Annotated in this window: 49 protein-coding genes, 10 tRNA genes and 1 pseudogene (2 of these 60 cut by a window edge); 30 read left to right on the top strand and 30 right to left on the bottom strand. The window is 40.5% G+C overall.

Features of this window, described 5'->3' with window-relative positions; all coding sequences use genetic code 11:
- Both J7338_RS12965 and J7338_RS12960 read right to left on the bottom strand, forming a co-directional pair.
- On the bottom strand, nt 1-46 hold the start of the coding sequence (locus tag J7338_RS12965) for a sulfotransferase (RefSeq protein ID WP_210797449.1). It extends 575 nt beyond the left edge of the window; only the first 46 of its 621 coding nucleotides appear in the window; the start codon lies at nt 44-46; its stop codon lies off the left edge, out of view.
- A gap of 94 nt (nt 47-140) precedes the next feature.
- Nucleotides 141-404: a hypothetical protein gene (locus J7338_RS12960; RefSeq protein ID WP_228732985.1), complete on the bottom strand. Its 264-nt coding sequence runs from the start codon at nt 402-404 to the stop codon at nt 141-143.
- A gap of 245 nt (nt 405-649) precedes the next feature.
- Here J7338_RS12960 and cysZ point away from each other — a divergent pair, with 245 nt between their 5' ends.
- The gene (gene cysZ / locus J7338_RS12955) at nt 650-1,360 is read left to right on the top strand and encodes a sulfate transporter CysZ (protein WP_215909083.1); all 711 of its coding nucleotides are present in this window, start codon (nt 650-652) and stop codon (nt 1,358-1,360) included.
- Nucleotides 1,361-1,416: 56 nt separating this feature from the next.
- On the opposite strand, the gene J7338_RS12950 is transcribed toward cysZ, so the two are convergent.
- From J7338_RS12950 to hemA, 13 genes are all read right to left on the bottom strand, one after another.
- Nucleotides 1,417-1,770 carry a YkgJ family cysteine cluster protein gene (locus J7338_RS12950; RefSeq protein ID WP_210797447.1) on the bottom strand — a complete coding sequence of 118 codons (354 nt, stop codon included), beginning with the start codon at nt 1,768-1,770 and terminating at the stop codon, nt 1,417-1,419.
- 47 nt (nt 1,771-1,817) lie between these two features.
- The gene (rlmM, locus tag J7338_RS12945) at nt 1,818-2,903 is read right to left on the bottom strand and encodes a 23S rRNA (cytidine(2498)-2'-O)-methyltransferase RlmM (protein ID WP_210797446.1); all 1,086 of its coding nucleotides are present in this window, start codon (nt 2,901-2,903) and stop codon (nt 1,818-1,820) included.
- Between the two features lie 38 nt (nt 2,904-2,941).
- Complete coding sequence (locus J7338_RS12940; protein ID WP_210797445.1) at nt 2,942-3,310, bottom strand: DUF423 domain-containing protein; 369 nt, start codon at nt 3,308-3,310, stop codon at nt 2,942-2,944.
- A gap of 24 nt (nt 3,311-3,334) precedes the next feature.
- Nucleotides 3,335-3,967 carry an alpha/beta family hydrolase gene (locus J7338_RS12935; protein ID WP_210797444.1) on the bottom strand — a complete coding sequence of 211 codons (633 nt, stop codon included), beginning with the start codon at nt 3,965-3,967 and terminating at the stop codon, nt 3,335-3,337.
- A 1-nt stretch (nt 3,968) separates the two neighbouring features.
- Entirely contained in the window at nt 3,969-4,865 is an 897-nt protein-coding gene (locus J7338_RS12930) for a transcriptional regulator GcvA (protein ID WP_145240653.1), read from the bottom strand.
- 116 nt (nt 4,866-4,981) lie between these two features.
- Nucleotides 4,982-5,836 carry a 3-deoxy-8-phosphooctulonate synthase gene (kdsA, locus tag J7338_RS12925; protein WP_210797443.1) on the bottom strand — a complete coding sequence of 285 codons (855 nt, stop codon included), beginning with the start codon at nt 5,834-5,836 and terminating at the stop codon, nt 4,982-4,984.
- A gap of 10 nt (nt 5,837-5,846) precedes the next feature.
- Nucleotides 5,847-7,100, bottom strand: coding sequence for a DUF819 family protein (locus tag J7338_RS12920; RefSeq protein WP_210797442.1), 1,254 nt, complete (start codon nt 7,098-7,100; stop codon nt 5,847-5,849).
- 16 nt (nt 7,101-7,116) lie between these two features.
- Nucleotides 7,117-7,944, bottom strand: a complete 828-nt coding sequence (locus tag J7338_RS12915; RefSeq protein ID WP_210797441.1) for a tetratricopeptide repeat protein — start codon at nt 7,942-7,944, stop codon at nt 7,117-7,119.
- A gap of 124 nt (nt 7,945-8,068) precedes the next feature.
- Nucleotides 8,069-8,443, bottom strand: coding sequence for a SirB2 family protein (locus J7338_RS12910; protein ID WP_210797440.1), 375 nt, complete (start codon nt 8,441-8,443; stop codon nt 8,069-8,071).
- A 112-nt stretch (nt 8,444-8,555) separates the two neighbouring features.
- Nucleotides 8,556-10,097 (bottom strand): response regulator, encoded by a 1,542-nt coding sequence (locus J7338_RS12905; RefSeq protein WP_210797439.1) that lies wholly within the window; start codon nt 10,095-10,097, stop codon nt 8,556-8,558.
- Nucleotides 10,098-10,148: 51 nt separating this feature from the next.
- Nucleotides 10,149-10,991 carry a peptide chain release factor N(5)-glutamine methyltransferase gene (prmC, locus tag J7338_RS12900; RefSeq protein WP_210797438.1) on the bottom strand — a complete coding sequence of 281 codons (843 nt, stop codon included), beginning with the start codon at nt 10,989-10,991 and terminating at the stop codon, nt 10,149-10,151.
- 2 nt (nt 10,992-10,993) lie between these two features.
- Entirely contained in the window at nt 10,994-12,079 is a 1,086-nt protein-coding gene (prfA, locus tag J7338_RS12895) for a peptide chain release factor 1 (protein WP_210797437.1), read from the bottom strand.
- A gap of 7 nt (nt 12,080-12,086) precedes the next feature.
- Nucleotides 12,087-13,343, bottom strand: a complete 1,257-nt coding sequence (gene hemA, locus J7338_RS12890) for a glutamyl-tRNA reductase (protein WP_210797436.1) — start codon at nt 13,341-13,343, stop codon at nt 12,087-12,089.
- 83 nt (nt 13,344-13,426) lie between these two features.
- On the opposite strand from hemA, the gene lolB reads away from it, so the two are divergent.
- The 16 genes from lolB (at nt 13,427) to J7338_RS12810 (ending at nt 20,127) form a co-directional block, all read left to right on the top strand.
- On the top strand, nt 13,427-14,014 hold the full coding sequence (gene lolB, locus J7338_RS12885; protein WP_210797435.1) for a lipoprotein insertase outer membrane protein LolB: 588 nt from the start codon (nt 13,427-13,429) through the stop codon (nt 14,012-14,014).
- Nucleotides 14,015-14,021: 7 nt separating this feature from the next.
- Complete coding sequence (gene ispE, locus J7338_RS12880) at nt 14,022-14,873, top strand: 4-(cytidine 5'-diphospho)-2-C-methyl-D-erythritol kinase (protein WP_210797469.1); 852 nt, start codon at nt 14,022-14,024, stop codon at nt 14,871-14,873.
- Nucleotides 14,874-14,973: 100 nt separating this feature from the next.
- The gene (locus tag J7338_RS12875) at nt 14,974-15,921 is read left to right on the top strand and encodes a ribose-phosphate pyrophosphokinase (protein WP_149980715.1); all 948 of its coding nucleotides are present in this window, start codon (nt 14,974-14,976) and stop codon (nt 15,919-15,921) included.
- A 160-nt stretch (nt 15,922-16,081) separates the two neighbouring features.
- A complete protein-coding gene (locus J7338_RS12870) occupies nt 16,082-16,687 on the top strand; it encodes a 50S ribosomal protein L25/general stress protein Ctc (RefSeq protein WP_210797434.1) in 606 nt (201 codons plus the stop codon).
- A 17-nt stretch (nt 16,688-16,704) separates the two neighbouring features.
- Nucleotides 16,705-17,289, top strand: coding sequence for an aminoacyl-tRNA hydrolase (pth, locus tag J7338_RS12865; RefSeq protein ID WP_338052497.1), 585 nt, complete (start codon nt 16,705-16,707; stop codon nt 17,287-17,289).
- A 34-nt stretch (nt 17,290-17,323) separates the two neighbouring features.
- Entirely contained in the window at nt 17,324-18,415 is a 1,092-nt protein-coding gene (gene ychF, locus J7338_RS12860) for a redox-regulated ATPase YchF (protein WP_210797433.1), read from the top strand.
- Between the two features lie 277 nt (nt 18,416-18,692).
- Nucleotides 18,693-18,769, top strand: a tRNA-Met gene (locus tag J7338_RS12855).
- Between the two features lie 143 nt (nt 18,770-18,912).
- Nucleotides 18,913-18,997, top strand: a tRNA-Leu gene (locus J7338_RS12850).
- Nucleotides 18,998-19,036: 39 nt separating this feature from the next.
- A tRNA-Gln gene (locus tag J7338_RS12845) sits at nt 19,037-19,111 on the top strand.
- 5 nt (nt 19,112-19,116) lie between these two features.
- A tRNA-Met gene (locus J7338_RS12840) sits at nt 19,117-19,193 on the top strand.
- Nucleotides 19,194-19,280: 87 nt separating this feature from the next.
- Nucleotides 19,281-19,365 (top strand) — tRNA-Leu (locus J7338_RS12835).
- 40 nt (nt 19,366-19,405) lie between these two features.
- A tRNA-Gln gene (locus J7338_RS12830) sits at nt 19,406-19,480 on the top strand.
- An 84-nt stretch (nt 19,481-19,564) separates the two neighbouring features.
- A tRNA-Leu gene (locus J7338_RS12825) sits at nt 19,565-19,649 on the top strand.
- Between the two features lie 40 nt (nt 19,650-19,689).
- Nucleotides 19,690-19,764: transfer RNA gene (locus J7338_RS12820), tRNA-Gln, on the top strand.
- 165 nt (nt 19,765-19,929) lie between these two features.
- Nucleotides 19,930-20,014: transfer RNA gene (locus J7338_RS12815), tRNA-Leu, on the top strand.
- Nucleotides 20,015-20,052: 38 nt separating this feature from the next.
- Nucleotides 20,053-20,127 (top strand) — tRNA-Gln (locus tag J7338_RS12810).
- 14 nt (nt 20,128-20,141) lie between these two features.
- On the opposite strand, the gene J7338_RS12805 is transcribed toward J7338_RS12810, so the two are convergent.
- Nucleotides 20,142-21,710: a putative bifunctional diguanylate cyclase/phosphodiesterase gene (locus tag J7338_RS12805; protein ID WP_210797432.1), complete on the bottom strand. Its 1,569-nt coding sequence runs from the start codon at nt 21,708-21,710 to the stop codon at nt 20,142-20,144.
- Between the two features lie 229 nt (nt 21,711-21,939).
- Nucleotides 21,940-23,100, bottom strand: a complete 1,161-nt coding sequence (locus J7338_RS12800) for an FAD-dependent oxidoreductase (RefSeq protein ID WP_210797431.1) — start codon at nt 23,098-23,100, stop codon at nt 21,940-21,942.
- 253 nt (nt 23,101-23,353) lie between these two features.
- Between J7338_RS12800 and miaB the strand changes: the two genes are divergently transcribed.
- From miaB to J7338_RS12770, 6 genes are all read left to right on the top strand, one after another.
- The gene (gene miaB, locus J7338_RS12795; RefSeq protein ID WP_210797430.1) at nt 23,354-24,799 is read left to right on the top strand and encodes a tRNA (N6-isopentenyl adenosine(37)-C2)-methylthiotransferase MiaB; all 1,446 of its coding nucleotides are present in this window, start codon (nt 23,354-23,356) and stop codon (nt 24,797-24,799) included.
- A 51-nt stretch (nt 24,800-24,850) separates the two neighbouring features.
- Nucleotides 24,851-25,912 carry a PhoH family protein gene (locus J7338_RS12790; protein ID WP_210797429.1) on the top strand — a complete coding sequence of 354 codons (1,062 nt, stop codon included), beginning with the start codon at nt 24,851-24,853 and terminating at the stop codon, nt 25,910-25,912.
- A gap of 4 nt (nt 25,913-25,916) precedes the next feature.
- The gene (ybeY, locus tag J7338_RS12785; RefSeq protein ID WP_210797428.1) at nt 25,917-26,375 is read left to right on the top strand and encodes an rRNA maturation RNase YbeY; all 459 of its coding nucleotides are present in this window, start codon (nt 25,917-25,919) and stop codon (nt 26,373-26,375) included.
- Between the two features lie 22 nt (nt 26,376-26,397).
- On the top strand, nt 26,398-27,279 hold the full coding sequence (gene corC, locus J7338_RS12780; protein WP_210797427.1) for a CNNM family magnesium/cobalt transport protein CorC: 882 nt from the start codon (nt 26,398-26,400) through the stop codon (nt 27,277-27,279).
- Nucleotides 27,260-28,834, top strand: coding sequence for an apolipoprotein N-acyltransferase (gene lnt, locus J7338_RS12775; RefSeq protein WP_210797426.1), 1,575 nt, complete (start codon nt 27,260-27,262; stop codon nt 28,832-28,834). Before corC ends, lnt begins: the two co-directional genes overlap by 20 nt.
- Nucleotides 28,835-28,914: 80 nt before the next feature.
- Complete coding sequence (locus J7338_RS12770) at nt 28,915-30,141, top strand: hypothetical protein (protein ID WP_210797425.1); 1,227 nt, start codon at nt 28,915-28,917, stop codon at nt 30,139-30,141.
- Between the two features lie 85 nt (nt 30,142-30,226).
- Here J7338_RS12770 and J7338_RS12765 read toward each other — a convergent pair.
- Together J7338_RS12765 and J7338_RS12760 are read right to left on the bottom strand one after the other, a co-directional pair.
- Nucleotides 30,227-31,201: pseudogene (locus J7338_RS12765) on the bottom strand (RDD family protein).
- A 67-nt stretch (nt 31,202-31,268) separates the two neighbouring features.
- A complete protein-coding gene (locus J7338_RS12760) occupies nt 31,269-31,985 on the bottom strand; it encodes an enoyl-CoA hydratase/isomerase family protein (RefSeq protein WP_228732984.1) in 717 nt (238 codons plus the stop codon).
- Nucleotides 31,986-32,395: 410 nt separating this feature from the next.
- Here J7338_RS12760 and J7338_RS12755 point away from each other — a divergent pair, with 410 nt between their 5' ends.
- A complete protein-coding gene (locus J7338_RS12755) occupies nt 32,396-33,046 on the top strand; it encodes an NAD(P)H-binding protein (RefSeq protein WP_210797424.1) in 651 nt (216 codons plus the stop codon).
- A gap of 133 nt (nt 33,047-33,179) precedes the next feature.
- Here the strand turns inward: J7338_RS12755 and J7338_RS12750 are convergent, their stop codons facing one another.
- From J7338_RS12750 to J7338_RS12735, 4 genes are all read right to left on the bottom strand, one after another.
- A complete protein-coding gene (locus tag J7338_RS12750) occupies nt 33,180-36,431 on the bottom strand; it encodes a S41 family peptidase (RefSeq protein ID WP_210797423.1) in 3,252 nt (1,083 codons plus the stop codon).
- Nucleotides 36,432-36,710: 279 nt separating this feature from the next.
- Complete coding sequence (locus J7338_RS12745) at nt 36,711-37,238, bottom strand: hypothetical protein (protein ID WP_210797422.1); 528 nt, start codon at nt 37,236-37,238, stop codon at nt 36,711-36,713.
- A 224-nt stretch (nt 37,239-37,462) separates the two neighbouring features.
- Nucleotides 37,463-38,959 (bottom strand): carotenoid oxygenase family protein, encoded by a 1,497-nt coding sequence (locus J7338_RS12740; protein ID WP_210797421.1) that lies wholly within the window; start codon nt 38,957-38,959, stop codon nt 37,463-37,465.
- Between the two features lie 10 nt (nt 38,960-38,969).
- Nucleotides 38,970-39,383, bottom strand: a complete 414-nt coding sequence (locus J7338_RS12735) for a DUF2141 domain-containing protein (protein ID WP_145240580.1) — start codon at nt 39,381-39,383, stop codon at nt 38,970-38,972.
- 267 nt (nt 39,384-39,650) lie between these two features.
- Here J7338_RS12735 and J7338_RS12730 point away from each other — a divergent pair, with 267 nt between their 5' ends.
- Both J7338_RS12730 and J7338_RS12725 read left to right on the top strand, forming a co-directional pair.
- On the top strand, nt 39,651-40,814 hold the full coding sequence (locus J7338_RS12730; protein WP_145240578.1) for a sensor histidine kinase: 1,164 nt from the start codon (nt 39,651-39,653) through the stop codon (nt 40,812-40,814).
- A complete protein-coding gene (locus tag J7338_RS12725; RefSeq protein ID WP_145240576.1) occupies nt 40,811-41,440 on the top strand; it encodes a response regulator in 630 nt (209 codons plus the stop codon). The genes J7338_RS12730 and J7338_RS12725 overlap by 4 nt, the downstream gene beginning before the upstream one ends.
- Nucleotides 41,441-41,605: 165 nt before the next feature.
- Here J7338_RS12725 and J7338_RS12720 read toward each other — a convergent pair whose 3' ends face one another.
- The 4 genes from J7338_RS12720 to J7338_RS12705 form a co-directional block, all read right to left on the bottom strand.
- Nucleotides 41,606-42,328 carry a DUF6445 family protein gene (locus J7338_RS12720; protein WP_228732983.1) on the bottom strand — a complete coding sequence of 241 codons (723 nt, stop codon included), beginning with the start codon at nt 42,326-42,328 and terminating at the stop codon, nt 41,606-41,608.
- Nucleotides 42,321-43,067, bottom strand: coding sequence for a SapC family protein (locus tag J7338_RS12715; protein ID WP_210797420.1), 747 nt, complete (start codon nt 43,065-43,067; stop codon nt 42,321-42,323). The genes J7338_RS12720 and J7338_RS12715 overlap by 8 nt, the downstream gene beginning before the upstream one ends.
- Nucleotides 43,068-43,102: 35 nt before the next feature.
- The gene (locus tag J7338_RS12710) at nt 43,103-44,659 is read right to left on the bottom strand and encodes a tryptophan halogenase family protein (protein WP_210797419.1); all 1,557 of its coding nucleotides are present in this window, start codon (nt 44,657-44,659) and stop codon (nt 43,103-43,105) included.
- A gap of 78 nt (nt 44,660-44,737) precedes the next feature.
- Nucleotides 44,738-48,028, bottom strand: coding sequence for a TonB-dependent receptor (locus J7338_RS12705; RefSeq protein ID WP_210797418.1), 3,291 nt, complete (start codon nt 48,026-48,028; stop codon nt 44,738-44,740).
- A gap of 509 nt (nt 48,029-48,537) precedes the next feature.
- On the opposite strand from J7338_RS12705, the gene J7338_RS12700 reads away from it, so the two are divergent.
- The 3 genes from J7338_RS12700 to J7338_RS12690 are packed head-to-tail and all read left to right on the top strand — an operon-like array spanning nt 48,538 to nt 51,682.
- Entirely contained in the window at nt 48,538-49,110 is a 573-nt protein-coding gene (locus J7338_RS12700; protein ID WP_210797417.1) for an RNA polymerase sigma factor, read from the top strand.
- Nucleotides 49,103-50,212 carry a FecR family protein gene (locus J7338_RS12695; protein ID WP_210797416.1) on the top strand — a complete coding sequence of 370 codons (1,110 nt, stop codon included), beginning with the start codon at nt 49,103-49,105 and terminating at the stop codon, nt 50,210-50,212. Before J7338_RS12700 ends, J7338_RS12695 begins: the two co-directional genes overlap by 8 nt.
- 30 nt (nt 50,213-50,242) lie before the next feature.
- Entirely contained in the window at nt 50,243-51,682 is a 1,440-nt protein-coding gene (locus tag J7338_RS12690) for a sugar porter family MFS transporter (protein WP_228732982.1), read from the top strand.
- A gap of 45 nt (nt 51,683-51,727) precedes the next feature.
- Here J7338_RS12690 and J7338_RS12685 read toward each other — a convergent pair whose 3' ends face one another.
- The 3 genes from J7338_RS12685 to J7338_RS12675 all read right to left on the bottom strand — a co-directional run bounded on the left by J7338_RS12685 (nt 51,728) and on the right by J7338_RS12675 (nt 55,155).
- The gene (locus J7338_RS12685; RefSeq protein WP_210797415.1) at nt 51,728-52,204 is read right to left on the bottom strand and encodes a BamJ family beta-barrel-assembly machinery protein; all 477 of its coding nucleotides are present in this window, start codon (nt 52,202-52,204) and stop codon (nt 51,728-51,730) included.
- 2 nt (nt 52,205-52,206) lie between these two features.
- Nucleotides 52,207-54,615: a Lon protease family protein gene (locus J7338_RS12680; RefSeq protein WP_210797414.1), complete on the bottom strand. Its 2,409-nt coding sequence runs from the start codon at nt 54,613-54,615 to the stop codon at nt 52,207-52,209.
- 81 nt (nt 54,616-54,696) lie between these two features.
- The gene (locus J7338_RS12675; RefSeq protein WP_210797413.1) at nt 54,697-55,155 is read right to left on the bottom strand and encodes a zinc ribbon-containing protein; all 459 of its coding nucleotides are present in this window, start codon (nt 55,153-55,155) and stop codon (nt 54,697-54,699) included.
- 175 nt (nt 55,156-55,330) lie between these two features.
- Between J7338_RS12675 and leuS the strand changes: the two genes are divergently transcribed.
- A protein-coding gene (gene leuS / locus J7338_RS12670) for a leucine--tRNA ligase (protein ID WP_210797412.1) crosses the window boundary here: on the top strand, nt 55,331-57,671 show its 5' portion. 248 nt of this gene lie beyond the right edge of the window; 2,341 of the gene's 2,589 nt are visible here — the first part of the coding sequence; it begins with the start codon at nt 55,331-55,333; the stop codon falls past the right edge of the window.

Here is a 57,671-nt window from a genome sequence, read left to right as displayed (position 1 = left end):
TAGTAGTGCCAGTTCGAGGTAGGCCGATAATAAAAATCTTAGACATCTAACGTCACTCATTTTTAAAAGGCCGTTAGTATATACCAAGCGTGCTAGGATTCAGACATTGATACAAACTCTTCATCCATTAAAGTACAATTTTATTTGTCATTACTAAGTAAATGTAATTGCAGGGTTGGAATGAGGTCTATTATTAATTTGGTAACTGCATCGTATGTTTGATTTAATAGTACCCAACCATCGGTTCCCATAATTTCAATTGATATTATAGTTAGTGCATTCATATTTAAAGTATCCCATAAACCTGAAATACGAAAAATCCCAAACTCGGTATCAATACGAGTAATGTTAAATGATTCCAAAATACTCTCTTTTATAAAAGCATTAAAATCAGAAAATGACATTTCCTGAATGTTTTACTTACAAAGCGAGCATAGCTGAGTCATTATTCTAATTCAATTAGTTCATACATCATTGCTAACTGGTGTTCTTAGTCCTCAATTAACCTCCTTAACTATTGCACTTCTCTTGAAAAGCTTCAAATATTAAACACTTTGTTACGCAAAAATACTGTTCAAAATATCTGAGCAATTTATACTGAGGGCATGTTGGTATGATCTGAGGTTTTCACGTGCAGTTTACGCAGGGTATGGAGTATTTTTTTTCGGGCTTTAAATTGATCACTCAAAAAGGCCTCAAACGTTTTGTATTTATTCCTTTATTAATCAATATAGTGCTTTTTGGTAGCTCATTATTCTTTTTATATGGCTGGCTTACCGATGGGTTTACTTATTTAAATGATCTATTACCAACGTGGTTAAGTTGGCTGGAGTGGCTGATGTGGCCTATTGCAGTATTAGTGATTTTATTTAGCTACAGTATGCTGTTTTCGGTGATCACTAATTTCATTGCCGCGCCCTTTAATGGCTTACTCAGTGAAAAAGTAGAGCTGTATTTAACCGGTCAAAAAATTAACGATGATGGCTTAGCGGAGATAGTGAAAGATGTGCCACGAATGCTTGGCCGTGAGTGGACAAAGTTGTGCTATTACCTACCACGCGCCATTGGCTTTTTTATCTTACTATGGATATTACCTGTTATCGGCCAAGTGTTATGGGTGATGTTTACCTGTTGGATGTATGCCGTGCAATACAAAGATTATCCGTTTGATAATCACAAAATTTGCTTTAAAGAAATGAAAGAAGACTTAAAACAAAAACAAACTCTCTCGTATGGATTCGGCTTAGCAGTGTTGTTGCTTACAGCCATTCCTATCGTGAATTTAATTGTTATGCCCGTCGCTGTGTGCGGCGCAACTCGCTTATGGGTTGATCAATACCGCCCTAAGTATCGCGAATAAAACGCTCAGAGGGGACGACAATAAGCCATTATTAAGTCCCCTATTTACGGCACTATTTACACTAAAACTTGCCGTGTATTAGCAATAAAATGGTGCACTTCGCGCTCTGTTTTAATGTCTACAGGCTGCTCTGGCTTGCGATCATTTGGACAAGGCATTCGAGGCGTAGTACCAAACAAGCGGCAAATCAACGGCCGCTCGTCATATACAGTGCAGCCTTTAGGGCCCAGATGTACACAATTAAATTCATTTAGTGCGGCTTCATGCTCGGCATCCGTTTTTACTGGTAATCGAGACATTTCTTCTGATGAAGTTGTTACGGGGCCACAGCAATCATGACAACCTTCAACACATTCAAACTGTGGTATATTAGCGCGCAAGCGCAAAATAACTTCTTGGTTCTTATACATCAATTTTTACCTTTATTTAGCCGGTATTCATGCCACACTAAAATTAATTAGCTATATAGGCTTTGCGGCACTTTCGTCACGTTCAAATGCACAGTGACTTCTTCCCTATCATGATATAAATGCTTAGCTTGTAGCTCATAGCTTATGCCGTATTTATTAAGCTCTTCTTTGATCATGGTTAAGCATTCATACACACTATCAAAACGCTTTTTCATAGGGAGTTTCAAGTTAAATATGAGCTCTTTGGCGTAGGCATTGACTGCCCAATCAATCATAAGACTGGTTACTTTGGTTGGTTTTTCTACCATATCGCATACTAACCAAGTAATATTTCTTTTCTCAGGGCGGTATTTAAAACCATCAACACGAAAGTGCTTAACTTGACCTGTTTGCATTAAATCATCATTCATTGGGCCGTTATCAATGGCGCTAACAAACATCCCGCGACGCACTAGTTGATACGTCCAACCACCTGGGCAAGCACCTAAGTCAACACTGCGCATACCGGCTTGAACTCGCGCTTCAACTTCGTTAGGTGGGATAAACACATTAAATGCTTCATCGAGCTTTAACGTAGAACGACTTGGCCCATCACTTGGCATTCTTAGTCGTAATATTCCCATAAAAAATGGGGAATTATTATAACTATATGAATGCCCAACATAAGCGGTGTTATTAGTTAAAAACATAATGTGCATAACGGGACGATTAGCTTTAGGTTCGCGTAACACGGTGTTTTGTTTCTCTAAAGCCTTTTTAAGTGGGGTAGAGATTTTTTTGCAGAAAGTTAACAGCTCTTTGCCTTCATTGGTATCGGGTGTTTCTACCCGTAGCTCTGAACAAAGTGGAAAATCGACCGCTGCTGTTACTATTTCGCCAACACGGTCTTCGACAGGCATGTTTTCAAGTAAAGTGCCGGCAAACCACTGACGGGCAAATACCATATTTTTGAAATCAACCTTTTTGATGATTTCATCACTATGCTGCGCTTCAAAACATTCGTAAATAACATAGCCGGTATTTGGCTTTGCTTTTACATACCCAGCAAAACCTTGCTCTGCGGCATGAAATGTTATTTCTGCAGCGGCATCATTTTCAAAACCACTGCGGCAGTAAATCACTACACTTGACATAAAAACCCTTTAATTGCTCTTTTGAGCGATATTCTCAATTAAAATTTAAACCGTGCTACTTGCACTAATAAAATAGTCCAACCAATAATAAAACATAAACCACCAACGGGTGTGATGGGGCCAAGCCACTTATAACCGGTGATTGCTAATAAATATAAACTGCCACTAAACAACAAAATACCAGCAATAATAAACCAACCAGCCGATGTAAGGTTTATTCCCCATTTTATTAAAATGGCAATCGCAATTAACGCAAGGCCATGCACCATCTGATACTCTGCCGCAGTTTTAAATACGCCAATAGCATATTCAGAAACACGGCTTTTTAAACCATGAGCCGCAAAGGCGCCCAACACCACTGATAGCATGCAAAATAAACTGCCAGCCATTAAAAATAGTTTAATCATAGTTTTTTTCCTGCGAAATTGCCTTTAGATGTGATGCTTGATAAACCCTGCGGCGTGCTCAGCTGCGCTTTGGATATTTTCAAGCTCCGTAAAGCCACTACGTTTACGCGGTTTTAAAGAATGATCGCCATCGACTAACCAAACAAACTCAGGGCGCTTATCAAGGTGCAATTGGGTTAATTCATCACGGGTGCCAAACGTATCCCGCTCTCCTTGAAGCACCATAAATGGGCATGCTATTTTACCAAAATGATCAATGCGTAATTTATCAGCCTTGCCTGGTGGATGAAATGGATAGCCAAATGCCAATACGCCTGAAATTGTTGGCATTGTTACTCGCTCTTCACTGACAAGCATTGATGCCATCCGCCCGCCCATTGACTTGCCACCAATAAATAACGGTAAGTTTGGCTGTACAAAAGTTAATACCTGTTCAAAATAATCCAGCAATTTTGGCGCCCGATCGGGAGGCCTGCGCTTATTGGTTTGCTTGGCAGTTTGCATATATTCAAAATCAAACAAACCTACATCAATCTCATGCGCAGCTATTAATTGCGCCATCTGCTGCATAAACTCAGAATCACTACCAGCACCTGCGCCATGGGCAAAAATAAACTGAGCTTTGGCTGGTGTGTTACTTTTTATCCATTCAATCATATTAATACTCTTGTTCTTGCTCAACGAGGCTTAGCATCCACTGCTTAAACGACACTATTTTACCTAATTCAGATTGCGTTTCACGGCTCACTAAATAATAAGCATTTTTACTTTCTAAACTGTGGTTAAACGGAATGACTAAACGTCCTGCATCAATATCTGGTTTAGCAAGCACACTGTTACCAATAGCAACTCCTTGACCATGCACAGCTGCTTGCAGCACCATTGATGAGTGGCTAAATATTGGCCCTTGGTTTACTTGCACATTACGTACACCGGCGGTTTTCATCCACGTTTTCCAGTTTTTCCGGGTGGTATCGTGTAATAAAGTATGGTTTGCCAAATCACTTGGCTGATCCAGCGGCTTTGGCCCTGTTAATAGCATAGGGCTACACAAAGGCACTAAGTATTCGGTATGCAGTTTATGCGTTTGCACGCCACTCCAATGACCACGGCCATAATAAATAGCCACATCAACATCATCGGTGAGTGAGTTTTCGTCTTGATCTTGGGCTTTTATTCGTACATCTATCTCAGGGTGCAGTTCGTTAAATAAGCTCAAGCGTGGCACTAACCATTGAATAGCAAAGCTGGGCGTTAAACTCACGGTTAATGAGCCTTTTGCACCACGGGCTAATAGCTTTTCGGTAGCGTCAATTAGCTGAGTAAATATTTCTTTAATATCTAAAAAGTAACCTTGACCTTCTTCGGTGAGCAATAAAGAACGGTTTTTACGCAAAAATAGTTTTAACCCAAGATGCTCTTCTAAGGTTTTTATTTGATGGCTAACCGCCGCCTGCGTGACGTATAACTCTTCAGCCGCTTTAGTAAAACTCAAATGGCGAGCAGCAGCTTCAAATGCTTTTAATGCGTTTAGTGGCGGAACACGTCGAGACATAGTGATCAAACTTAGAATTAGTTTTTCTTATGGGTTGATTATATACGCCAACTAGCAAGGTGTATATTCAAGACATAAAAAAAGCGACCTAAGTCGCTTTTAAGTATTCTTTAATATTATAAATCACTGGCACTGGTATCCAATGGGCCAAAGCTTTTAACTAAATCATCCACGGCTTTCATTTGACTTAAATAGCCTTCCAACTTACTTAATGCAAGCGCACATGGGCCGTCACATTTAGCTTCATTAGGATTAGGATGCGCTTCAATAAATAAACCCGCTAACCCTAATGCCATGCCGCTGCGAGCAAGCTCTGCGGCTTGTGCACGACGACCATCAGCAGAATCACTGCGCCCACCTGGACGTTGTAAAGCATGCGTTGCATCAAAAATGACCGGAGCCATTGGTTTCATGTCATCCATACCCAGCATATCAACCACTAAGTTGTTATAACCAAAGCTTGAACCACGTTCACACAAGGCAATGTTATTGTTGCCTGCTTCATTAAATTTAGTAATGATGTGGCGCATTTCATGGGGGGCTAAAAACTGTGGTTTTTTAGCGTTAATAATTGCGCCCGTTTTCGCCATTGCGACCACTAAATCTGTTTGGCGCGCCAAAAATGCTGGTAATTGGATCACATCAACCACTTCTGCCACAGGCGCTGCTTGATGCGGCTCATGGACGTCAGTGATCAAAGGAACATTAAAGGTATTTTTAATTTCTTCAAAAATCCTTAACCCTTCTTCCATACCAGGACCACGGTATGAATTAATTGAAGAACGGTTTGCTTTATCAAATGACGCTTTAAACACATAAGGAATATTAAGCTTAGTGGTCACTTCAACATAATGCTCAGCAATACGCATTGCTAAATCGCGCGATTCTAAAACATTCATGCCACCGAACAATACAAACGGTTTTTCGTTTGCTAATTCAATATCATTAATCTTAATCAGTTGGTTATTCATTTTTCATTCCTTAAGGTGCAACTGCTTGCATCATTAATCCACAAATATAGGCCATGTAAGTGCCCACGCCATAACCGAGTACGGCTAGTAACACACCAATCGGTGCAAGCGACGGGTGAAATGCTGACGCCACCACAGGTGCCGATGCAGCGCCGCCCACATTCGCTTGTGAGCCGACGGCCATATAAAATAGTGGCGCTTTAATTATTTTTGCCACAATTAACATTAAACTGGCGTGAGTAAGCATCCAAATTAAGCCAATGACGAAATACATAGGCGATTCAAATATAGCCTTAATATTCATATGAAGGCCAATTGACGCTACTAAAATATATAAAAAGCTGGAGGCTACTTTAGATGCGCCAAAGGCTTCAATATGACGTACTTTAGTAAACGACAATGCAATACCTATGGTCGTCGAAATAACAATTAACCAAAAGAACTTACTGTTTAAGCTATATTCTTGTGCCCACGGAAAGTTAGCGCCAAAGTAAGGTCCTAAAAAGTCTGCACAAAAATGCGCCAGACCGGTAATACCAAATGCAATTGCAATGATCAGCATATAATCATTGAGTGTTGGCAGACGTGCGTGCTCGGCTTGGTATTTTTCAACGCGATTTTTTAACTCTTCAATCGCGCTAGTATCCGCGCCTGTTTTCGCATCAATGGCTTTATGGTTGGCAGCCATTAACAGTAATACTGCCATCCATAAATTAGCGACAATCACGTCTACCGTAACCATTGCTGAGAATATATCTCCGCCAACTTCAAACATTTCTTTCATCGATGCTTGGTTTGCACCACCACCAATCCAGCTTCCAGCAATCGTGGTCATGCCACGCCATACTGCATCGGGGCCATGACCACCGACGGCTTCTGGATACACTGCGCTCATGATCAAAATGGCCAACGGGCCGCCGATCACAATACCTACAGTACCGGTTAAAAACATAATTAATGCTTTCGGGCCAAGATTAATAATGGCACGTAAATCAATACTAATGGTCAGTAAAATTAAGCACGCCGGAAGCAAGTAACGTGATGCTACAAAGTACACATTAGATGAATGACCATCAACAATGCCAAACGTATTCAATAGTGAAGGTAAAAAATAGCACAGTAATAATGCTGGGACATATTTGTAAAACTTTTTAAGCGCGCTATTTGAGCTGTTCGATGTTTTAAAAATAAAGCCTAATATTACTGCTAATAAACCAAAGACAACCGCATCATTAGTGATCAGGGCAGTATGGGCGTCAGCCATGTAAATTCCTTAAAAGTTAATGGTGAGTTTTGTGATTATCTTCAAGTTCTTCAAGTTGATGCTGAATAATGTCAATCGCAGGATCATCTGGGCACTCATCGATAAAAAATTGTAAATCGTCACGTGCCATTTTCGGACAATCTAGCTGGTTAAGTAAATAGCCTCTGTCGCGTCTTTCATACGGATCATCGCCTATTAGCTCCATCAACATCTCAACACAGCTTAAAGCATGGCCAAATTTATTACTGCTAATAAAGGCCCACTTTTGTTGTGCAAGATAAAGCTTATACACTTCTTCGTCAAAAATGAGCTCAAGCGGCTCTTGCTCATCACCATTTTCTTCACTGGCGTTTTCAGGAATAATATACCAGCTTTGTTGGCCAGAACTTGGCTCCAACAAATAACCTTCTTCGTCACTAATAGCAACATGGACATTTATTTCACTATTATTAATCGTTACATTTGCATCAAAGCCAGCATGGTTCAGCAAATGGCATAATAAAATACCCAGTGTTGTTTCAGAACCACTGCGCATACTCAGCATGTAGCTGAAACTATTGAGGGTATATTCGGGAACTTTTAAACTGGATACACTAAATAACCACTGCGTAAAAAACATATCAACTAACGCATCAAAGCGGTCGTGAATATCAGGGTACTGTTGGCATAGTTCAGTGACTTGATTTTCAAAGTCGCTCAGTGTGGCAAAGCTATCACTTAAATCGACTTGAGGATCCCACTTCGCTTCAGCGCTTATACAACGATACAACGCTTGGGGAACGAATGTGTCAAAAGCCTCATCTTGATAGGGTTCATTTTGATCTTCAAACCAAGGGGTGGTCATTAATACGGCAACATCTTTAATAGGAAATGAATGGCTAGTTTACCTATTTTTTTACACAGATACCAATGTAGCGCGTTAGATTAACGTTCAAAGACTGTTTAGTGCAGCCTTTGAACATATTTAGTTACAAAATAAACGCTGTTTTGGCAACCGCCAGCTTACCAATGAAGGCAATGACCACAGTCGTAACAACTAAAAACACAATTTTCATACTGGTTTTTTGCTGTCTACTGGCAATAATACCCAACGCAATATACGTCACTACAAGAATAATCTTTTCAAGCAGCCACATTTGTTCTAGCGGATTAATTTTTGCAATAGCCATCAGCGCGAAGGCTGAAATAAGTAAAAACGTATCGGTTGCGTGACTACCAATAAGTACAAATTTATTTTTAGCGATTGCACCACTGCCGAGGCGAGAAAATGAACGTACATAAAATAAAACAATGCTTAAAACGGCAATTGCCATGTGTGTGTGTTTGACTGCTAAATAATCCATATGCCCCTAACTACTCATTAATGTAAAAAGAAATTGTACCAATGTTATTATTAAACATGCCCACTCTAACGCATTAAATAACTCAACGATTCAATGCATTGGGTATTATTTTTTAATCTGGAAAACGCGTTAAAATTTCTTCGAGCTCTACTAGGTTATCGTTAAATGCATCGACCAGTTTAGGCTCAAAGTGTTTGCCTTTTTGCTGATTGATTTCATTAACAACATCATCAAGCGTCCAGGCTTCTTTGTAACAACGCTTATGGCGCAGCGCATCATACACATCTGCCAGCGCCACTATACGGCCAAAAATATGAATGTCATCTTCTTTTATCCCTTGTGGATAACCTGAACCATCCCACTTTTCATGGTGATCACGAGCAATCTGAGCACCCGCATTCACTATTTTTCGTCGTGAATCTTTTAAAATAAGGTAACCTTTTTGAGTATGTGTTTTCATAACATCCCACTCTTCAGAACTCAATTTACCTGGTTTATTTAAAATCGCGTCAGGGATACCGACTTTTCCAACATCATGCAGCGGCGATGCTAAACGAATTAAATCAGCCTCACGGCTCGATAAACCATACGCCAATGCCAAGGTATGACATATATGTGAGACCCGCTTAACATGATTACCTGTTTCAGTTGAACGCTGCTCCAGAGCTTCACTTAAACGAAGCACTAACTCTTGCTGAGTTGCTTCGACCTCTGATTGTAATTGCACATTTTCATACGCCAACTGTACATTTTGTGAAAATATCTCAATTAAATGACGCTGTGTTTCTGTTAGGTATTTAGGAATTCCAGAGATAAAAAGCATTGAATTATGATTATGTTCACTGCAACAGTATGCAAACAGGTAATTATCTTTATAAACAATGGTTTTATCTTTAAGTGCTTGCTTGCATGCTAGTAGCTGCTCGGTATTCAATACTTCTTCTATTGCTTTGCCTTCACTGCGCTCAAAATCGCCTCGCCCAGAAAACACCACCAATTTATGTTGATTATCTTGTGGGTTCCCTGCCACTAAGCTCGTGGCGTACATTGCCTGTTCAACGGTGCCAAGCAACGACGTTAACTGTTGCATCACCCCTTCAATAAAGTGATCAAGAGAGTGCGCTGAGAAAATGTCACGGGAGGCTTTAATTATTTTTTCAAGCCCTTGACGAGATTGCTCAATCGATAAAATATCGCGATAAGAACGAAGGCTCGACATTACTACTGTAAATAATTTTTGCGCTGTCAGTTCAGTTTTTGATTTGTAATCATTAATATCATAATTAACGATAACTTGGCGCTCTGGCGCTTGGCCTGGTTGACCTGTACGAAGGATAATACGGATATGATTATTTTTAGCGACTTCACGAATATATTGCGCGACTTTTAAACCTGCATCGTCGGTTTCCATCACCACATCAAGCAGTACAATTGCAGCATCGGGGTTGTTATCTATTTTTACTTTTGCCTCAGCCCCTGAGTACGCACTAATAAATTCTAAACGTTTGTCTTGAAACTCAAAATCACTTAATGCCAGTTTTGTGACTGCATGAACCTCAGGCTCATCATCAACAATGATGACTTTCCATGTCCCCTTAACTACTTCACTTTCAACTTCTTGTGGTTCATCCGAAAACAAAAAATCATCCATCATACTGAATCCTCAAAGGCGTTTATTTTGCTCTCGCACTGTAAATTATTATCGTTATCCAGGCCACTGTGCGAGCGTTACACGATCATTATTTGCTAAATCTTTAACTGTAAGTATATTTGTATACGCCATTTGTGCAAAAAAACTATGCACTTTAGTGCGTTGTTGATACCCATGCTCAATGAGAAGGTAACCATTTGACGTTAAAAAGTCACGCGCCTGAGTAATAATATACTTTATATCGGCCATACCGTCATCATCGGCTACTAATGCCGATAACGGCTCAAAGCGCACATCGCCTTGGCTTAAATGAATATCATCGTATTCAATATACGGCGGATTACTGACAATTAGATCAAACTGTTGCGCATCTACTTGGCTAAACCAATCACTTTGCACAAAGCCCACATTAATAAAACCTAAACGCTGCTTATTTGTATTCGCAAGCGTAATAGCATCAGCAACCCTATCAACCCCTGTAATTTGCCAAAGTGGCATTTCGCTGGCAAGTGCAAGCGCAATAGCACCAGTCCCAGTACCTAAATCAAGCACTTTGGCTGCCATAGGTAAAGATAAACTGAGGGCATATTCAACCAGTATTTCTGTATCAGGACGTGGTATTAAAGTGCTTGAATTAACTTGTAAAGGTAAGCTCCAAAACTCTCTTAAACCAGTAATATGAGCAACTGGTTCGCCATTTAAACGGCGCTGGCAGTGTTCATCAAATTGCTGCAGTTGCGCTGCGCTAAGCAGCTTTTCAGGCCAACTAAATAAATAACTATGCGGTTTTTGTAGCACATCAAGTAACAAAACTTGCGCGTCTAATTTGGCACTGTCGCTGCTACTTTGCAATAGCAAAGTAGCCCGTTTAATTGCCGATTCAACCGTGTCTGTCACAATTATTCATCACCCATTGCAGCGAGTAAGTCAGCCTGATGTTCTTGCATTAGCGGCTCAATCACACAAGCTAAGTCACCAGCAACCACCTCATTTAAACGGTATAAAGTGAGATTGATACGGTGATCTGTAATACGCCCTTGCGGGTAGTTATAAGTACGAATACGTTCCGAACGGTCACCGCTACCGACTAAATTACGACGCTCAGATGCTTCGGCAGCATGGCGTTTTTCATCTTCCGCTTGCTGTAAACGTGCAGCAAGCACTGACATAGCTTTCGCGCGATTTTTATGCTGTGAACGTTCATCTTGACACTCAACCACGACACCCGTTGGCAAGTGAGTAATACGAATTGCCGAGTCAGTTTTATTAACGTGCTGACCACCGGCACCTGAGGCACGGAACGTATCAACTTTAATATCAGCGGTATTAATTTGAATCGCTTCAGCTTCTGGCACTTCAGCCATTACCGCAACAGTACACGCAGAGGTATGTACTCGTCCTTGCGATTCAGTTTCTGGCACACGTTGTACCCGGTGAGCACCAGATTCAAACTTCAATTGCCCGTACACGCCTTCACCGCTAATGTTAGCAATGACTTCTTTGTAACCACCGTGTTCACCTTCATTGGTGCTCACAATCTCTACTTTCCATTTGTTAGTTTCAGCATAACGGGTATACATACGGAATAAATCACCAGCAAAAATGGCCGCTTCATCGCCCCCCGTGCCGGCGCGTACTTCTAAAAACACATTATTATTGTCGCGCGGATCTTTTGGTAGCATCAACACTTGTATTTGATCTTCGATAGCAAGGATTTGCGCTTTGGCTTCTTTGTATTCTTCTTGCGCCATCTCACGCATATCAGGATCCGAATCCTTTAGCATTTCTTCTGCTGTAGCAACATCATCTTGTGTTTGCTGATAGCCTAAAAATGCTTTAACAATTTCTTCCAACTCAGAATATTCTTTTGAAAGCGCACGAAAACGATTTTGGTCGCTAATAACTGACGGATCACTTAGCAGCGCTTGCACTTCTTCATAACGCTCTACTAAGGTTTCTAACTTACGATAAACAGACTCTTTCATGTAACTGCTATTCCTGATCAATACCTAACATTTTCTTTAATTGGCTTAACTGAGCAACTTCACCTTTTTTAGCCGCATCTTGAATTGCACGGGTAGGCGCGTGCATTAAACGGTTGGTTAACTTGTTGGCCAGCTCTAAAATAATCTTTTCTGCATCTTTACCGGTGTTTAATTGGCTGACTGCCTTATCAACCAGCTCAGACTTAATATCGTGTACATCTTGGCGATAAGAGCGGATCAGATCGACAGAATCGAGTGAACGCATCCACATCACAAATTCCGCACAGCGCTGGGTAATAATCACTTGCGCTTCATCGGCGGCTTGTTCTCTTGAAGCGATATTTTCGCTTACTATTGCCTGTAAGTCATCAACCGAATACAAATAGGCCGCATCTAATTCACCAACTTGGCTTTCAATATCGCGCGGTACTGCAATATCAATAAATAACATTGGCTTATTACGTCGTTGTTTTAGCGCTTGTTCAACTACCCCTTTACCAATAATTGGCAAAGTACTTGCTGTCGAACTGATCACAATATCCGCCTGATGTAAGCGTTCAGGTAACTGCGCTAACGCAATAACGTCGGCATTAACATCTTCGGCCAGTAGGCGCGCACGCTCTATGGTGCGGTTCGCCACGGTGATCTGTTGTGGTTCATTTTGATATAAATGTTTCGCTACCAGCTCAATTGTTTCCCCAGCACCAATTAATAGCACTTTGGTTTTATCTAACTTGCCATATATATGTTTAGCTAAATTAACCGCAGCATAAGCAACAGACACCGCACTGGCGCCTATATCGGTTTCCGTTCTTACTTGTTTTGCTACCGAAAAGGTTTTTTGAAATAACCGGTCAAATACTACACTCACCGAATTGTGATTTTTGGCGCTATTATAAGCTTGCTTTATTTGACCAAGAATTTGCGGTTCACCTAGCACCAAAGAATCTAGGCCACATGACACTCGCATTAAATGATTGATAGCATCATTATCTTGATGACAATATACATTACTGCTCAGTTCGTATTCATCCAAACCGTGGAAACTAGCTAACCATTGCAACAGTATTTGGGAATTTTGCTGAGCGAGGCTACAATAGATTTCTGTTCGATTACATGTTGACACAATAACCGCTTCATTAAACTGATCGTGATCGCTCAGTTGCTGTAATGCTGCCGACAATTGTTCAGGCGAAAAGGCAACCTTTTCACGTAATTCTACAGATGCGGTTTTATGATTAATACCAAGTGCTACTATGGTCATATGTGCCAAATATTGCTAAGCCGTGCTCGAAAGACGATAATTTTACCAAAAATCAGCGGAATATGGAAAGTAAGGAACGACATTTGATTAGACTATATTTGATTTTACTCACATTTTTTTTATTTTTAAGTGGTTGCGCGCAACAAATTCGGCCACAAACTGCCCTATATGATGACTGGAAGTCGCAATTATCCCAACAAAGTAATTGGCAAGTAGAAGGCAAACTTGCTTTTATTAGCTCAGATGAACGCCAATCAGTAAACTTAAATTGGCAACAACAAGAACAGTTAAATCAACTTATTTTAACGAGTTTTATCGGTACTCGGGTTTTGGCATTAACACAAAATAGCCACGGTGCTGAACTTGAATACGATGATCACATTTACCATGACATTAATGCATCGCGCCTGCTTGCTAGGCTGACTGGTTTTAATATACCAATGGACAGCGCCGATCATTGGTTAAAAGGCACAGTTAACGATCCAAGTTTGCAAGTTGATGAACTAGGCCGAGCTAAAAATGTAACGTGGCACTCAACCGATGGCGATCAATGGCAAATAAGCTACGCTGATTACCAACAATATGCCGGATTTTGGTTACCTACTAGGCTCACGTTAAAACACCACGATATTAAAATAAAAATTCAACTTTATGAATGGCACTTTGACTAACATGACTATGCACACTATGACTTCATTTTCGTTATTGGCTCCTGCCAAGCTCAATTTATTTTTACACATTAATGGCCGTCGTGAAGATGGCTATCATGAACTGGAAACCTTATTTACTTTTTTAAATTATGGCGATCAACTCACATTTACTTTATCTGAAACAACTGAAATTGAAGTCACTGGTGATACCTCTAATATTCCACTTAAAGATAATTTGATCTATAAAGCGGCCGTTTTATTACAAAAACACACAAATTCACTTTTTGGCGCAAAAATTAATTTAACTAAAATATTACCCATGGGAGGCGGCGTTGGTGGTGGTTCTTCAGATGCGGCAAGTACACTTTTAGCACTGAATAAATTATGGCACTGTCAATTATCCTTGCAAGAATTAGCAGCGCTTGGCGTGCAGTTAGGCGCAGATGTGCCGGTGTTCATTAACGGCAAAAGCGCCCTAGCTCAAGGGATTGGCGAGAAGTTAGTAAATGTAGAGCTGCCGTCAAAATGGTATTGTGTAGTGCATCCAAGTGAACATGTGAGCACCGCGAAAATTTTCACTCACCCAGATTTAAAACGTAATACACCGAAGCTAAAAGGCCCCTGGCAGCAACAAACATTAGCCAACGATTGCGAGCCTTTAGTTAAAAAGCTCTGCCCTGAGGTTGAAAAGACCCTCCAGTGGTTGCTAAAATACGCTCCGTCAAAGATGACTGGCACAGGTTCATGCTGTTTTGTTGAATTTGCCACGCAAAAAGAAGCGCAACATGTTCTTGAAAATCTCCCCCATAACTGGGACGGTTTTATTGCCAGCAGCGTTAATATCTCTCCTGCTCATACGCAGTTGAACGCTATACATTGAAGTAATGAAGTAACGTACAAGTAAATAAAGTTTAAGTTAATAAGCTATACTTTTCTTATCGCTTATTAGTCCAAAAATTCAGTGCCTGAGGAACCCTACCGTGCCTGACATGAAGCTCTTCGCTGGTAACGCAACACCTGAGTTAGCTCAAAAAGTTGCAAAACGTTTATATATTGAAGTTGGCGATGCTGTTGTTGGCCGTTTTAGCGACGGTGAGATCAGTGTTCAAATTAATGAAAATGTTCGTGGCTCGGATGTTTTTATTGTGCAATCAACCTGTGCCCCTACTAACGATAACTTGATGGAGCTTATTGTAATGGTTGATGCCTTACGTCGTGCATCTGCAGGTCGTATAACAGCCGTCATTCCTTATTTTGGTTATGCACGTCAAGATCGCCGCGTGCGCTCTGCTCGCGTACCAATCACAGCAAAAGTTGTTGCCGATTTCTTATCAAGTGTAGGTGTTGACCGAGTTCTAACGGTTGATTTACACGCTGAGCAAATCCAAGGCTTCTTTGATGTACCAGTTGATAATGTGTTCGGTAGCCCAGTGCTACTTGAAGATATGAAAGAGCGTCAATTTGATGATGTTGTTGTTGTATCACCTGATATCGGCGGTGTAGTTCGTGCCCGTGCTATTGCTAAGTTATTAAACGATACCGATCTTGCCATTATTGATAAGCGTCGCCCACAAGCGAATGTTTCTCAAGTAATGCACATTATTGGTGACGTTGAAGGCCGTGACTGTATCATTGTTGATGATATGATTGATACTGGCGGTACTTTATGTAAAGCAGCTGAAGCACTAAAAGAACACGGTGCTAAGCGAGTCTTTGCTTACGCTACTCACCCTGTACTTTCTGGCCAAGCAGTAGAAAATATTCGTAACTCAGTAATTGATGAAGTGATTGTAACAGACTCAATTCCACTGTCTGCTGAATTAAAAGCAATTGATAAAATTAAAGTGTTAACACTTGCAGATATGCTAGCTGAAACAATTCGCCGTATCAGCAATGAAGAATCTATTTCTGCGATGTTCGAACACTAAACGTTGTTTAGTTAAAACATTCAAATGTAATAAAGCGCCTCAATGGCGCTTTTTTTATGCGTCGTGTTTCTTTTAATCAGTGGTGGTGGTATGATAGCGCGCCTTTTGGCTAGGGACCTTGGTCGCAAAGGCCCTACACTATTTATTTATTGGAGACATCATGTCTAACGAAACTTATACATTTAATGCAGAATTACGCACAGCTACAGGTACAGGTGCGAGCCGCCGCCTACGTCGTGAAGATAAAATCCCTGCGATCCTTTACGGTGCTGACAAAGAAGCTGCATCTCTTACTTTTGAACACAAAGATATGATCAAAGCACAAGAAAGTGAAGGTTTCTACACTCACATTCTTACTCTTGATATCGCTGGTGAAAAAGTTGAAGCTATCCTTAAAGATATCCAACGTCACCCGTTCAAGCCTAAAATCACTCACCTTGATTTTCAACGTGTAGATGCTGCTCATAAACTTCACACTAAAGTGCCAGTTCACTTCATCGGTGAAGACGTAGTAACTAAAGCCGGTAACACTGTTGTTCACCAATTAACAGAAATCGAAATCACGTGTCTTCCTAAGTCACTTCCTGAGTTTGTTGAAGTTGACGTAGCTGGCTTAGTTGCTGGTGACTCAATCCACATCTCTGACGTTAAACTTCCAGCAGGTGTTTCATCTGTTGATTTAGCGAAAGGTGCTGATCACGACCAGTCTATCGTAACTATCAAAGCTAACAAAGCTGCGCCAGTTGAAGACGAAGCAGCAGAATAACTTTTAAGGTTTGCACCTTGAATTCTATTCAAATGCTTGTGGGCTTGGCTAATCCAGGCCCCGAATACGCAAACACACGCCATAATGCAGGTGCTTGGTTTATCGAGCAACTCGCTGCACGTTACAACTGTACACTAAAACACGAGCCTAAGTATCACGGCCTTACCGGCAAAGTGATCATCCAAGGTCAAGAATTCAAATTACTGATCCCCGCAACTTATATGAATTTAAGTGGTAAAGCGGTCGGTAGTTTAGCCAACTTTTTCAAAATCCCTGTTGAAAGCATTTTAGTTGCCCATGACGAAATGGATTTAGAACCCGGTGTTGCCAAGTTAAAGAAAGGTGGCGGACACGGTGGCCATAATGGTTTAAAAGACATTATCGCAAAAATGGCAAACCAAAAAGATTTCATGCGCTTACGCGTTGGAATAGGCCATCCAGGGCATCGTGAAATGGTCACCGGATGGGTGCTTGGTAAAGCAGCCAAAGAAGATCAAGAGAAAATGGATGCCGCAGTAGATGAAGCAGTTCGTTGTATGGAAATACTTGCAAAAGACGGTGTGTTAAAAGCACAAAACAGACTACATTCGTTTAAGCCATAATCGGTTCAACGGATCTAAACAAGGTATCTTAACTATGGGTTTCAAATGTGGCATCGTCGGTTTGCCTAATGTTGGTAAATCAACACTTTTCAATGCATTAACCAAAGCGGGTATCGAAGCCGCTAACTTTCCTTTTTGTACCATTGAACCAAATACGGGCGTGGTACCGGTGCCAGATCCTCGTCTAGACGAGCTTGCAAAAATTGTTAATCCACAACGCATCCTTACCACTAGTATGGAATTTGTGGATATTGCAGGTCTTGTAAAAGGCGCATCAAAAGGTGAAGGCTTGGGTAACCAATTTTTAGCTAACATCCGTGAAACAGATGCAATTGGTCACGTAGTTCGCTGTTTTGAAGATGAAAACGTAATTCACGTAGCGGGCACAATTGATCCAGCTGATGATATTGACGTGATCAACACTGAATTAGTACTTGCGGATATGGATAGCGCTGATAAAGCTATTTTCCGTAATGCAAAAAAAGCCAAAGGTGGTGATAAAGACGCTAAAGAACAAAATGCTGTTCTCGAAAAAGTAAAAGCACACCTTGATGAAGGCTTAACTTTACGCTCTTTAGCACTGACAAAAGAAGAAAAAGCAGCAATAGCTTCTATCAACTTCTTAACCATCAAACCAACAATGTATATTGCGAACGTTGCCGAAGATGGATTTGAGAATAACCCACATCTTGACCGTGTGCGCGCAATTGCCGCCGCTGAAGATGCGGTTGTTGTGCCAGTATGCGCAGCGATAGAGTCTGAACTCTCAGAACTGGATGACGAAGATAAACTTGAGTTTATGGCCGATCTTGGTCTTGAAGAGCCTGGTTTGAATCTTGTGATCCGCGGTGGCTATGAGTTACTACATTTACAAACCTACTTTACCGCAGGCGTAAAAGAAGTACGTGCATGGACCATTCCTGTTGGTGCGACGGCACCACAAGCCGCAGGTAAAATCCATACCGACTTTGAGCGTGGCTTTATTCGTGCACAAACTATCGCTTTTGATGACTTCATTGCATTTAAAGGTGAAAGTGGCGCAAAAGAAGCAGGTAAGATGCGCCAAGAAGGCAAAGAATACATAGTTAAAGATGGTGATGTAATGAACTTCTTGTTCAATGTTTAACATCCCCGTTCTTTAAATTACCACACTTAGTGGTTTTAAAGGCTCGTTTTTACGAGCCTTTTTTATTTTTGCACTATCGTTAAATATCAGCTGCTGTGAATAAGTCACAATAAAGCTGTTAAAAAAGCACCATATTTATTAAAATTTAGCCTGTTAGCCTATTTTTCCCGCAAACAAACTGAGATCCGTGTTTTTTTGCAAAAAAGGTGTTGACGGATTTGGGTCATATCAGCATAATACGCCCCGCACTCAGCGATGAAGTGCTAACAAAAAAGATGGCTAAGTAGCTCAGCTGGTTAGAGCACATCACTCATAATGATGGGGTCACAGGTTCAAATCCCGTCTTAGCCACCATTTATTTTTGTTGCTCAATGAAGAGTTTAAAATAACTACCTAGTGTTTAATTACACAAAGTATGTAGGAGTGATGAAATTGACAGTGGTCTTGAATTAGACGCTGGATCTAGGTTTCAAAGCATTAATACCTGTATGCTCGATGCGGGAGTGGCGGAATTGGTAGACGCGCTGGATTTAGGTTCCAGTAACTTAGGTTGTGAGAGTTCAAGTCTCTCCTTCCGCACCATGTTCTCGATGAGAACTGAAATTATCACTTGTTTATTGTTGGGATATCGCCAAGCGGTAAGGCACCAGGTTTTGATCCTGGCATTCCCAGGTTCAAATCCTGGTATCCCAGCCAACAATGGCTAAGTAGCTCAGCTGGTTAGAGCACATCACTCATAATGATGGGGTCACAGGTTCAAATCCCGTCTTAGCCACCATTTCTTTTGAAATGGCTCTGTAGGAGTTTAAACTACACTCAATGAAGAGTTTAAAATAACTACCTAGTGTTTAATTACACAAAGTATGCGGGAGTGGCGGAATTGGTAGACGCGCTGGATTTAGGTTCCAGTAACTTCGGTTGTGAGAGTTCAAGTCTCTCCTTCCGCACCATGTTCTTGATAAGAATTAAAACTATCAACTGTTTCTTTGTTGGGATATCGCCAAGCGGTAAGGCACCAGGTTTTGATCCTGGCATTCCCAGGTTCAAATCCTGGTATCCCAGCCAACTTCTTCTACCAAAGAATGTTGTTAAAGAATAACTCTAGCTACGAGTATAAACAGCAAAAACGTATATAATTATACGGACTATGCGGGAGTGGCGGAATTGGTAGACGCGCTGGATTTAGGTTCCAGTATCTTAGGATGTGAGAGTTCAAGTCTCTCCTTCCGCACCATGTTCTTGATAAGAATTAAAACTATCAACTGTTTCTTTGTTGGGATATCGCCAAGCGGTAAGGCACCAGGTTTTGATCCTGGCATTCCCAGGTTCAAATCCTGGTATCCCAGCCAACTTCTTATACTAAAGAATGTTGTTAAAGAATAACTCTAGCTACGAGTATAAACAGCAAAAACGTATATAATTATACAGACTATGCGGGAGTGGCGGAATTGACAGTTGTCTTGAATTAGACGCTGGATTTAGGTTCCAATACATTAATACTGTGTATGCTCGATGCGGGAGTGGCGGAATTGGTAGACGCGCTGGATTTAGGTTCCAGTATCTTAGGATGTGAGAGTTCAAGTCTCTCCTTCCGCACCATGTTCTTACCTAGAACTAAAACTAATAAAATTTAAAGTTGGGATATCGCCAAGCGGTAAGGCACCAGGTTTTGATCCTGGCATTCCCAGGTTCAAATCCTGGTATCCCAGCCAATTTTATCTAACACCTACATTAAATTTTCCTTTATAAATTCATCTAGTGGTACTGCCCGACTATATAAAAAGCCTTGTACATAATCACAGTTTAATTTAATTAATGCTTGTTCAATGTCTTTTTCTTCAATGCCTTCAGCAACTACATTACAATTAAGTCTGCTTGCTAAAAATATTGTTGACTCAACAATTGCATATGCCGTAGGCTCATTAAGCATGTTCTTTATAAATGATTGATCTATCTTTATTTGATCTATTGGTAGTTCCCTTAATAAAACCAATGAAGAAAAACCGGTTCCAAAATCGTCTACACTAAACTTAAAACCCATCTTACTCAATTTAGACATCATTTCACGAGCTGCATTCAAACTAGTCATCATTGCGTTTTCCGTGATCTCAAAAATGATTGATTCACTCATACTAGGCTCCAAATCAACAAGCATTTCAATAAAATAATAAAACTCTTTACTTTCTAGATCGTTAGGTGAGAGATTTATATGAAGCAAACCAGAAAACCCATGTGCTTTAAGTTTTTTTAAATGCTTTAGAGAATTTAATACAATCCATTGAGACAAAGGCAAAATCAGCCCAGTTTGTTCTGCCACACTAATCACCTTATTTGGCGGTATAAACTCTCCATCTTCTTTTGGCCAACGTATGAGTACTTCAGCACCATGTAACTGCTGGCCAAAGGCCGATAAAATAGGTTGTAAATACAATTCAAATTCATCACTTTGCAGCGCTTTTTCAATCTGTTTAGACATCTCGCTTAACTCTCGCGCTCTGTGGCCTAACTCAGGAAAATAAACAACAACTTGATGACCCGTCTTTTTTGCTTCGTACATAGCCAAATCAGCTTGTATTAGCAGTTCATGTTGCTGCTGGCTATCATCAGGGAACCGACTTACCCCAATACTCAACATCACCATTATTTTTTGCTTCTTAATAGTAAAAGGAAAGCTGATCGCAGTATTAATCGCAGCAATACAATTGGAATATGTTTTTTCTTCTCGTGAAAACAAAATAAGCGCGAATTCATCACCACCAATCCTATATAGATTAGCGATCCCAGATAAATGCTGTTGTAAGCTCTTAGAAAGCACACTTAAAAGCTCATCACCATATTGATGACCAAATCCATCATTTACTTGTTTAAAGCCGTTTAAATCTATAAACAATAACGTAAATGGGTTAGCCTGAGTAATTTGCTTTTCAAGAACACGAAAAAATTTGTTTCTACTTGGCAGGCGAGTAAGACTGTCATGCTCAGCTAAAAAGCGTTGCTGCGCACTTGTCTTTTCAATTTTAATAATACTACTTAAGCTTAATCGAGTGACGAGTATCACAAAACCACTGCCGCCAAATAAGATTAATGAAACACTCGAAGTTACAAAGGTATCAGCACCATGGGTAAAAAAATAATATACTACCCACCAATAACCAGTTATAAAAAAAATAATCAGTACAAATAATAAGGCCCATTGTGAGCTATTAGTTTTTTTATAGATTAGAAATGTAGGCTTTAAGCTTACGGCTAAAAGAAAAGTACCTGCTAAAATTATGAAAATAAAAAAATTATTCACATTAGCGCTTCTATAATCAGGTTGAGTGCAATTTAAAGAAAATTAACGCCTATATTTCCGATTACTTTAAATACAAACAAGTGGTAAAAGTTAGCAAAAAAGCTTTGTTTGCTCGGATACAAGAAGATCAACTTTTTATTTTTTAATAAAATTCACGAACACATCCGTACATAAATAAAATTGATATTCTGATTAAAGCTTTATTGTCGATAACTTTAATCTAGTCCAATTATCCACCAATTGCGTATTTTAGAAGCTGATTTTTAAAAAAAACTGAATTGTTTGCCACTTTCAAAAAGTGGCTGCGTGCCCACTGTAATGGGGTTAATTGATTAGAAAAACCAAAATAACAGGCATCCATCATACTCATCATTAACAAATTTGCTTTGCGTCTAGTTTGCTCATATTGTTTGAGGTATTGTGCGGCACCTACATCGTCTGCATTTTTTAATATGTCAGCAAGCGCAACGACATCTTGAAAGCCTAAGTTAACCCCCTGCCCTGCGAGCGGATTAATAGTGTGTGCTGCATCGCCAACCAGCACGATACGGCCATCTGAATAGCTGTTGGCATGTTGGCGAGTTAACGGAAACACTGCATGTTCTATGACATCAAAATCCCCAGCTAAAGGCGGAAAATGTGCAAGCAGTTGCTGTTTTAATTCGTTTGCTGAAAGTTGCTGCCATTGCTTTAATTGCTTTGCATCGTGGTAACAAATTAAATTGGCGTATGGTGCCTGCATAGGTAAAAAAGCTACCGGACCTGAGGGCTTAAACTGCTGCCATGTTTTTACTTGTTGTGGCGCGTCTAGTTTTATTAATACTCCCATACAGTGCTGGCCATATTGCCAACCCGTAACACCAATACCGGCCTGTTGACGTAATAACGATTGCCCACCATCTGCAGCAACAACTAAATCGGCAGTATATTGCTGCGCACCATAATGCAATGTCACTTGCTGTTCGCTTTGCTCAATTGCGGACAATGATTGTGGTGTTTCAATCACTTCGATATTGTGCTGTGCAAACTGTTGCCAGATACTCGCTTGAATTAAATTATTTTCAATTAAGTGGCCTAAATGAGTGGTATTAATATCGTGACAATCAAACAAAAGGTTATCGCCCGTTCGTTCAAACGCTTCGAGCTGTTGATATGGGGCATGTCGATGCACTCGTAAAATAGGCATAGCGCCTAAGTCATCTAATAAGTTTTCTGAAAAACGATTGATAGCAGATACACGAATATCAACTTTTTCACTTGCCAGTACTGCATCAGCATCAATTATCTGCTGCTCAATCACTGTTACTTGGCATCCTTGTTTAGCGAGTTTAACTGCTGTAGCGGCACCAACCATGCCGCCGCCGACAACAACAACCTTGTTTTTCATCATTTTTAGTCACTAATTTGGTTATTTTCAGTGCGCTTGATTGTATCGTACTTCTGTTTGCAAGTGCGAGTGAGTTTCATCTTAATCAACCATAAAACGCACTTTGTTTGACTTCAATTCACAAACATAAAAACTATACTTGGATCTAGACGGGTATCCAGCTAAAATACGCGTCCTTTAAGTAAGCGAACGTGCCGCTTATCCTGTTTAGCGCACAACCGTGCCACTACCGAATTGAAAACGAGGCTATATTTCAATGAGTAAAAAGCTGCATATTAAAACCTGGGGTTGTCAGATGAATGAATACGACTCTCAGAAAATGGCTGATCTTCTCGATACAACCAACGGCTACCAGTTAACTGATGAAGCTGGGGATGCAGATGTTATTCTACTCAATACCTGTTCAATTCGCGAAAAAGCGCAGGAAAAAGTATTCCATCAACTAGGCCGTTGGAAATTACTCAAAGATGACAAACCCGATCTGATCATCGGTGTTGGTGGCTGTGTTGCGTCACAAGAAGGCGATTCAATTCGCCAACGCGCACCATTTGTTGACGTTATTTTTGGCCCTCAAACATTGCACCGTTTACCTGAAATGATCAAACAAGTGCAAGGTAACAAAGGCAGCTCTGTGGTTGATATTTCATTCCCAGAGATTGAAAAGTTTGACCGTTTACCAGAGCCAAAAGCAGACGGTCCTTCTGCATTCGTATCTATTATGGAAGGCTGCTCTAAATACTGTACCTTTTGCGTAGTACCTTACACGCGTGGCGAAGAAGTCAGCCGCCCACTTGATGATGTATTACTTGAAGTTGCACAACTAGCTGAGCAAGGTGTACGCGAAGTAAACTTACTAGGTCAAAACGTAAATGCTTATCGCGGCGAAACACACGATGGTGAAATTTGTTACTTCTCAGATTTAATTCGTTATGTAGCGGCCATTGATGGGATTGACCGTATTCGTTATACCACTTCACACCCTGTAGAATTTACGCCAGACATCATTGACGCATACGCCGACGTGCCTGAGCTTGTGGATCACTTACATTTACCAGTACAAAGTGGTTCGGATCGTATTCTTAATTTAATGAAACGTGGTCACACTGCGATTGAGTACAAATCAACGATCCGTAAATTACGTAAAATTCGCCCTAATTTAAGTATGTCATCAGACTTTATCATTGGCTTCCCTGGCGAAAGCACCGCTGATTTTGAAGCCACTATGAACCTTATCAATGATATTGGTTTTGATATGAGCTTTAGCTTTATCTACAGCGCACGTCCAGGTACACCTGCAGCAGACTTACCTGACGATGTCAGCGAGCAAGAAAAGAAAGAGCGTTTATACCTGTTACAAAATCGTATTACCCAAATGGCGCAACAGATCAGTCGCCAAATGTTTGATACTGAACAACGTATTTTAGTTGAAGGCCCATCGAAGAAAAATCCGATGGAGCTACGTGGTCGTACTGAAAACAACCGCGTAGTAAACTTTATTGGCCCGCACACTGTGATCGGTCAGTTTGTTGATGTACGTATCACTGAAGCACTACCAAACTCTTTACGTGGTGACTTAATTCGTACAGAATCTCAAATGAACTTACGCCGAGCGGTTACGCCTGCTGAAATTTTAAGTAAAGCAGCAAAGCCAGAGCCGCAAGCAATCCCTGATGAATTAGGTGTGGCGACTTTCGTTCCGTAGGCGAAATTTACTGTGCCAGCCTTCGCTGGCACATCAAAACAGGAAGCAATTTTGAGTAATCAATTAAAAAAATTAGAGATTTATTTAGAACCCTCCGACAACAAACGTCTTTCCTCTTTATGTGGTCCGTTTGACGAAAATATCAAACACATTGAACGCCGTTTAGGTGTTGAAATTACTCATCGCGATAACTACTTTAAAATCACCGGTAAAACCACCAGCGCGTTTGCAGCGATGGAAATCCTCAAAGACTTATATGTCGAAACTCAGCCAGTACGCGGTGTTATTACTGAAATTGAAGCAAATACCGTACATTTAGCCATTAGTGAATCAAATGCATTAGATCAAGATGAGCTAAACGAATATGGTAAAGAGGTGATGATCAAAACTCGTCGTGGCGTAATAAAACCACGTAACGACAATCAAGGTCATTATGTATCGAATATATTTCGTCACGATATCAGCTTTGGTATAGGGCCTGCGGGAACAGGTAAAACCTATTTAGCTGTAGCCGCAGCAGTCGATGCTTTAGAACGCCAAGAGATTCGTCGTATTTTATTAACCCGCCCTGCGGTTGAAGCCGGTGAAAAACTGGGCTTTTTACCCGGTGATTTAAGCCAAAAAATCGACCCATACCTGCGCCCATTATACGATGCCTTATTTGAAATGCTTGGCTTTGAAAAAGTCGAAAAGTTGATGGAGCAAAATGTCATTGAAGTTGCACCACTTGCCTTTATGCGTGGTCGCACACTGAACGATGCCTTTATTATTTTAGATGAAAGCCAAAATACCACGGTTGAGCAAATGAAAATGTTCTTAACCCGCATTGGTTTTAATTCAAAAGCGGTGATCACCGGTGATATCACGCAAGTTGATTTACCCCGTGGTGCACGCTCAGGGCTTCGTCACGCCATTGATGTACTTAGTGACGTAGACGAAATAAGCTTTAACTTCTTCCAATCACAGGATGTGGTACGCCACCCCGTCGTGGCACGTATTGTTGAAGCCTACGAACGTAACGATGAAGCAGAACGACTCAAACGCGCCGAAAAACAACGTGCTAAAGACTTGCTCGCCAATCAAGAGCAAGCGCAACCTTCGACTAAAGAGTGATGCCGTGAACACTGAACTTGATTTACAAATAACCTGTAAGTTTGACAACTTGCCTAGTCTTGAGCAATTTGCGCTGTGGGCTAATAAAGTGCTTAGTCAATACCGTGACGAATCAGAGCTGAGTATTGTTATTGCTGATGAAGAACAAAGCCAACAACTTAATAATGACTACCGTGGTAAAAATAAACCAACTAATGTGTTGTCGTTTGAATTTGAAGCGCCAGCAGGAATAGAGCTACCTTTGGTTGGCGATTTAGTGATATGCCCAGCCATTGTATTAGCTGAGTCAATAGAGCAAGAAAAGTCATTTCATGACCACTTTGCCCATATGGTGATCCACGGATGCTTGCATTTACTTGGATTTGACCATATAAAGGATGATGATGCGAAAGAGATGGAAAGCATTGAAAAGCAACTGCTTGCCGAATTAGGCATAGCAGACCCATATCGGGACGATATTTAAATTTACGGAGCAAATAGACGCAATGAGCGACGATAACTCGCAGACTAGCCAGGGTTCTTCTGGCAAGACCTGGTTGGGTAGAATAACCCAAATGTTGCAAGGGGAACCCCAGAATAGAGAAGAGCTGGCTGAAGTAATTGCCGATGCGCAAGTTCGGGATGTCATTGATCCTGAAACCAAAGAGATGATCGAAGGTGTACTCGGTGTGTCAGAATTAAAAGTGCGAGATATTATGATCCCGCGCTCACAAATGATCACACTCGAAGTTGACGCACCACTAGAAGAGCTCATTCCAATGATGGTCGATTCAACACATTCACGATTTCCAGTAGTGTGTGAAGATAAAGACCACATAGAAGGCATTCTACTGGCAAAAGATCTACTCCCACTGATTCTAAACAAAGATGAGCTACTGCCATCATTACGTGATTATTTACGCCCTGCGGTTGTTGTGCCAGAAAGTAAGCGTGTTGATACACTACTGAATGAGTTTCGCCAACAACGCTATCATATGGCGTTAGTGATTGATGAATACGGCGGCGTATCTGGTTTAGTAACCATAGAAGATATTCTTGAGCTCATCGTCGGTGAAATTGAAGATGAACACGACGAAGAAGATCAACAAGATATTCGTCAAGTTGCAAAACATGCATATATTGTTCAAGCCCTCACCCCAGTTGATGATTTTAACGAATATTTTAAAACCGGCTACAGCACGCAAGACGCAGATACCATCGGCGGAACGGTACTACATGCCTTTGGACACATGCCAAGCCGTGGTGAAATAATAGATATTGATGGCTTACAATTTAAGGTAACCAATGCCGATAATCGTCGATTATTGCAATTACAAGTTACCGTGCCAAAGGCTGATGATAACGACAGTGAAGACAATACTGACTAACTGCCTGCATTTAGCTAAAGATAAAAAAGCCTGGCTCGCACTGGTTGCGGGCCTTCTTTTAACTTTAAGCTATGCTCCATTTGAGATTTGGCCCCTCACTTTTGCCTGCTTAGCGCTGGCAATCTACACAACTCACACTACTGAACCTGAATCTCAGTACGGTAAAAAAGCGAGTAAGCGCGCCGCCAAATACGGTTTCATTTTTGGCCTTGGCTGGTTTGGCGCTGGCATCAGCTGGGTGCATGTGTCCATTGCCACCTTCGGCGGCATGCCACTGGTAGCCTCAGTGTTACTGATGGTGCTGTTATGTGCTTATTTAGCTATCTACCCCGCTTTAGCCTTTATGTTTGCCTCGCGCTTCGCCTGCGGCGCTAATAGCTATGGTTTATTATTGCTTTGTAGCTTTGCCATCACCGAGTATCTGCGCGGCGTGGTAATGACGGGCTTCCCTTGGTTAAGCTTTGGCTATACTCAAACCGATAGCCCGCTTAACCTGCTCGCCCCCGTGATTGGTGAGTTTGGCTTAACTCTTGTTTGTATCGCTATTGGCTTTTCGCTCTACCGCCTGTTGTTTTCAAGGGACTTTAAAGCCACAGCAGCTACGGTGCTAAGCATCGCTTTACTATTTGCTATTACTCACTATACGCGTAATAACAGCTACAGTGATAAAACCATTAGCACCTTACTAGTACAAGGTAATATCAAACAGCATCTGCGCTTTGAACCCAGTGAGTTTTGGACCACTATGAGTAAGTACCAAGACATGACACGTCCTCACTGGAACGCTGACTTAGTCGTTTGGCCAGAAGCCGCCGTGCCTGAAATAGAAGCCCTCGCTGACAGCTTTTTAGCTGGTTTAGACAGTGCAGCCTCATTTAATGAAACCGCCCTTATTACCGGTATTGTCGACTACCAGCTTGATACCAAAACTATCTTCAATACCCTTATAGTGCTGGGTAATAAAGAACGTGGTGACGAGCACGGCCATTATCAATATTTAGGTAAAAACCGTTACCAAAAACACCAATTACTACCGATTGGTGAGTTTGTGCCGTTTGAAGATATATTGCGCCCTATCGCCCCTTTGTTTGATTTACCCATGTCCTCGTTTACACGCGGCGATGAAGTACAAAACAATCTACGCGCCAACGGCCTAAATATTCTGCCTGCTATTTGCTACGAAATTGCCTTTGCTGATTTAGTACGTGGTAATTACCATAGCGAGTCTGATATTTTGTTTACGGTAAGTAATGATGCTTGGTTTGGTGCCTCCCACGGCCCTCACCAACATATGCAAATAGCCCGCATGCGCGCACTGGAGCTACAACGCCCACTTATTCGAATCACCAACAACGGCATCAGCGGCGTATACGACCCAATCAGTCAAATTCAAGTCAACATGCCACAGTTTAAAGCTGAAACTTTGAAAGTGAACGTTAAGCTTATTGAAGGGGATAGTATCTATAGCCAGTATGGTAATTGGCCGGTGTGGTTATTTATTTTTAGCATTACAATCGCAGCATTAATTGTAAAATTTAAAGATTATCGTCGTTAAATATATTCACTAAAAAGTAATCACACATTGATTTATTTTACCTACATCAATTATTTTAAACATAATAACAAGGAAGTTGTATGTTACTAATTAATACCCAATACACACAACTAATTACCCAGCGCATGCTCAGAATCAAGCATTTTATTCTTCTCGTATTGATGCTTACTATCCCCTTCTTGGGTTTAGCCGCTCAATATGAAGTCAGTTCAAAGGATGAGTTACAAGCACAATATCAGTTATTACTAGAGTTAAAAGCTGAAAATGCTATTTCAGAGAATGTGTATACTGAAAAATCTACTTTTTTACATCAACAAGCGCAAACGAACTTTCATTTTGACTTAGACAGTGGAACATACAACTCCGACATACCGATTGGTAATGCCCATCAAATTAGCAAACAACCTTCACCAATATCTGACACCGAGCAGCGTATTGATAGTTTCACCACCGCGCTATATGCTATTTCAGCTTTGTTATTATTGGCCTTAATTGGCAAAGTCATGTCGTATTTCCCACCATTACTCAACGAACTTGTGATTTACGTCGCGTCCATCATTTCGCTCATTTTTTTCCACTACGAATATTGGCTACTAGTTGCAGGACTCTCTTTAGGCAGCATTGTTTGCTATTCGGTGCTAAGTCGCATTAGTGACGACAAAGAAGAAGCTAAATGGGTAGGTTGGCCATTAGCTATTACATTCGCTGCGCTGACCTTAATATTTGATAACAGCATCTTTGGGTTTTGCAGTGTATTAGCCTTGTTATCAACTTTTGGTTTTATGATATTAGTTGCTCCTGGTAGAGTAACTGTCGGCAGCCAAGATGAACGCATTGCACAATCAGTTTATTTAACTGCGCTTAGTTTTACGTTAACTCTATTAGCTTGGTTAGTATTTTATACCGATTGGTTCGCGCCTTTACTCGAACTAAGGCAGCCTCTACAATCGTTTGAACTTGGTATGCTCACATTACTGCCACTTGCTTATTTTTCAGGGATCTCCCAACTTAGCTTTTTCTTATTGAAAGAAAAACCTTGGCTACGTTTTAGCGCTGAGCTTATCGGTTTAATTAGTGAAATAGCGGTGGTCACAATTGCGCTGTTATATAAACTTGATACCATGTTTTGGATAGGCGTATTATTTTTGATGTGGAACTTTCTGGACAAGTTTTATCGTCTGATTTATAAACATGTTAGCTATGTTTCAGCGTGTACACTATTCGCGCTGTTTTTTGCCGGTATTAGCGCACTCATAAAATCAAATATCGATGTTATTATGCCTTATTTAGAGTTTTTAGGACTGTGAACCTCCCTAAATGCCCTATTTTTCATAAATAGGGCATGTTCTGTATATTAATCCTTTCTATAAAACTTGCTTAGAGTCTAACTATCTATTTAACAATCGCTTTAACCGTCTCTTCATTTATTAGCTGATTTATACTGCCTTTAATAACCACAGTTGCTGATATTTTGTCTTGAATGGCTTGGCGGTTCGGATCCTAATAAACTTGTAAAAAACCTAGTAACCCAGTTGCAAACCCTGCGCCGTAGCCGCCGTATCGGCCGAACGTATCCCATAAACTTAAATCTTCGCCACTAAGTGCGACAACTCGGATATTGCATACTTTCTTACCCGGTGTTTGGCCACGCCACAGCAGCGAAAATAATGTAAAATATACAGCAGCCCAACCAAAGCCAAGACCTAAATCTTGAATGATCCCTTTGCCCCACTGTAAAATACTATTAACAGGTGCAGCTTTAACAGGTCCGTCTTCAAGTGCAGTCGTCTGCTCATCATCTTCAACCATTACTTTCAATACCTGAGCGTTATCAAACTCATCTATTTCAGCCAGTTGTGGCACTTGAACAACTAAATTGGCAAGTGCATTGCTTTGACAAGCCTGATCGCAATTTTGACTTGGCGCTGTTTGCATTAAATAAGTATTTATCTGTTGTTTTTCCTCTGCATTTAATGGTGTTTCGCGTTTAATTCTTATCCCTTGAATCGCAGTATCATCCTCAAAAAAATCGATTGCGATTGCAAGCACGGAGAGTGAACTTATAAATAATATACTGGCAGCAGTTATTTTTAATACTCTTCGCCAAACAGTCGACATTGTTGGTAAGTATTTTTGCGCTGTGCCTTTATAAAAAGCCATTGCGGCGACAAATGCGATTACAGCAGCACTGATCTTAGCCGCGAGAAAAATTAGCGCTACATCGATTACCATCGCGAGCGCGCGGCGAGTCGGTGAAGCAAGTGGTAGCCCCAATAGCGCTTGATCTATTTTAAATGCATAGGGCGTAATAACTTCCTTGGTTTCAGCAGCTGTTAATGCTAATTGTTCTATTTGTTTCGCTTTCATTTACGCCTTTGTCCTTAAAATTAAATAGGTATCTTTATTTAGATTGTTATTGAGAGCAGCTTATAGCTCAAACCATCAAAGCTAGATTATCTATAAATGGTTTATTTTCTTCATTTATCACACTAATTATTGCTTTGTGTAAACGTTTTTTGTGCTCAGCAAAAATGGCGCGCTTTTTATCAAATGTAGCGGCAAACGCCATTGCGTCCGCTAATAGACTATCTTGATCTGTTGAGGCTTTTTCTATAACGTGATCAATTGCAAGTTCTGCTCCAGAGACGCGACGCCCTGTCAGTTTCATTTCGTTAAAGCGATAGTAAGGGATCGCTTTTTTCACAAAGGCGATCATGCCAGGTAAGAATGGGATTGATAAATCCACTTCAGGGAAGCAAAAAAAGCCACGATCACCGCGCATAAATCTAAAGTCACACGCGCACGCTAAAATTGCACCGTTACCAAAAGCATGACCATTAATGGCAGCGATCACTGGCATAGGAAAAAGCAGTAAGGTTTTAAATACATCGTCCATATCGTACATAAAACCACGTATTTCATCGGCCTTTTTTGCTTGCATAGCAGGTAACAACCAATCAGTATCAATGCCTAAACTCCAACACTTATCGTCATTTGAGGTGATCACTAGCGCTTTGTGGTTTTGGTTTTCAACAACCGCTGCTAACGCTTGTTTTAGTTGATGTGCAAAATGTGGATTTTGGCGGTTTTCGCCGTTTGTTAAGGTTAACACCGCAACTGTATTGTGGGTGGCTAACGTCATCATTGTCATCAGGAGGCCTTTCATTGTAGAGAGTCACGGTGCGCACTTTGTATTATTTTTTTACAACGTGATAAATAAGTTAAATATATAATGCCATGCTTAGCGCTTAAATAACTAGAATAACTGTTTAAAAAATAAGTATTACTATTAATCTTGTGTTCTTTGTTATGAATAATCTAAAATTATACCAATCGTGTTAAGTTACTGACCATTTATAGCGACAGATAAATGGAGTGATAGCAAGGCATAAATTTTGACATGTAGTTGTTCTACATGAAAAATTTATAACGCAGTTAGCGCTTTATTTAGCTCGCTAGAATGGTTAAATATTTAAGTCGATTGGTATTATACAAGTAACGATCCATAACAATGGTTACAACATACTTTGGCTATTTGCTAGGGCTATCAAAGGAGAATGTATGAGTAATGTAGCTATTGTTATCGGTGCAACTGGCTTAGTGGGCAGTCACTTAGTTGAAGAGTTAATTATGGCAACTCATATCAGTAAAGTTATCACCCTAACGCGTCGCCCTATTAGTTATAACAGTGACAAAGTCGTTAATCATGTGGTTGATTTTGATCACTTAGCCCAGCATGCATCACTGTTTAAAGCAGATATTTTATTTTCATGTTTGGGCACCACCAAAAAAGCAGCTGGCTCTATTGCCGCTCAGCGTAAGGTTGATTTTTATTATCAGTTAAAAGTCGCTGAACTTGCTGCAAAACACGAAGTACACCATTACTTGCTCGTATCCTCCAGTGGTGCAAATGCCCATAGCAGCAACAGCTATTTAAAAATGAAAGGTGAGCTGGAGCAGACTGTTAAAACTTTAGCATTTAATCGCATCAGCATTATTCAGCCATCGTTATTACTTGGCGAGCGTAATAACGAATTTCGCCTCGCTGAAAAACTAGGCAGTGTATTGTTACCTATTTTATGTTGGTTACCTAGGTTGAGAAAGTATCGCCCTATCACGGGCAAACAAGTTGCCATAAAAATGTGTAATATCAGTAAACAATCAGGTGATGGTGTTGAATATTTTAGATTAGATGAACTATTTAACAGTTAAACTTCAGTACATATCTTATACGTTCCTTTTCACCATAAATGGCGACCGACAAATTTAAATACGAACTTCAGCGCAAAAAGCTATAAAAAAAGCCAGCAAATGCTGGCTCAGTTTTTAATACCTATTAACCTTACTACTTACCAAACTCTGTTGGAGCTGGCGGCACAACCAAGGGTTTTTTCGGGTTTGCCTTAAGCTCTTTTAACAGCTCTTGTACGGCACGCTCAACCGACGGATCTTGCCCAGCTTGAATAAGCTCTGGACGATCAATCACTTCGATATCTGGGCTTACGCCTTCATTTTCGATGATCCAGTTACCGTCATTATCGAGTATTCTAAAGGTAGCAGCGATCACAGAGCCACCATCCACAAGCCCTGGATTACCAGAGATACCTATTAATCCACCCCAAGTGCGAGTGCCTATTAGTTTACCTAAACCTGCTTGGCGGAAGTAATACGGTAGTGCGTCACCGCCTGAGGCTGAGTAACCGTTGATCAGCATAGCTTTTGGTCCATCATGGGCAAACTGTGGCGTTTTAGTTGGCTCAACGCCACGACGCTTCCAGTAGTTAAGCGGTTTACGTGCCAGCCAAGTGATCATATGCTCTGGGATAAAACCACCGCCATTGTAGCGATCATCTATGATCATTGCTTCTTTGCTAGTTTGCGGTAAAAAGTTTTTAAATAACGAACGATTACCTTCGTAATGTGTGTTTGGCAAATGTACATAACCAATACGACCGTCGGATAGTTTATCGACGTATTCAGCACGGCTTTGCGTCCATTGTAAATAACGTAAGCCGGTTTCACTTGCGATTGGTTTAACTGTTACCTTCCAACTTTTTTTCAGGCTCGGGGATTTACTAAGCAATAACTCAACCGATTTACCTTGGGTGTTTTCAAGTAATTCATAAAAGTTAACCACATCTTTTACTGAGCGACCATTTACCTCAACAATATAGTCACCAACGCTTGCGTTAACGCCCGGCTCGTTGAGTGGTGAGCGGAAGTTCTCGTGCCAGTTTTCGCCTTTAAAGATATTTTCGATTTTTACAAAACCGGATTTATGCGCGCTAATTTCTACGCCTAATAAACCATGCTGTAAACGTGTTGCAGTTGGCATATCGCCAGAGTTGACATAAATATGCCCGGAGTTAATCTCGCCGGCAATTTCGCTTAGCACATAGTCAAGGTCGGCGCGATGTGCGATTGCATCAGCCATTGGTTGGTAGCGTTTTAAAATAGCATCCCAATCTTGGCCGTGGTGATTCTCATCGTAGAACCAATCACGTAATGTCCGCCAGCCTTCACGATACATTTGCGCCCACTCTGTTTGCGGGTCAATTTTTAGTATCATATTTTGCAAGTCTAACTGGGTGGCTTTTAAATCTTGCTCAGCGGCTGGCTTAATTACACTGTAATTATCACCTGAGCGAGCAATGATATGCTGCGCATTCGCTGATATTTTATAGCTATTAACCCCCTTCGCTACGGTGGCAATTTCGCCATCGACGGCAATAGGTATTAATTTTAGCTCACCCGCAGAGAGTGTTAATACGCCATCTTTTACAGCAGTTAAAGCACTGTAATTTCCGGCCGGAGCATTTAGAGCGACAACGCGATCCATAAAACCATCACTTTCAATATAAGTGCTTTGCGGTTTAGCTGACTGGTCATCGTCTTTATTCGCTTTCGAGTCAACAATACTTATTTCATCAGTCAGTGGCGTATTCAGCGGTTTGATTTTGCTATTGACAGCAACAGCATAAATTCGCGTGGCATTATTAAACATGTAGTCAAATTCATAACTACTAAAAGTTAAGTTAAAGTCGCGCTCTGAAGTAAAATACAATTGCTGACCATCAGGAGAAAACGCCGGATTTCGTTCACTGCTCATATCGTCGGTCAGACGTGTAACTTGTTTATCTTTTAAATTATAATGCCATAATGAGGCATAACGATTTTCGTTATTTTTAACAAATACAACATCTTCACTATTAGGTGACCAAATATACGTAGTTAAGCCGTCTTCTTCATACTTGGCGGTATCAATTTTATGCTGCTTGCCGGTTTTTATATCAAGCCACCATAAGGTGTGATTTAGATCTGCAAACAATAGCTTTTTATTGTCCGGTGACCAAACAGGGTCAAAACGCCAAATAGTGCCATTAGTTGTCAGTTGTTTAACCTTGTTGTTATTAGCTCGGTCTTGGATATAAATTTCGTACTCACCACTTTCATCACTCATATAGGCAATATAACGGCCATTTGGTGACCACGAAGCGGCTATTTCACGCCCTTTAGGCGTATGGCTTAAATTGCGTGTTGGGCCATTTTTAACGGGTACTGAGAACAGCTCTCCGCGGGCACTAAAAACCACGCGCTTACCATCATGGGATACATCCATCGAATCAATAAAGCCAGCCACATTTTTGCTATAAGGCATGGTATATTCACGATTTCCCTGTACGTTAATAGTCAGCTTTTCTTCACGCTGCGTTGCATCGTCAAAACGGTATAAATAACCACCATTCTCATACACTATGGCATCTGGGCCTGCCGATGGCCAAAGCACATCAAAATCCGTGTGATTGGTCACTTTTACTGGTGCTTTGCCGTCTTGATGCTTATATAAGTTTAAGGTGTATGCTCTGTCTGAGACATAATAAATATTGTCATGCACCCAAGTAGGCTGCTGATCTGTGGCTCTATCGGTAGTTAACTGCGTAGACTTGTTGTGCTCTAAATCATAGATCCATACATCTTGTGCGCGGCCCCCTCGAGTGCGCTTCCAGGTACGAAACTCGCGATCAATTGGTGTATATACGTATTGCTTACCATCAGGCGATAACATGCCGCCACCCGTTTCAGGTATGGCCAATGGCTGCTCTAAGCCACCATCGGCAGGGACCATGTAAGGACGTCCCACACGCTTACCATAAGGTGTACGGTTTGCTCGAAACACTATATGTTTACCATCAGGCGTCCAATCAAGGACACGATAATCATAGCCACCACGAGGCGGCATCACACCAACATCGTTATAGTAAGTCAGTTGCTTTAGATCACTGCCATCGCGATTCATTACATATATTTGGCGGCTACCATTGTACTGTGCTGAAAAAGCGATTCTTTTCCCATCTGGAGAAAACTTAGGGAATGTTTCAAAACCAATGTGATCTGTTAAGCGCGTGCTTTTACCCGTTTTGATATTTGCTATATAAATATCACCGGCATAAACAAAAGTAACCGACTCTTTATGAATATCAGGGAAACGCAATAATCGCGTATCTTGAGTATCATTAGCCGCGGCCATGGGTGAGAATGTAGGCGCAACCGCAATCGCTATTGCGGTTAAAAAAGTAGGTAATTTCAACTTAACCATCCTTATGTTGTTATTTTATATCATCATAACAACATAAAAATGGATTGCAGCTTTGTTCGGCGAATAACTGTAACAGAGTGTAAATAACCTGAACAATATTTATAATCAGTGTTTTAGTAATTCTCTTAATCAGGGAGCAGGTTAAATAATACTCATGAGTAATAGTTACAGTCTCCCGACTCACCAAAAAGCAGCAAGGTAATTTTAAACTTGAATTAGCGCATATTAACTTTGAACATAAATAGCGTAAATTAAGCTGCTACATTGGAAATATTAAAATTATTTTTTAAAATCATATTCTTCGTTATCTCGCTTTTTAAGCTCTGTGATAACCATTTCTATCATCTGTTTCTTTATTTCTGCGTGGTTAGACTTTAGCTCATTAAGTTGCTGAACTAATATATCAATTTGCTCTTGCTGTTGAGAATCTCGGTATTTTTTCGCACCAGTATGCTCAGGATCTATTTTTAAATTTTGCGCTTCGGTATTTTTTTCCAGCTGTATAAAGTTGCTATTGTGGCTTTCAAGCTTGAGATTTCGCTGAATTGGATCTTGTTTTAATGTATTAATTTGTTCTTGTAGCACGATGATCTTTCGAGCGAAATCTTCATACACTTTTTGTAAATTGTTATACTGTTCAGCAAAATTCACATCATCTTCGCTATACTCTTGCGCTTTAGCATCTAAAAACTCAGACAAAATATATTCAGGCTGTTCTGTTTGCGCTGCTTGTTCTTCAAGTCGTTTTTCGTATTTACTTTGAAACCCATGAGCTTCAGGAATAGTAATAACAGGTAAGATCTTCATATTTCATCCTTAAAATTATCCTAGCAATAATATCGGCACAAAATAATAAGACTTTAGCTTTCTTTTGCAAAAACATTACCCTTTGTTATTACCCAAAGGCTAGGAAGCTACTAATGGTTAAGCACCTAAGCGCCGGTATTAAACTCACTGGCAAAGGAGTTTTACCGTTAGATTCCAAGCAACAATTAAACACACTTGCTTTGCAAACTGTAAATTAGCTTTTGCTATACTATTGCTCCATGAAAACCCAGCGGTAAATGATAGGGTAATTGCATTGAAGCCAACGGCCCTTGACCTATTTTCTCCGCATCAAAAACAGCAACACCACTTTTAGCCGATCCATAATCCAACCACGTATTAATGATATAACCTTGCCCTTCTCTATTACTATTTGTTTTGGCTATAAATAAAGGCTCTTCAACATGGGCTGTATCACCAAAACTATAACTTTGACTTTGGCCTGATTGCGTGTTCAATCTTGTGATTGCATTAAACTCTTTATGTGGATTATTTTTGCTTATTCCTACGCCATACTGCAAAGCCGATGACTTAGCAGCGAAACGCTTATCAAATTGCAAAAATTCCATATATGGTTCAGCCCAGTTAATCGATACCTTGTTAGTAACAAGATTAAGCCTAAGCTGCGCTGCTTTAGCTGGTTCATGCGCAATACGATTTTGGTGATTGTCTATATTAGCCATTACATCAGTCATTACAGTTGCATCTGGATACAGACATAAGTTAACAACTAGTTCATTATTTTGTTGCCAACTATTTCCAAAATGAAAAACAAATCCAGCTTCAAGCTCCATCTGGTTAACGACTTGCAAACTATGCTTATCAACCACTAATACCCGACTGCCTAATTGTTTTTGCCATTTAAATCGTTCTATATAAGTTTCTCCCAGTTGCTGTAACATGGGCGGCAAATAAAATATTAAATACTGCTCTGTCACTGCAAAATCATGAATATAACTATGATGTGGCAGTGGTAAAAGTTTATAGCGTTTTATGCCTCCTTGCGCCGTCAGTTGATACACTACAATGCAAGGTTTACCTGTAAAAGAAATATCGCCAAAGTTCCAAATCGTACCATCGCTATCAGCATGAGGATGAGCTGAAAAAGGAACCCCATTTAATTCAGACCCAAAATCAACCTGTCCTTTGGTTGCGAGTGTTTCTTGATCAAGGCGATACGGCGTACCCGCTTCCCACATAGCCCAAAGCTCACCGGCCATTGGTAACAATGCCGTATTTGCAGTATTGAATACTTGGGTATTTTTTGCCGGTTTTGCATTAGTAATTATTGAGCCTGCACCATTATATAAAAACCTTCCTGCTTTACTCTCTTCGACAAACTTCTGTGTTTGTGTAAATTTTCCTTGATGAGTGACACCGTGCTGTGAAAATTTAAATTGATTAACAAACCCATCGCCATCAAACCAATGGCTGTAACGCTGCCCTGCCCGCTCTTGCATACCCGGGCCATTGCGGAAAAATGTCATACCTTGTAACTGAACGGGTAGCTCACCTTGCCAAGGTTCAAAATGTGGATCAATATTATCCGTTACCCCTTGCCAACCTAAAAAAGAAGACTGTATAGCAGAAGAATGACTTGGCTGTGGCTTTGCATTTGCTCCAAATACCGCAGGGCATTGGCTAGCGATAATTGCGCATGTGCCTAAGTATGTTGATTTTTTTAAAAATTCACGACGTAACATAGCAATATCCTTAATCAATCGAAATTTGAATAGTGTGATCAACATCACCGACAGCAAAGCGTAATTTGTCAAAACTTGGCGGCCCCATTAAACGAGGATTATTACTAAAACCATATGGCTCATTAGGTATACCAATCATATTACGATTGAGCTTTTGATTATTATCTAAATCTTGGTAAGCCAAAATGGCGTAATCACCGGCGCTTAAATCGCTAAATGTTACTGTAGTCTGTAACTTAGTCACGGCCCCTTTATATGCTAGCGTGGCTTTATTTGACTCCATAGCAGAGACTGAGTCATAAAGCACCACATATATATCACCTTCAAGCTGTGTGATCCCCGCAATATCGACCGTTAATTCGGCAGCTTGTGCAGCTAAGCTACTGATTGCAAATGCACTGGTAAAAACTAATTTTTTAAACATAACAAGCTCTTTCTAATGTGGCTTAACACCTATTGCTAAGCTGATGTAGCTACTGTAGAAAAGTCCCACATATAATACAGGTGCCAAAAGTCATGTTTTTTGAAATTAGTTTGTTTATGTCTTAGTATTAAGCAAATTTATTAACATCGCGTTTAAAAACCCGCATACTGTTTTATTGATTTAAATTAATGAGTCATTGCTGTTTTATTGCTATTTAAAGACAAGCTAACGTAAACTAAAGCACTTTGTTTTTTTGCTGGAAGCGAAATGCAGTCGCCCTCTTTATTGACACTAAAAAAACCTATTAACTGGCAACTAACATTAGCGGGCTTACTAGGCTGCGCCACAGTTATGACGCTTACTTTAGTAACTAGTCAAGCCACATCGCTATTAAGCAGTTTTCTCGCTTATATGCTGTATATACTAAGCTTTTTAGTGATTACACTGACAAATGGTGTAAACCAAAATCCTCGCAGTTTAAGCTGTTTTATATTTTTACAAATACTGGCAACTTTAATATTAGGCTGGATATTACACACCCCATTAATTTATATTTTATTGGTGATTATAGCAGGGCAACTGCCTTTCATTTTTAGCTCGAGATACGCTTTAGTCCCGATGGTTGCTGCTCATAGCTCACTTGTGCTGGTGCTCTTTTTTAGTAAAGAAAATGCTATTTCTCTGTGGCATGAATTAACACTAAGTAGTGTCTACTTGGCTTTTGAGATTTTTTCGTTTGCCGCCAGTAAAGTTGCCGTCAAAGAAGCTGCAACAAATAAAGCATTAACACTGATGAATGCACACCTTGCTTCTACACGAAGTTTACTAACCGATAGTATTCGTCATGGTGAGCGCCTTGAGATCAGTCGTGACCTGCATGATATTTGTGGCCATCAACTTACCGCATTAATTTTAAATTTAGAGTTTGCCGCACAGCAAACAGCCAACTCAAATGATGACTCTTCTCATGCTACATTGATCCAATCACGCGACTTAGCAAAAGCATTACTGAGTGAGATCCGCAACATGGTTCGCAGTATTCGTACCGACGGTGATATTGATATAAAAACAGCACTCAATGAAATTGCAGATCGGTTACCTGGTTACAATTTTGCTGTTAACATCGACAATGCGCTGCAGATCCATTCCCATAAGCAAGCCGAATGTATATTAAGAGTGTGTCAAGAAGCAATTACCAATGCGATTAAGCATAGCCAATTTAAACACATTGAAGTGCGACTATCACAGACCAACAAAATGTTAGCCTTAGATATTATTAATCAGCAATCCCAACAAAGTGATTTGAATTTCGGCTGTGGTTTAAACTCAATCAAAGAGCGGGTAAGTGAATATCAAGGCTGTATGGAAATCAAGCAAACGCCAGAGCGTTTTTGCTTACATGTCACCCTCCCCCTTAAGGACACATTATGATCAGACTAGCCATTGTCGACGACCAAGCACTGATCCGCGAGGGGATCGCCAATTTACTCTCTTTAGCGGACGAATTTACCGTCTGTTGGCAACTCGACTCAGGCATCAAAGTATGCGAGCAGCTATCCTCTGATCCCATTGATGTACTATTAATGGATATTAGGATGCCTGGCGTCAATGGTATCGAAGCACTAACCCAACTTCGCAAACAGCATTTTGATTGTAAGGTAATTATCTTAACAACTTTTGATGATCCGCAGTTATTTGTCGATGCAATGCAAGCAGGAGCTAATGGATTCTTACTCAAAGATGTCGACACCGAAAAGCTTCATCATGCAGTCCATCGTGTATACAACGGACAAACCTTAGCAGAGCCAGTGTTATTAAATCAGCTAAATGCAGCACAGCTGTCGACCTTTGGGGATAATGAAATTGAACCGCTGAGTGAACGCGAAACTGATATTTTAAAACTGATCGCAGCTGGACTATCTAATAAAGAAATAGCTCAAGCCATTTTTTTAGCTGAAGGAACCGTTAAGAATCATGTATCAAGCTTACTGGCAAAGCTCAATACCCGCGATAGAACCCGCGCAGTACTTAAAGCATTGAGCGCGAAAATTATATGAATTATCTTACACAAGCTTTTTAAGTACATGTTTATTTTACAGTATTACCAATAAACAAACGATATAACTTATATTTCTACTTTAGATATAACATCTACAAACTCAGCCATTCAATCAAAATACTAAATCTGCGCTCAGGTTACTTTAGCTTCCTAGCCTTTGTTATTACCCAAAGGCTAGGAAGCTACTAATGGTTAAACGGCCTGTTGATGGATTACTAGATAGTCCTAAATCAGGATTAATATTACCAGAATGCAAGGCATTACTTGGATATACAATAAGCCTATTCGGTTTCGCCTCTAGTGAGGCTATTTGCTCAAACAATGTTGTATCACTGGAAATATAACTAGGACGTTCGTGGAGCCTTTGAGCAATGGCTTGCTGTTTGATCATTGCACGATACGGTGCGAGTCGCTGCTGTGTTATACGTTCAAAGCCAGATGCTTTATGCCGATACAAGGACGTTCCACCATATGCTTTTGCACATAAAAAATGCACAGCAGCAAGCTGGTTAACACTAGGAGTATCAAAGTGAGGCAACATTTGAATGGGCCTTAATTTTGTTTCCGGTGTTGTGGCAATTGAAAACGCAGAAAAAACCACTTTCATGTCATTGCTATCGATAAAATTGAACGACGACTTTAAGATAGGGAGTAACTCTTTAAGTTGCTCACTATAGTTAGCCGGTGATGGTTTGCGAACCCCTGGGTATAAATCTCCATTAGATGCAGTAAATGCCGAGCTATGATTAACGTTTTCACAAGCACAGGCGATGAGTTCATTATAGTTTAAACTTAAATCATCAATCACTAAAACAGGTATGCGCTCATTACCAACAACTAAGCGTGTAACTTTCATTGCCGGGTTTAAAAAAGTAGCACTAGTCATTTACACTAACTAACTGCTGATTTTTACGTTCAATAAGTGGGTACAGTTGACCCAATGAATTGATCATCGTGTAGATTGGTTTAAGCTGTTGTGCTTTATGTAAACGCCCTATTTGTTCAGGATCTAGTGCCGCTACTTTCTCTTCACTTACCGTATATAGACCGTTTAAACGTGAACTTTGCTTATTGCAAAAGGTAACGTCAAGGGAAAGAGGCTGCACTAAATTAAGCGCTAACAATGTGTCGATCAGGGCTTTATTTTCTATTTCGCCTTGCAATAAATACCCTAAGCATTGTTTCATTTTAACAAAATAATCACTATCTTCACCGCTTTCAGTAAATAATATCTGGATGTCATTGACGTTATTTTGCGCTAAGTCGCGAACTATCGATGGGCTGTCTAAGTTTATACAAACCGCATAATCTCCTGCTACTTCAGTTTGTATATCACCGACAAAAAATGGCTGCCTTTGTAACTGTAATGGTATGTAAACTCCTTGCCATTGACCGTCTTTCGAAAATAAATTTTCATGTTGCTCAAAACCTAATAATGCCGTTAAGGTAAATTCGCCTGTTTCACCACTCTTAGCAAGTACGATCGGATGTTGCACAGATACTTGGCTAAATTCAGCAACTACAACGGGAAGCATATTTTGCGTGGCACTGTGTTCTTGAGTTTTCGCGGTATCAATTTTTAAATGTTTGTGAGCGCCGTAATTAATTGCAACTAAATTAGTCATATTGTTCTCTTTATTCTTTATATTTCACAGCACAATTAAATTGTACTAAGCCCATGCAGCTTAATTTTATTAAGTAACTCTCTGTTACTCGGTAACGTTGTAATAGCCTGCTGGATCATCTGTTTATTTTTAGTAAATTGACTCTGTGCAAATGTTTTATCATTTAATAAATGAGGTGAGTTGCTGTAATCACTTTTAAAGCCCATTCCATACAAGACATACTGATAGCTTGCAGCAGGAAACACTTCATTATTACTGGCAAAATCATAATCAGCAGGCGCGCGATATTGCCAAAGTTGCATTAAATCTTGCAAGCTTTGTGGGATCGTTTGAGGATCGCGATTATCTATCCAAAACGCATTATCGGTGCGCTTACTCAAAATATAGTGCAGCTTTAAAAAGTCGATTATTTTCCCCCAGCGGTAGAGAAATGTATCGTTAAAGCGTTTCGCTGTAATGTCCATTACCTCGCGAGTCGGTGGCAATTGCTCGCTAATCATTTGCGCTGACATCTCAACTAACACAAGAGCAGACGCTTCAAGTGGCTCTAAAAAGCCAGCAGACAATCCAACAGCAACACAATTATTTTGCCAAAAGTGACTGCGATGGCCACTTTCTATCGGAATTTTTCTGATTGTCAGTGAATCAATCTTATCGCCTATATAGTCGGCAAGTCTTGCCCTTGCTTGCGCTTCAGTACTGTGTTTGCTCGAATACACATAACCAACACCACGGCGATGTTGTAAACCTATGTCCCAGATCCAACCTGCTTCTTGCGCCGTCGAGATGGTATGTGAAGCGATTGGGCTACAGTCATTTTCATAGGGTACCTGTACTGCTAAAGCCGTATCTATGAATAAAACATCACGATAGGATTTGAACGGCACTTGATAATGACCTCCGAGCAATAACGATGAAAAACCACTGCAATCAACAAATAAATCGCCACTTATATTTCCGGCCTGCTTTGTTGTTAAACTACCTATATCACCATTTTCGATGCTGTTAACTTTAGTAACATCAGCTAAAATATGGGTTACACCTAAATTTTCAATGCAGTGTTTTTGTAAAAACACTGCAAATTTAGCTGAATCTAGATGATAAGCGTAATTGGCGACAGCGCCATATTCAGGCGTTCTGATCGTCTTTGGCGCAAGACCTTGCTCGCAAAGTGCTTCTTGAAAACATACCGCATTAGAAAACGATGATGATTGCTCGCTATCGTTTAACCAATATCCTGCCATATCTGTTTTAGTGAATCCTTGCGGTAAAACCAATGGGTGATAATAATAATCATCTTCGCCACCATCCACCCATTGTGCAAACTTAGCACCTTGTTTAAAACTAGCGTCACACTCACAGATAAAGTCGGTTTCACTGATACCCAAAGCGATTAAAGTGCTGCGCATTGTTGGCCAAGTACCTTCACCAACGCCAATAATTGGTACGTTTGGCGATTCGACTAACGTGACCTTGACGCCAACGTCCGTATTACTCTTATGCTCTGCAGCCAATCGCCCCGCAGTTAACCAACCCGCAATACCACCACCCACGACAATCACTGTGTTTATGCTTTTTTCCTGTTGTTTCATTTTAATACTCGCGTGGATTACAATTAAAAGTGACTTTTAATCAATACATAAAAGTCACTTTATTTACCCGATTAATGCCTAGAAATTACCGCGAATACCGAACATGAAACGTCGACCGCTGTCTTCAATTTGTAGCATTTGATTAGCAAAACGACCTCGTTTGTGAACATACTCTTGAGTTAGATTAATGCCTTCAATAAAGACTGTGACGTATTCTGTTAAATCATAACTAATGTTCGCATCAAGCTGTGCATAGTCTTCTACAATAGTTACACCATCACCATTAAGTTGACTTAACGATTGCACAAAGCTGTCTCGCCAGTTGTAAGCTAAGCGAGCTTGAAAAGAATCATTTTCATAAAAACCTACCACATTATATGAATCACTTAAGCCTGTAAGAGCAAACACTTGAGTAATATCTGCAGCATCTAACTCTTTGTTACTATCTACAATAGTGGCATTAACCATAAAACCAAAGCCACTGTCGAAAGTATGCTGTAGAGCAACCTCCCACCCATCAACAATTGCTGATTCACTGTTATTTGGTATGGTATTGGTAAACACCGCCGTGGTGTCTGCTGGATCTGGACTATCAACATCATTACCTGTGGAAGGATCAGTAAGTAGACCGCCACCGGGCAGTTCAAAGGTTAAGTCTTCAGTGGTATTGATAATGAAGTTAGCAACATTTTTTCTAAAATAACCTGCCGATACATAACTCGCATTGCCGTAGTACCATTCCAGAGATAGATCTAAGTTATCAGAAGTAAAAGGAGCTAACGCTGGATTACCAGAGCTGGATGTTAAATTGCCACCTTGGCGCGTTGTTTCTATCACTGTTACCGGTGACATACTATCGAGCGTCGGCCGAGTGATTGTTTGTGATACCCCAGCACGGGCAATTAAGTCATCATTGATTTCGAGCTTAAGACTAAAATTAGGTAAAATGGCTTCATAGTCAGAATTAGCTGAAATAGATTGAACACTGCCATAATTAGCCAACATTTCTGTTTTATCTAAAATTGACAATGAGTTAACTGGTTCATCGCTTCCGTTCACTTCAACATCTGTCGTTTCATACCTAAACCCAGCTGAGGCAAACAAGGGCATACCCGCAAGCTCTGATTCAAAATCAAATTCGCTATACAAAGCAATTGTGTCTTCTGTTATTTCAAATGACTTATTACGCTTTACTGCATCAAAGCTAATTGGCTGCCCATTTGCAGCGGCATATTGCTCAAGATAAGCAAAGTTTGCTTCACCATCATGTGCAAGCCAAGATGTTGGCATACGACCACTGCCACTGACGTTATCTAAAAAGTCATCGCCGGCATCAAATACAAACTGTGCGAGTCCGTCCATACTAGGCATATCTGGATAACCACAGAAAGTACAATGTATACCTACACCTTCATTATCCCAACGTTCAAGACTTTTAGTTTCGGATGAATACATTGCACCAAATTTAACGGCTACAAGACCCGTATAACCATCGTTGTACCATGTACTATCCCAACGAAATTGATCAACGGTATCTTCGACCGCCCAGCCACGACGCAACATAACATGAGCTCGGCTATTTACCGGATCTAAATGATTTGAGACCCCATCAGGGCTAACTGCTGGGTTATATGCACTGCCATCTAACTCCTGTTGACCACTGTAAATACTGTCATCAGCCGATGCAAACTCACTCGCATAAGGTAAGATCCCTTGATCAACTTGAAAGCGCACACGGTTTGCATAACCAATCAAGGATAACTGATCACCTCGGCCATTATTTGCTTCACGCTCAGCCTTTGAATGACTTAAATCAAAATTCATTTTTAAATTATCGTTTACGTGCCATTGTAAATTAAGCCCAAGCGCACTGGAGTTTGTTAAACGATCGAATTTTTTAGCGTGCATATCCGTTGCAAGCCCGACCTCTTGATAAAGATCAATCACCGTGCCATTTTCGTCAACAATTGGTCCACCAGCATCACCAAACCCTTCTAAATTGGGTGCAGTAAACCAGTGTCCATAGGACGTTGTATCGGCTTCAACATCAAAATCAGAATACAGAGCATCGCCCGTAATCACTACATCATCAGACGGGGCATATTGAATAACTAAATTAGCATTGGTGCGAGTGCGCGTCTCTGTGGTTACTTTATGATCGTAATTACGAGGAGAAAAAATATTGCCAGTATAGGCTTGTCCGCTTTGTGTTTGCGGCTTAGGCACGCCAACATTTTCTAACCAGCCATCTACTTGTGCTTGATTTAACCGGGTTCTACGCTCTTGACGTGACACAGCGAATAACAGACCTAGCGTATCGTCATTAAATGTATTACTAATTAATCCTGATACTTCTGGCGTTGTTTCTTCACTATTGTCGTCATAAATACCTTTTATGCTGCCGGCTACTTTAAAGCCATTAATAGCAAATGGACGAGCTGTATTTACATTGATTGTTGAGCCTATACCGCCTGACTGCTTTGTTGCGGTTGATGTTTTAAATACATCTAAACTCTTTACCAGCTCCGCCGCGATAGTATCAAAACTAAATGCTCGGCTTTGGTTTTCAGATGCCATTTGGCGGCCATTGACTAACACGGTATTAAATTGCGGGCCGAATCCCCGTACCGTGATTAATTGCCCTTCCCCGCCGGAACGGTCAATCGAAACACCGGTGATACGTTGCAATGACTCAGCTAAGTTAGTATCTGGGAATTTACCAATATCTTCTGCTGAAATAGAATCAACGACCCCACCCGCTTCACGTTTAGCATCCATTGCGCGTCCAAGTGATCCTCTTATTCCTCTTACTTCAATTATTTCAGGTCCTTGCTCTGCGGTATCGGCTACTGCAGGTAGTGTAACGCTACTAAGCACTGCGAGTACGGCACTCGCCACCCCGTTTTTTTTATAATTAGTCATGTTGTCATTTCTCTCGAAGCTTGAGTCTATCGAAATAGATATTTGCCCATCTTCGCTGACATGTGATTGCAAACCTGTCCCTGCAAGTAAACTATTTAATGCAGTTATTATTGAATACTCACCAGTAATATTATTAGTCTGCAACTGTTGAATTTTATCCAACGGAAACAACAAAGTAATATCAGCTTGCTCTGCAAAATTAATCAGCGATAGATCGGCCCTTTGTCTTGGAATATCAAACTTAATCTTGTCATTTTTGGTATTTGCTTGAGCTTCTGTATTAAACAAAGTAAAAACCAAAACCAGTACACAAAAATGTAGCTGAGATGTTTGATATTTCATGTGTATAGTTTTTCGCCATACCAAAAACAAAGACGAGTGAGTTTTTATTTTCCCCCATAAATATTTTCGATTATTTACAAATAATATATATTTTTGACTAGTCATACTGAAAATTGCTAAGCCTTTTTATTTTTATTCTTACGAGAATACAGCAGCACATTATTCGATTTTAAATAATGTGTCGCTTGCAAAATAATTGCTATCTCTATCAACTAAACCCATTTCAAAAATTGCTGAATATCACCAATCAGAACAAGTAATTAAAAATTTAAACCGTATTTAAAGTCTCTATTTGGATGTGAAGCTCTAAGTGCTTCGCGATGTAAATTAAGATAATTTGTACGCTGTTTTTTAACAATCTAAGAAGCACCATACGATGCAAAATAACTTAGAGCTCAGACCCGAACTTTGGATTGCTAAAAACTGTAGTACAATTAACACTGTAATTACAAGCTTTAAGAAAAACGGGAAATAGATCGGTAAAGGGCAATACGTACCACTAGGTAAATACGGTTAAAGAATTTTTACCTAGTGGATTTTTTTATCTCAATCGTCTTACTAAGTATTGGCATAAAAATAACAACAGCAAAGCTAAATCCGATGAGAAAACGTTAATGACGAAAGAGACACTACTTCATAAGGCTTATTTAGTCTCAAGAAAAAGCATTTCACGAGTTGTCGCTAAAATTGTGCCACCTCATGAAATTGAAGATATTGTGCAGGAAACGTATGTGCGTATATGCAAAATTGAAAATAGCGACAAAATTAACTCTCCCAAGTCATTTATCTATAAAACTGCGCGTAATTTAGCATTGGATTATCAAAAACAGGCCAATATACGCTTGGTCGACGGTATTGATAATATGGAAGCACTCGAGCAACTTCTGTGTGAACACCACACAGATGAGATGTATGAGAGCACACTTACCGATAATGAATTTTCGAATTTTTGTGAAGCCGTCAGATTGCTTCCGCTACAGTGTCGAAAAGTATTTGTCTTAAAAAAAGTGTATGGCTATTCGCAGCGTGAAATAGCTGCACAATTAGAGCTTAGTGAAAGTACCGTGGAAAAGCATATTGCAGCAGGCATGAAAAGATGTACGCTGTTTATGCGTCAATCAAATAAAAGCACATATAATGATCCGGCCCGTTCAGCAAACCTCAATGCAGGAGGCAAATATGAGTAACGTTCATCAGATCCATCAATCTTCCCATGATAGTAATCAAATTGAAGATGAACGCTTAGATCAAGCGAGTGAGTGGCTAGCCAAACTTGACCGAAACCTTAGCGGCAATGAAAAAGAAGCACTTAAAGCCTGGCTTGGAGAGTCTTACAAAAATGTTGAGGTTCTGCTAGAAGTTGCACAATTATGGGATAAAATGAGTGAATTAAGTCGTTTATCAGACTTATTTCCACAAGCATCAAGGCAACAAAAAAAACTCCCTGTATGGTTAGGCGCAATAGCAGCATCCATTTTATTGGCTATTGCGCTTAGCTTTTTTCAAGAGACATTTAATTTTTCGCTGTTTAACCAAGTGAATAAATCTGCGGTAGTGGCAAAACAATTAAACTTTCAAACTGCGGTGGGAGAAAGTAAAGATATTATTTTGCCTGACCAAAGTAAAATCACACTCAATACAAATAGCTTTGTCCATATTAAATACACTCCATCAGCCCGAGTCATCAACCTTATTCGAGGTGAGATCCATATCGATGTCGCACATGATACCTCACGGCCTTTGAGTGTCGTCACTGGCAATAAGATAATCCAAGCCGTTGGGACTGCGTTTAATGTAGAAGTAAACAACGAAAAAATAGAACTTATTGTTACCGATGGAAAAGTATTAGTTGCTCAGCAATATACAACCGCTGTACCTAACCTCTCAAATAATGGCACTTCTAGAGTTGCAAAAGATGTATCGCTGCATTCCACGCCAGTATCAAAGGGTGAGAAACTCAATTTAGACTTCAAGGATGTAATTACCAAAAAAGTTGAAAAAATAGACGCGATTGATGTGGCTGCAAACTTATCTTGGCGTCAAGGGAGTATCATTTTCAGAGGCGAATCACTTAGCGACGCAATGACCGAAATTAGCCGCTATACCAATATTAACTTTGAGCTTGCTGATGATGAACGTTTGAAACAAGTACACGTTGCAGGCATGTTCAAAACTGGCGACGTCAAAGGTCTACTCGAAGTGCTTAATAATAATTTTAATATTAGTTATGAAAGGGTCAGCCCCGATAAAATCATGTTAAAATACGCGTCGCCTCACACTACTATATAATTCGTTACAACAATAACCAGGTACATCACCATGACAACACCTTTATCATTGGGCAAGATTAATAGCCCGAACCACACTTTACCAACAAGCACTCATTCTCTACTTTACGTTATATTTATATCTGGCGTTGCAGCAATTGGTGGCTTTTTATTTGGCTTTGACTCCGGGGTTATCAACGGAACGGTGTCGGCGCTTGGCAAAACGTTTAACTCAAACAGTGTCGCAACAGGGTTTAATGTTGCGTCGGTACTACTGGGGTGTGCTCTTGGTGCACTGATTGCAGGCCCGCTTGCTGATAAATTTGGCCGCCGCTCAATTATGATTGTCACCGCTGTAATATTTGCCATTAGCGCGTTTGGTTCAGGCATTGCAGACAGCTCCGCTGAATTTATTTTTTATCGTCTATTTGGTGGTCTCGGTATTGGCGCTGCATCTGTATTAGCGCCCGCTTACATTGCTGAAGTCGCACCTGCCGCTTTGCGTGGACGATTAGCAACGCTGCAACAATTAGCGATTGTACTTGGCTTATTTGCTGCTTTTTTAAGTAATTACCTGATCGCTTCAGCAGCAAACGGCGCTGAAGGTATTTTTATTCTTGAGCTGGCAGCTTGGCGCTGGATGTTTTGGGCAGAGCTTGTACCTGCAGGATTATTTCTGTTGGGGGTATTATTTATACCAGAGTCGCCACGTTATTTAGTTGCCCAAGGCCAATTAGAAAAAGCCAAAGCTGTATTTAAAAAAATATCCAATGATGATGCTCAATCACAAATAAACGATGTTAAACAGTCACTACATGGTGATAAAAAACCGAGTATTCGTGACTTATTTATTGACGGTAAAAAGAAAATACACCCAATCGTATGGGTTGGTATCACTTTGTCTGTTTTTCAGCAGTTTGTAGGCATTAATGTGGTATTTTATTACGGCTCTGAGCTTTGGCAAGCAGCGGGGTTTGATGAATCACAATCTTTATTTATCAATGTATTAGCGGGTATTACCAATATTTTATCTACTTTTATAGCAATTGCGCTTATCGATAAAGTAGGCAGAAAACCATTATTACTAGTAGGTAGTATTGGTATGTTTATTAGTTTAAGTGCATTAACTTATACCTTTGGAAGCGCAGGCCTCGATGCGGCAGGTAAACTTGCATTAACTGACAGTATGGGCACGTTTGCACTTATCATGGCTAATCTCTTTGTGGTATTTTTTGGCTTAAGCTGGGGACCTGTTGTTTGGGTACTATTAGGCGAAATGTTCAATAATCGTATTCGAGGGGCTGCTTTAGCTGTTGCAGCAAGTGCGCAATGGCTTGCCAACTTTACAATTACCATGACCTTCCCGATTATGCTCGGTAGTATTGGTTTAGCTGGTGCCTATGGGTTTTATGCTCTTTCTGCCTTTATTAGCGTATTTTTTATTGTTAAATATATAAAAGAAACACGCGGTATCAAGCTCGAAGCCATGTAAAAGTTGTTTAAAATGGCGAATGTATTTATTTCGCCATTTTTTCAACTAAGACTCTACTTTAAGTAATTCAACTTCAAATATAAGTAAAGAGGCTGGAGGAATACTGCCAACACGTTTTTCACCGTAAGCTAATTGATGAGGGATATAAAAGGTGTATTTATCGCCTTCACTCATCAGTTGCAAGCCTTCAGTCCAGCCTTTTATTACTTGATTTAAACCAAAACTGATTGGGCTATTACGCTCAACCGAACTGTCAAATACACTGCCATCTAGCAACGTACCGTGATAATGTACATTCACCATGCTAGTTGAGCTTGGTCTTGCCTCACTACCACTGCTGCTAACAACTTTATATTGCAGACCTGATGCGGTCTCAATAACCCCTTCAACCTTGCTGTTTGCCACTAAAAAGTCGGCTTCGATTTGCGCATTAGCGATCGCCTGTTGCTTTACTTTTTTGCTATTTTGAAAAATCAAAAAGCATAAAATGGCGATAATAATCGCCAAAATAATATTGATCATGATTATTCTTTCTCGTGTTCTTTTTCGTCGTTATCGCCATTAACAATATCGGCGATTTCACTTAGTCGTGCTAAAGCAAGGCCATTCACTGAATTGTCTGGGTATTGTCCGTATTTAAGCTCGCCTGCGGCAATATCCATTAGTAAATTAAGCGCTTGGTCAACAGTTTCAACTGCATAAATATGAAACTTGCCAAGCTCTACCGCATTGAGGATCTCGTCATCAAGCACTAAGTTTACTTGATTTGATTTAGGTATTATTACTCCTTGCGCAGACGTTAAACCACGCATTTTACAGAGCTTAAAAAAGCCTTCAATTTTTTCGTTAACACCGCCAATGGCTTGCACGTCACCGTGCTGGTTAATTGAACCAGTCAGTGCTATAGACTGGCTAATTGGTAAGCTTGTAATAGCGGAGATCAATGCGCACAGCTCAGCTAATGACGCACTGTCGCCATCAATGTAGCCATAACTTTGTTCAATAGCGATATTAGCACTGAGCGTTAAACTAAATTGCTGCGCATATTTATTACCTAAATAACCAGTCAGTAGCATAACACCTTTGGAGTGAATGGCTTTACCCAGCTCAGCTTCACGCTCAACGTCAATTACCCCATCCGCACCAGCGTAAACTGTAGCGGTGATCCGTGCAGGAGTACCAAAAGAAGTATCGCCAATGTGTAATACTGTTAAACCGTTTACTTTACCAACAGCATGACCGTCGGTGGCAATTAAAGTATGCCCTTCTTTGATATCGCTGAGCATATTTTCGCTAATTTGCCCCGTACGATATTGCTTACCTTCAATCGCTTCATCAATATGATGGGCATCAATTAAAGTTAAGTTATCTTGCTTGGTATAAAAGCTGGCTTCTGCTACTAGCTCTAATACATCAGCAAAACGAGCTGAAAGTTTATTGTGGTGTTCTGCTTGGCGGTAGCTAAATTTAAGTAATCGTGCCATCGCTGACTCAGTTAAACTACACTTTAGCGTCTGCTCACAGTACTCAATCACTTTAGTGATAAATTGATATTGTAATTTATCACTGCTTGGCAGGTAATAATCAAAATCGGCTAACACTCTAAACAGCTCAGCAAACTCTTCATCATATTCACCAATGGTGTAATACAACTCACGCGAGCCGAGTAAAATAATTTTTACATCAAGCGGGATCAACTGCGGACGCAAGGTAAAGCTACTGCCAACAGCACTATCTTGATACGGTAAATCATTTTTGATTTGATGGGTTTTTAATGACAGCTTTAAACCATCCCACACTTGTGGATTAGCCATCACTTTTTCAGCGTCCATAATCAAATAACCACCGTTAGCACGATGCAGTGCCCCCGGCTGAATCGATCGGTAACTGGTGATCAATGAGCCTTGTGAAGTAGAGTATTCAATTTTGCCAAAAATATTACCAAAGGTAGGGTTCGGCTCATACACTACAGGGGCGGCATCACCTTCTTTAAATTCAACTAAAATATTAGGTGCAAAAAAATCGGTAAGCATGCCTTTACGGTCAAAATCTTCTTTGTTTTCGTCGCTAACATCTTCATCATCAAGCCACTCAAGTACCGCATCAATAATTTCTACGCGAATGTCTTTTAAATAGCGTAATACCCCAATGTGCGCAGCATATTTATGTTCAAGATCTTTTAGTAATGGCTTAGTAGCGAGCTCTGCGGTAGATTTTTTTAAATTGCGGAGTTTTTCTGATGATTCACGTTTCCAACGTGGCAACTCAATCAGTGCCTCAATGAGCGCATCTTCGAGTTTTTCAATTACTTCATAAAATTGTTCACGCAATTCATCATCAAGCTCTGCAAATTCAGCATCGCTTAGTTGTTTGCCATCAATCAGCGGGGCAAACCCAACCACGCTTTTTTCTTCTATTAAGGCAACACTTTGCTCAAGCGCAGTAATTTCCACGGCAGTAATTGCGCTATCGTAAGCGTCGTTAAATTCACGGTCGATTTTTTTCTTTTTACGTTGGTACGCTGGGTTATCAAACGCTGCGGGAAAGGTGTCGAGTACTTCATCAATAAATGAGTCAATGTCATCAGCTAACTGTTTACTTTGACCTGCTTGTAAAAACATCGCGATAGGTTCGCGGTGGTCGTCATAATTATTAACGTATAACCACTCGTTTGGTGTTGGGCGGCCTTTGCTGTGTAATTGAAGTTTATCTTTGACTAAGGTAAACCGACCATGCGCGGCCTCCCCCATTACATACACATTGTAACCAGGTAATTCCATCCCTAACGAGAAATCAAGCGCACTTTGCGCCCGCTGTTGACCAATGAAAGTCAAGGTTTCAGGGTATGGATTGTTCATGCACGTCTGTACATGATTAAGTGAAATTGTCGGCGCAAGGGCCGACACAGATAAAGGCAGCAGTTTCTTCGTCATTCTAACTTCTTTTTATACCAACATATTCGTTGATTTTGTAAGGTGGCATCAGTGCACTAAAAGGCACTGTTCACTAACTATTTAAGGTTGTAGTGCCTTGCGGCTAAAGTAGATACCATCACATTGCGAACACGCTGTAATTTGCGTAGCATGGTAAATATCATAACTATATTGGCAATTCTTACATACTAATGTGCCCATGGCTATCCATTCGCCTTGGTGATATACCCCATTGTGCTTAAAATCTTGATTTAATGCTTGCCACTCAAGTTGAGTTTTGTCTTCTATATGTGAAAGCTCAAACCACAAAGACTCTTTAAGCTCTTGCCATGCGAGGGAACCATAGTGTTGATCGTGCTCTTGGATGTGTTCAATATCGCGCTTTAAATATTCTCGGTATAAAGTTAATTTTTCTTGTCCTAAATCTTTTAGCGCTTGTTCAGATTCAATAAACTTATCCATCGCATCTTTTAGCTCATGATCTTTTACGTCTTTCAACCAAGTGCTCAAATCTGTTAACCACGCCTTATAATCAGCCATTGTTTACTCCTTCAGAACTATGTTTAGCGAACCTATACATTATACAAGTATAGGTTAACCTGCCCTGAAAACTAATTTCATATAAAATCCACTGATTTGACGCTGTGATTAGTGCTTTTTTTGGGGTATCCTAACGGCAATTTTTTATTAGTTTGCAAGAAGTCTGGAATCGTAGATGCAAGAGCAATATAACCCGCAAGACATAGAGTCAAAAGTCCAAGCCTACTGGGAAGAAAACCAAGTATTTAAAGCCACTGAAGACGAGAGCAAAGAAAAGTATTATTGCCTTTCTATGTTCCCTTACCCAAGCGGCCGACTCCACATGGGTCATGTGCGTAACTACACGATTGGTGATGTTGTTTCTCGTTTCCAACGCTTGCAAGGCAAAAACGTAATGCAACCTATGGGTTGGGACGCGTTTGGTCTACCGGCTGAAAATGCGGCAATTAAAAATAAAACTGCGCCAGCAAAATGGACCTACGAGAACATCGATTACATGCGTACCCAACTTAAGCAATTAGGTTTTGGTTATGACTGGGATCGTGAAATCGCAACTTGCCACCCAGAATATTACAAATGGGAACAATGGTTCTTCACTAAGCTTTACGAAAAAGGCTTAGTGTACAAAAAAATGTCTACAGTAAACTGGGATCCAGTAGACCAAACTGTACTTGCTAACGAGCAAGTTATTGATGGTCGCGGTTGGCGCTCTGGCGCTGTAGTTGAACAAAAAGAAATTCCACAGTGGTTTATTAAAATCACTGACTACGCGCAAGAGCTACTTGACGACTTAGACAAGTTAGAAGATTGGCCAGAGCAAGTTAAAACCATGCAGCGCAACTGGATTGGTCGCTCTGAAGGGTTAGATATTGAGTTTAAACGCACCGATAACAACGAAACATTCAGCGTTTATACCACTCGCCCTGATACCTTTATGGGTGTGACTTATGTTGCTGTTGCAGGCGGACACCCTATCGCACAAGAAGCAGCTAAAAATAGCGACGCTGTGGCACGCTTTGTTGATGAATGCAAAAACACCAAAGTAGCTGAAGCTGATATGGCGACGATGGAGAAAAAAGGCATCGCAACGGGCTTTTTTGCTACTCACCCACTTACCGGTGAGCAAGTACCAATTTGGGTCGCCAACTTTGTATTAATGCATTACGGCTCAGGTGCTGTAATGGCCGTGCCCGCGCACGATCAACGGGACTTTGAATTTGCTACCGCTTACGGTTTAGACATCAAACAAGTCATTGCACCTGTCGCAGGTTCAGATCTTGAAATAAACCTAAATGAAGCGGCATTCACAGAAAAAGGTGTGCTGGTAAATTCAGCTGAATTTGATGGCCTTGATTTTGATGGCGCATTTAAGGCTATTGCCGACAAACTTGAAGCACTGGGTGTTGGTGAGCGTAAAGTAAACTTCCGTTTACGTGATTGGGGTGTTAGCCGTCAGCGTTATTGGGGTTCACCAATCCCAATGTTAAGCGATGAAAACGGTAACGAACTTGCTGCGACTGAAGATATGCTGCCGGTGCGCTTACCAGAAGACGTGGTAATGAACGGTGTAACATCGCCAATCAAAGCAGATCCACAATGGGCTAAAACCACGGTTAATGGCGCACCTGCGTTTCATGAAACCGATACCTTTGATACGTTTATGGAATCATCTTGGTACTACGCACGTTACTGTAGTCCACGCCATGACAAAGGCATGCTAGATCCAGCGGCAGCAAACTACTGGTTACCAGTAAACCAATACATTGGTGGTATTGAGCACGCTATTTTACATTTATTGTACTCGCGCTTTTTCCATAAATTATTACGTGATTTTGGCTTAGTTAATTCAGATGAGCCGTTTGACCGCTTATTATGCCAAGGCATGGTACTTGCCGAAACATTTTATCGTAAAGATGAAAAAGGTGGCGACATTTGGATCTCTCCTAGTGATGTAAATACTGAAACTGACGAAAAAGGCCGCGTGACTAAAGCATGGCATAAAGTTGACGGCGAGCCAGTATTCTCATCAGGCATGAGCAAAATGTCTAAATCAAAAAATAACGGCATCGACCCGCAACAAGTTATCGCTCAATACGGCGCTGATACGGTACGTTTATTTATGATGTTTACCGCACCACCAGAGCAAACGCTTGAATGGTCTGATTCAGGTGTTGAAGGGGCACATCGTTTCATTAAACGTGTATGGAAATATGCGGTTGATGTAAACACTGTTGGTTTCCAAGCATTAGACAAATCTGCATTAAACAACGAGCAAAAAGTGCTCCGTCGTGAGCTGCACAAAGCAATTGCAAAAGTGACTGATGATGTTGAACGTCGTCAAACATTCAACACTGCCATTGCGGCAATCATGGAAATCTCAAACAAATTGTTAAAAGCACCTTTAGCTGACAAACAAGATGTAGCGATTGCCAACGAAGCGCTTGAAGCGCTGTTAATTATGCTTGCACCAATTACGCCGCATTTGTCACATCAATTGTGGCAAGAACTGGGTAAAG

Source organism: Pseudoalteromonas ostreae (genome assembly GCF_018069805.1).
Lineage (GTDB): Bacteria > Pseudomonadota > Gammaproteobacteria > Enterobacterales > Alteromonadaceae > Pseudoalteromonas > Pseudoalteromonas ostreae.
Note: the sequence above shows the minus strand (reverse complement) of the source record. Positions and strands in the feature narration are given on the sequence as shown.

Bases quoted from the DNA above. Each gene is read 5' to 3' on its own strand.
- J7338_RS12960 (WP_228732985.1), bottom strand. From the start codon at position 404: ATGTCATTTTCTGATTTTAATGCTTTTATAAAAGAGAGTATTTTGGAA.
- cysZ (WP_215909083.1), top strand. From the start codon at position 650: ATGGAGTATTTTTTTTCGGGCTTTAAATTGATCACTCAAAAAGGCCTC.
- J7338_RS12950 (WP_210797447.1), bottom strand. From the start codon at position 1,770: ATGTATAAGAACCAAGAAGTTATTTTGCGCTTGCGCGCTAATATACCA.
- rlmM (WP_210797446.1), bottom strand. From the start codon at position 2,903: ATGTCAAGTGTAGTGATTTACTGCCGCAGTGGTTTTGAAAATGATGCC.
- J7338_RS12940 (WP_210797445.1), bottom strand. From the start codon at position 3,310: ATGATTAAACTATTTTTAATGGCTGGCAGTTTATTTTGCATGCTATCA.
- J7338_RS12935 (WP_210797444.1), bottom strand. From the start codon at position 3,967: ATGATTGAATGGATAAAAAGTAACACACCAGCCAAAGCTCAGTTTATT.
- J7338_RS12930 (WP_145240653.1), bottom strand. From the start codon at position 4,865: ATGTCTCGACGTGTTCCGCCACTAAACGCATTAAAAGCATTTGAAGCT.
- kdsA (WP_210797443.1), bottom strand. From the start codon at position 5,836: ATGAATAACCAACTGATTAAGATTAATGATATTGAATTAGCAAACGAA.
- J7338_RS12920 (WP_210797442.1), bottom strand. From the start codon at position 7,100: ATGGCTGACGCCCATACTGCCCTGATCACTAATGATGCGGTTGTCTTT.
- J7338_RS12915 (WP_210797441.1), bottom strand. From the start codon at position 7,944: ATGACCACCCCTTGGTTTGAAGATCAAAATGAACCCTATCAAGATGAG.
- J7338_RS12910 (WP_210797440.1), bottom strand. From the start codon at position 8,443: ATGGATTATTTAGCAGTCAAACACACACACATGGCAATTGCCGTTTTA.
- J7338_RS12905 (WP_210797439.1), bottom strand. From the start codon at position 10,097: ATGATGGATGATTTTTTGTTTTCGGATGAACCACAAGAAGTTGAAAGT.
- prfA (WP_210797437.1), bottom strand. From the start codon at position 12,079: ATGAAAGAGTCTGTTTATCGTAAGTTAGAAACCTTAGTAGAGCGTTAT.
- hemA (WP_210797436.1), bottom strand. From the start codon at position 13,343: ATGACCATAGTAGCACTTGGTATTAATCATAAAACCGCATCTGTAGAA.
- ispE (WP_210797469.1), top strand. From the start codon at position 14,022: ATGCACACTATGACTTCATTTTCGTTATTGGCTCCTGCCAAGCTCAAT.
- J7338_RS12870 (WP_210797434.1), top strand. From the start codon at position 16,082: ATGTCTAACGAAACTTATACATTTAATGCAGAATTACGCACAGCTACA.
- ychF (WP_210797433.1), top strand. From the start codon at position 17,324: ATGGGTTTCAAATGTGGCATCGTCGGTTTGCCTAATGTTGGTAAATCA.
- J7338_RS12800 (WP_210797431.1), bottom strand. From the start codon at position 23,100: ATGATGAAAAACAAGGTTGTTGTTGTCGGCGGCGGCATGGTTGGTGCC.
- miaB (WP_210797430.1), top strand. From the start codon at position 23,354: ATGAGTAAAAAGCTGCATATTAAAACCTGGGGTTGTCAGATGAATGAA.
- corC (WP_210797427.1), top strand. From the start codon at position 26,398: ATGAGCGACGATAACTCGCAGACTAGCCAGGGTTCTTCTGGCAAGACC.
- J7338_RS12770 (WP_210797425.1), top strand. From the start codon at position 28,915: ATGTTACTAATTAATACCCAATACACACAACTAATTACCCAGCGCATG.
- J7338_RS12760 (WP_228732984.1), bottom strand. From the start codon at position 31,985: ATGACAATGATGACGTTAGCCACCCACAATACAGTTGCGGTGTTAACC.
- J7338_RS12755 (WP_210797424.1), top strand. From the start codon at position 32,396: ATGAGTAATGTAGCTATTGTTATCGGTGCAACTGGCTTAGTGGGCAGT.
- J7338_RS12750 (WP_210797423.1), bottom strand. From the start codon at position 36,431: ATGGTTAAGTTGAAATTACCTACTTTTTTAACCGCAATAGCGATTGCG.
- J7338_RS12745 (WP_210797422.1), bottom strand. From the start codon at position 37,238: ATGAAGATCTTACCTGTTATTACTATTCCTGAAGCTCATGGGTTTCAA.
- J7338_RS12740 (WP_210797421.1), bottom strand. From the start codon at position 38,959: ATGTTACGTCGTGAATTTTTAAAAAAATCAACATACTTAGGCACATGC.
- J7338_RS12735 (WP_145240580.1), bottom strand. From the start codon at position 39,383: ATGTTTAAAAAATTAGTTTTTACCAGTGCATTTGCAATCAGTAGCTTA.
- J7338_RS12730 (WP_145240578.1), top strand. From the start codon at position 39,651: ATGCAGTCGCCCTCTTTATTGACACTAAAAAAACCTATTAACTGGCAA.
- J7338_RS12725 (WP_145240576.1), top strand. From the start codon at position 40,811: ATGATCAGACTAGCCATTGTCGACGACCAAGCACTGATCCGCGAGGGG.
- J7338_RS12720 (WP_228732983.1), bottom strand. From the start codon at position 42,328: ATGACTAGTGCTACTTTTTTAAACCCGGCAATGAAAGTTACACGCTTA.
- J7338_RS12715 (WP_210797420.1), bottom strand. From the start codon at position 43,067: ATGACTAATTTAGTTGCAATTAATTACGGCGCTCACAAACATTTAAAA.
- J7338_RS12710 (WP_210797419.1), bottom strand. From the start codon at position 44,659: ATGAAACAACAGGAAAAAAGCATAAACACAGTGATTGTCGTGGGTGGT.
- J7338_RS12705 (WP_210797418.1), bottom strand. From the start codon at position 48,028: ATGACTAGTCAAAAATATATATTATTTGTAAATAATCGAAAATATTTA.
- J7338_RS12700 (WP_210797417.1), top strand. From the start codon at position 48,538: ATGACGAAAGAGACACTACTTCATAAGGCTTATTTAGTCTCAAGAAAA.
- J7338_RS12695 (WP_210797416.1), top strand. From the start codon at position 49,103: ATGAGTAACGTTCATCAGATCCATCAATCTTCCCATGATAGTAATCAA.
- J7338_RS12690 (WP_228732982.1), top strand. From the start codon at position 50,243: ATGACAACACCTTTATCATTGGGCAAGATTAATAGCCCGAACCACACT.
- J7338_RS12685 (WP_210797415.1), bottom strand. From the start codon at position 52,204: ATGATCAATATTATTTTGGCGATTATTATCGCCATTTTATGCTTTTTG.
- J7338_RS12680 (WP_210797414.1), bottom strand. From the start codon at position 54,615: ATGACGAAGAAACTGCTGCCTTTATCTGTGTCGGCCCTTGCGCCGACA.
- J7338_RS12675 (WP_210797413.1), bottom strand. From the start codon at position 55,155: ATGGCTGATTATAAGGCGTGGTTAACAGATTTGAGCACTTGGTTGAAA.